Annotated in this window: 52 protein-coding genes, 1 tRNA gene and 1 pseudogene (2 of these 54 only partly in view); 23 read left to right on the forward strand and 31 right to left on the reverse strand. The window is 60.0% G+C overall.

What is annotated here, in order from left to right; translation table 11 throughout:
* The 3 genes in view from DCS96_RS03295 to DCS96_RS03305 are tightly spaced (at most 8 nt apart) and all read right to left on the reverse strand, a layout consistent with a single transcriptional unit that may run on beyond the window.
* A protein-coding gene (locus DCS96_RS03295; RefSeq protein WP_116472921.1) for an efflux RND transporter permease subunit crosses the window boundary here: on the reverse strand, nt 1–985 show its 5' end (the start). Its footprint begins 2,117 nt before the window's first position; the window shows 985 of its 3,102 coding nt (coding positions 1–985); its start codon is at nt 983–985; the stop codon falls past the left edge of the window.
* An 8-nt stretch (nt 986–993) separates the two neighbouring features.
* Nucleotides 994–2,109 (reverse strand): efflux RND transporter periplasmic adaptor subunit, encoded by a 1,116-nt coding sequence (locus tag DCS96_RS03300; protein ID WP_116472922.1) that lies wholly within the window; start codon nt 2,107–2,109, stop codon nt 994–996.
* Between the two features lie 7 nt (nt 2,110–2,116).
* Entirely contained in the window at nt 2,117–2,665 is a 549-nt protein-coding gene (locus DCS96_RS03305; RefSeq protein WP_157953566.1) for a LamG domain-containing protein, read from the reverse strand.
* A 226-nt stretch (nt 2,666–2,891) separates the two neighbouring features.
* On the opposite strand from DCS96_RS03305, the gene DCS96_RS03310 reads away from it, so the two are divergent.
* Nucleotides 2,892–3,302 carry an RAD23 family protein gene (locus DCS96_RS03310; protein WP_116474510.1) on the forward strand — a complete coding sequence of 137 codons (411 nt, stop codon included), beginning with the start codon at nt 2,892–2,894 and terminating at the stop codon, nt 3,300–3,302.
* 48 nt (nt 3,303–3,350) lie between these two features.
* Here DCS96_RS03310 and DCS96_RS03315 read toward each other — a convergent pair whose 3' ends face one another.
* The gene (locus tag DCS96_RS03315; RefSeq protein WP_116472924.1) at nt 3,351–4,034 is read right to left on the reverse strand and encodes a heavy metal response regulator transcription factor; all 684 of its coding nucleotides are present in this window, start codon (nt 4,032–4,034) and stop codon (nt 3,351–3,353) included.
* A gap of 209 nt (nt 4,035–4,243) precedes the next feature.
* Between DCS96_RS03315 and DCS96_RS03320 the strand changes: the two genes are divergently transcribed.
* Entirely contained in the window at nt 4,244–4,729 is a 486-nt protein-coding gene (locus DCS96_RS03320) for a cupredoxin domain-containing protein (protein WP_116472925.1), read from the forward strand.
* 119 nt (nt 4,730–4,848) lie between these two features.
* On the forward strand, nt 4,849–5,193 hold the full coding sequence (locus tag DCS96_RS03325; RefSeq protein WP_232818239.1) for a c-type cytochrome: 345 nt from the start codon (nt 4,849–4,851) through the stop codon (nt 5,191–5,193).
* A 4-nt stretch (nt 5,194–5,197) separates the two neighbouring features.
* On the opposite strand, the gene DCS96_RS03330 is transcribed toward DCS96_RS03325, so the two are convergent.
* Together DCS96_RS03330 and merR are read right to left on the reverse strand one after the other, a co-directional pair.
* Nucleotides 5,198–6,634, reverse strand: a complete 1,437-nt coding sequence (locus DCS96_RS03330) for a heavy metal sensor histidine kinase (protein WP_116472927.1) — start codon at nt 6,632–6,634, stop codon at nt 5,198–5,200.
* 28 nt (nt 6,635–6,662) lie between these two features.
* A complete protein-coding gene (gene merR / locus DCS96_RS03335) occupies nt 6,663–7,079 on the reverse strand; it encodes an Hg(II)-responsive transcriptional regulator (protein ID WP_232818171.1) in 417 nt (138 codons plus the stop codon).
* 170 nt (nt 7,080–7,249) lie between these two features.
* Between merR and merF the strand changes: the two genes are divergently transcribed.
* Together merF and merA are read left to right on the forward strand one after the other, a co-directional pair.
* Nucleotides 7,250–7,492, forward strand: a complete 243-nt coding sequence (gene merF, locus DCS96_RS03340) for a mercury resistance system transport protein MerF (protein ID WP_116472929.1) — start codon at nt 7,250–7,252, stop codon at nt 7,490–7,492.
* Entirely contained in the window at nt 7,492–8,898 is a 1,407-nt protein-coding gene (merA, locus tag DCS96_RS03345) for a mercury(II) reductase (RefSeq protein WP_116472930.1), read from the forward strand. Before merF ends, merA begins: the two co-directional genes overlap by 1 nt.
* A gap of 440 nt (nt 8,899–9,338) precedes the next feature.
* Here merA and sodB read toward each other — a convergent pair whose 3' ends face one another.
* A complete protein-coding gene (gene sodB / locus DCS96_RS03350) occupies nt 9,339–9,920 on the reverse strand; it encodes a superoxide dismutase [Fe] (protein WP_116472931.1) in 582 nt (193 codons plus the stop codon).
* Between the two features lie 290 nt (nt 9,921–10,210).
* Between sodB and DCS96_RS03355 the strand changes: the two genes are divergently transcribed.
* Complete coding sequence (locus DCS96_RS03355) at nt 10,211–10,549, forward strand: Grx4 family monothiol glutaredoxin (RefSeq protein ID WP_116472932.1); 339 nt, start codon at nt 10,211–10,213, stop codon at nt 10,547–10,549.
* A 227-nt stretch (nt 10,550–10,776) separates the two neighbouring features.
* Complete coding sequence (solA, locus tag DCS96_RS03360) at nt 10,777–11,916, forward strand: N-methyl-L-tryptophan oxidase (protein WP_116472933.1); 1,140 nt, start codon at nt 10,777–10,779, stop codon at nt 11,914–11,916.
* Nucleotides 11,917–11,982: 66 nt separating this feature from the next.
* Here the strand turns inward: solA and aguA are convergent, their stop codons facing one another.
* Nucleotides 11,983–13,074 carry an agmatine deiminase gene (gene aguA, locus DCS96_RS03365; protein WP_116472934.1) on the reverse strand — a complete coding sequence of 364 codons (1,092 nt, stop codon included), beginning with the start codon at nt 13,072–13,074 and terminating at the stop codon, nt 11,983–11,985.
* Complete coding sequence (aguB, locus tag DCS96_RS03370; protein WP_116472935.1) at nt 13,074–13,964, reverse strand: N-carbamoylputrescine amidase; 891 nt, start codon at nt 13,962–13,964, stop codon at nt 13,074–13,076. The genes aguA and aguB overlap by 1 nt, the downstream gene beginning before the upstream one ends.
* A 113-nt stretch (nt 13,965–14,077) precedes the next feature.
* On the opposite strand from aguB, the gene DCS96_RS03375 reads away from it, so the two are divergent.
* A complete protein-coding gene (locus DCS96_RS03375; protein WP_116472936.1) occupies nt 14,078–14,980 on the forward strand; it encodes a LysR family transcriptional regulator in 903 nt (300 codons plus the stop codon).
* A 275-nt stretch (nt 14,981–15,255) separates the two neighbouring features.
* Here DCS96_RS03375 and DCS96_RS03380 read toward each other — a convergent pair whose 3' ends face one another.
* On the reverse strand, nt 15,256–16,578 hold the full coding sequence (locus tag DCS96_RS03380; RefSeq protein ID WP_116472937.1) for a Na+/H+ antiporter family protein: 1,323 nt from the start codon (nt 16,576–16,578) through the stop codon (nt 15,256–15,258).
* A 232-nt stretch (nt 16,579–16,810) separates the two neighbouring features.
* Between DCS96_RS03380 and DCS96_RS03390 the strand changes: the two genes are divergently transcribed.
* On the forward strand, nt 16,811–17,416 hold the full coding sequence (locus tag DCS96_RS03390; RefSeq protein ID WP_116472939.1) for a peroxiredoxin C: 606 nt from the start codon (nt 16,811–16,813) through the stop codon (nt 17,414–17,416).
* A 63-nt stretch (nt 17,417–17,479) separates the two neighbouring features.
* On the opposite strand, the gene DCS96_RS03395 is transcribed toward DCS96_RS03390, so the two are convergent.
* Nucleotides 17,480–17,725, reverse strand: a complete 246-nt coding sequence (locus tag DCS96_RS03395; RefSeq protein ID WP_116472940.1) for a TIGR02647 family protein — start codon at nt 17,723–17,725, stop codon at nt 17,480–17,482.
* 177 nt (nt 17,726–17,902) lie between these two features.
* Here DCS96_RS03395 and modF point away from each other — a divergent pair, with 177 nt between their 5' ends.
* Nucleotides 17,903–19,378, forward strand: a complete 1,476-nt coding sequence (gene modF, locus DCS96_RS03400; protein ID WP_116472941.1) for a molybdate ABC transporter ATP-binding protein ModF — start codon at nt 17,903–17,905, stop codon at nt 19,376–19,378.
* 57 nt (nt 19,379–19,435) lie between these two features.
* Nucleotides 19,436–20,122 (forward strand): cupin domain-containing protein, encoded by a 687-nt coding sequence (locus tag DCS96_RS03405; protein ID WP_116472942.1) that lies wholly within the window; start codon nt 19,436–19,438, stop codon nt 20,120–20,122.
* Nucleotides 20,123–20,174: 52 nt separating this feature from the next.
* Here the strand turns inward: DCS96_RS03405 and rnt are convergent, their stop codons facing one another.
* Nucleotides 20,175–20,834, reverse strand: coding sequence for a ribonuclease T (gene rnt, locus DCS96_RS03410; RefSeq protein ID WP_116472943.1), 660 nt, complete (start codon nt 20,832–20,834; stop codon nt 20,175–20,177).
* Nucleotides 20,835–21,360: 526 nt separating this feature from the next.
* On the opposite strand from rnt, the gene DCS96_RS03415 reads away from it, so the two are divergent.
* The 5 genes from DCS96_RS03415 (at nt 21,361) to DCS96_RS03435 (ending at nt 29,614) form a co-directional block, all read left to right on the forward strand.
* A tRNA-Ser gene (locus DCS96_RS03415) sits at nt 21,361–21,448 on the forward strand.
* A 329-nt stretch (nt 21,449–21,777) separates the two neighbouring features.
* Nucleotides 21,778–26,253: a PAS domain-containing hybrid sensor histidine kinase/response regulator gene (locus DCS96_RS03420; protein WP_116472944.1), complete on the forward strand. Its 4,476-nt coding sequence runs from the start codon at nt 21,778–21,780 to the stop codon at nt 26,251–26,253.
* On the forward strand, nt 26,250–27,194 hold the full coding sequence (locus DCS96_RS03425) for a diguanylate cyclase domain-containing protein (protein WP_116472945.1): 945 nt from the start codon (nt 26,250–26,252) through the stop codon (nt 27,192–27,194). Before DCS96_RS03420 ends, DCS96_RS03425 begins: the two co-directional genes overlap by 4 nt.
* Before the next feature lie 140 nt (nt 27,195–27,334).
* On the forward strand, nt 27,335–27,805 hold the full coding sequence (locus DCS96_RS03430; protein ID WP_116472946.1) for an aminoacyl-tRNA deacylase: 471 nt from the start codon (nt 27,335–27,337) through the stop codon (nt 27,803–27,805).
* 138 nt (nt 27,806–27,943) lie between these two features.
* Nucleotides 27,944–29,614 carry an AMP-binding protein gene (locus DCS96_RS03435; protein ID WP_408645997.1) on the forward strand — a complete coding sequence of 557 codons (1,671 nt, stop codon included), beginning with the start codon at nt 27,944–27,946 and terminating at the stop codon, nt 29,612–29,614.
* A gap of 204 nt (nt 29,615–29,818) precedes the next feature.
* Here DCS96_RS03435 and DCS96_RS03440 read toward each other — a convergent pair whose 3' ends face one another.
* Entirely contained in the window at nt 29,819–30,727 is a 909-nt protein-coding gene (locus tag DCS96_RS03440) for a LysR family transcriptional regulator (protein WP_116472947.1), read from the reverse strand.
* Nucleotides 30,728–30,794: 67 nt separating this feature from the next.
* Nucleotides 30,795–31,481 carry a DUF2982 domain-containing protein gene (locus DCS96_RS03445; protein WP_332870192.1) on the reverse strand — a complete coding sequence of 229 codons (687 nt, stop codon included), beginning with the start codon at nt 31,479–31,481 and terminating at the stop codon, nt 30,795–30,797.
* A 71-nt stretch (nt 31,482–31,552) separates the two neighbouring features.
* Here DCS96_RS03445 and nfsA point away from each other — a divergent pair, with 71 nt between their 5' ends.
* On the forward strand, nt 31,553–32,278 hold the full coding sequence (nfsA, locus tag DCS96_RS03450; protein WP_116472949.1) for an oxygen-insensitive NADPH nitroreductase: 726 nt from the start codon (nt 31,553–31,555) through the stop codon (nt 32,276–32,278).
* Between the two features lie 41 nt (nt 32,279–32,319).
* On the opposite strand, the gene DCS96_RS03455 is transcribed toward nfsA, so the two are convergent.
* Together DCS96_RS03455 and DCS96_RS03460 are read right to left on the reverse strand one after the other, a co-directional pair.
* Nucleotides 32,320–32,745 (reverse strand): universal stress protein, encoded by a 426-nt coding sequence (locus tag DCS96_RS03455; protein WP_116472950.1) that lies wholly within the window; start codon nt 32,743–32,745, stop codon nt 32,320–32,322.
* Nucleotides 32,746–32,882: 137 nt separating this feature from the next.
* On the reverse strand, nt 32,883–33,872 hold the full coding sequence (locus DCS96_RS03460) for a YeiH family protein (RefSeq protein ID WP_116472951.1): 990 nt from the start codon (nt 33,870–33,872) through the stop codon (nt 32,883–32,885).
* A gap of 440 nt (nt 33,873–34,312) precedes the next feature.
* Between DCS96_RS03460 and DCS96_RS18765 the strand changes: the two are divergent.
* Nucleotides 34,313–34,689, forward strand: a pseudogene (locus DCS96_RS18765) (MFS transporter); the annotation flags it as partial.
* Nucleotides 34,690–34,787: 98 nt separating this feature from the next.
* Here DCS96_RS18765 and DCS96_RS03470 read toward each other — a convergent pair.
* Nucleotides 34,788–35,348 carry a VOC family protein gene (locus DCS96_RS03470; protein ID WP_232818173.1) on the reverse strand — a complete coding sequence of 187 codons (561 nt, stop codon included), beginning with the start codon at nt 35,346–35,348 and terminating at the stop codon, nt 34,788–34,790.
* A gap of 234 nt (nt 35,349–35,582) precedes the next feature.
* On the opposite strand from DCS96_RS03470, the gene cysB reads away from it, so the two are divergent.
* On the forward strand, nt 35,583–36,557 hold the full coding sequence (gene cysB / locus DCS96_RS03475) for an HTH-type transcriptional regulator CysB (RefSeq protein WP_116472952.1): 975 nt from the start codon (nt 35,583–35,585) through the stop codon (nt 36,555–36,557).
* Nucleotides 36,558–36,801: 244 nt separating this feature from the next.
* Here the strand turns inward: cysB and gloA are convergent, their stop codons facing one another.
* The 12 genes from gloA to DCS96_RS03535 all read right to left on the reverse strand — a co-directional run bounded on the left by gloA (nt 36,802) and on the right by DCS96_RS03535 (nt 47,842).
* Nucleotides 36,802–37,209: a lactoylglutathione lyase gene (gloA, locus tag DCS96_RS03480; RefSeq protein ID WP_116472953.1), complete on the reverse strand. Its 408-nt coding sequence runs from the start codon at nt 37,207–37,209 to the stop codon at nt 36,802–36,804.
* 83 nt (nt 37,210–37,292) lie between these two features.
* Complete coding sequence (nth, locus tag DCS96_RS03485) at nt 37,293–37,934, reverse strand: endonuclease III (protein ID WP_116472954.1); 642 nt, start codon at nt 37,932–37,934, stop codon at nt 37,293–37,295.
* Nucleotides 37,935–37,956: 22 nt separating this feature from the next.
* On the reverse strand, nt 37,957–38,652 hold the full coding sequence (locus DCS96_RS03490; RefSeq protein WP_116472955.1) for an electron transport complex subunit E: 696 nt from the start codon (nt 38,650–38,652) through the stop codon (nt 37,957–37,959).
* The gene (gene rsxG, locus DCS96_RS03495; RefSeq protein ID WP_116472956.1) at nt 38,649–39,281 is read right to left on the reverse strand and encodes an electron transport complex subunit RsxG; all 633 of its coding nucleotides are present in this window, start codon (nt 39,279–39,281) and stop codon (nt 38,649–38,651) included. The genes DCS96_RS03490 and rsxG overlap by 4 nt, the downstream gene beginning before the upstream one ends.
* 76 nt (nt 39,282–39,357) lie before the next feature.
* Entirely contained in the window at nt 39,358–40,407 is a 1,050-nt protein-coding gene (gene rsxD, locus DCS96_RS03500) for an electron transport complex subunit RsxD (RefSeq protein ID WP_116472957.1), read from the reverse strand.
* Nucleotides 40,407–42,956: an electron transport complex subunit RsxC gene (gene rsxC / locus DCS96_RS03505; RefSeq protein ID WP_116472958.1), complete on the reverse strand. Its 2,550-nt coding sequence runs from the start codon at nt 42,954–42,956 to the stop codon at nt 40,407–40,409. The genes rsxD and rsxC overlap by 1 nt, the downstream gene beginning before the upstream one ends.
* 1 nt (nt 42,957) lies before the next feature.
* Nucleotides 42,958–43,515, reverse strand: coding sequence for an electron transport complex subunit RsxB (gene rsxB / locus DCS96_RS03510; RefSeq protein WP_116472959.1), 558 nt, complete (start codon nt 43,513–43,515; stop codon nt 42,958–42,960).
* 1 nt (nt 43,516) lies between these two features.
* Nucleotides 43,517–44,098 carry an electron transport complex subunit RsxA gene (gene rsxA / locus DCS96_RS03515; protein WP_116472960.1) on the reverse strand — a complete coding sequence of 194 codons (582 nt, stop codon included), beginning with the start codon at nt 44,096–44,098 and terminating at the stop codon, nt 43,517–43,519.
* 171 nt (nt 44,099–44,269) lie between these two features.
* Complete coding sequence (locus DCS96_RS03520; RefSeq protein WP_116472961.1) at nt 44,270–44,986, reverse strand: sulfite exporter TauE/SafE family protein; 717 nt, start codon at nt 44,984–44,986, stop codon at nt 44,270–44,272.
* A 262-nt stretch (nt 44,987–45,248) separates the two neighbouring features.
* Nucleotides 45,249–46,211, reverse strand: coding sequence for a 6-phosphofructokinase (gene pfkA, locus DCS96_RS03525; RefSeq protein ID WP_116474513.1), 963 nt, complete (start codon nt 46,209–46,211; stop codon nt 45,249–45,251).
* Between the two features lie 112 nt (nt 46,212–46,323).
* Nucleotides 46,324–47,076, reverse strand: coding sequence for a triose-phosphate isomerase (tpiA, locus tag DCS96_RS03530; RefSeq protein ID WP_116472962.1), 753 nt, complete (start codon nt 47,074–47,076; stop codon nt 46,324–46,326).
* A 124-nt stretch (nt 47,077–47,200) separates the two neighbouring features.
* Nucleotides 47,201–47,842 carry an ElyC/SanA/YdcF family protein gene (locus DCS96_RS03535; protein WP_232818174.1) on the reverse strand — a complete coding sequence of 214 codons (642 nt, stop codon included), beginning with the start codon at nt 47,840–47,842 and terminating at the stop codon, nt 47,201–47,203.
* 200 nt (nt 47,843–48,042) lie between these two features.
* Between DCS96_RS03535 and DCS96_RS03540 the strand changes: the two genes are divergently transcribed.
* The 4 genes from DCS96_RS03540 to mukB all read left to right on the forward strand — a co-directional run bounded on the left by DCS96_RS03540 (nt 48,043) and on the right by mukB (nt 55,590).
* A complete protein-coding gene (locus DCS96_RS03540; protein ID WP_116472964.1) occupies nt 48,043–48,834 on the forward strand; it encodes a methyltransferase domain-containing protein in 792 nt (263 codons plus the stop codon).
* 342 nt (nt 48,835–49,176) lie between these two features.
* Nucleotides 49,177–50,502: a chromosome partition protein MukF gene (gene mukF, locus DCS96_RS03545; protein ID WP_116472965.1), complete on the forward strand. Its 1,326-nt coding sequence runs from the start codon at nt 49,177–49,179 to the stop codon at nt 50,500–50,502.
* The gene (gene mukE, locus DCS96_RS03550; protein ID WP_116472966.1) at nt 50,483–51,154 is read left to right on the forward strand and encodes a chromosome partition protein MukE; all 672 of its coding nucleotides are present in this window, start codon (nt 50,483–50,485) and stop codon (nt 51,152–51,154) included. Before mukF ends, mukE begins: the two co-directional genes overlap by 20 nt.
* Entirely contained in the window at nt 51,151–55,590 is a 4,440-nt protein-coding gene (gene mukB, locus DCS96_RS03555; protein WP_232818175.1) for a chromosome partition protein MukB, read from the forward strand. The genes mukE and mukB overlap by 4 nt, the downstream gene beginning before the upstream one ends.
* A gap of 294 nt (nt 55,591–55,884) precedes the next feature.
* Here the strand turns inward: mukB and DCS96_RS03560 are convergent, their stop codons facing one another.
* The gene (locus DCS96_RS03560) at nt 55,885–56,736 is read right to left on the reverse strand and encodes a universal stress protein (protein WP_116472967.1); all 852 of its coding nucleotides are present in this window, start codon (nt 56,734–56,736) and stop codon (nt 55,885–55,887) included.
* Between the two features lie 190 nt (nt 56,737–56,926).
* Nucleotides 56,927–57,182, reverse strand: the final stretch of a protein-coding gene (locus tag DCS96_RS03565) for a universal stress protein (protein ID WP_116472968.1). Its footprint extends 599 nt past the window's final position; 256 of the gene's 855 nt are visible here — the last part of the coding sequence; the start codon falls outside the window, past its right edge; it ends in the stop codon at nt 56,927–56,929.

Genomic DNA, 57,182 nt, shown 5'->3' on the forward strand with positions numbered 1-57,182 from the left:
AGTCAGCCTGTCTGAACGATATCTGCGGCGGCGTCATGCCCGGGGGCAGGGAATGACGCAGTTCCGCCAGGGCCAGCTCAATGTCGTCGGTGAGCCTGACCGTATCGGCGTTGGGTTGTTTCTGCACACTGACAATCACCGCCGGGTGACCGTTAAAACCGGCGTCACCCCGCTTGGTGGCGGCGGCGAACTTGACCTCGGCAATCTGTTTGAGCTGGATGGGGTTGTCGTTGTGCACCGCCACCGCAATATTCTTGAGATCTTCCAGTCGGGTGGTGCGCCCCAGGTGACGGATCAGATATTCACGGGCGTTTTTTTCCAGAAAGCCCCCGCTGGTATTGCTGGAAAATGCCGCTAGCGCCTGCTCCAGTTGCGAGAAGCTGATGTCCAGCTGATTCATCAGGGCGGTATTGGGCTCCACCCGGAATTGCCGGACCTCGCCACCGATGGGGATCACCTGGGCAATTCCCGGGATCGAGAGCAAGCGGGGGCGCAGGATAAAATCCACATACTCGCGTACCTGCATCGGACTTGCCCCGTCGCCATCGGCGGGAAAGGCGATCAGCATGATCTCGCCCATTACGGATGAAATCGGGCCCATGGTGGGGCTTACCCCGGCGGGTAGCTGCTCCCGTATTTCATTGAGGCGCTCGGACACCAGTTGCCGGTTGCGGTAGATATCCGATCCCCAGTCAAACTCGGCATACACAATGGACAGGCCCACACCGGACACGGAGCGAACCCGGGTAACACCAGGCATGCCGTTAAGTCGGGTTTCTAACGGAAACGACACCAGCTGCTCGACTTCTTCCGGTGCCATCCCACCGGCCTCGGTCATGATGGTGACGGTCGGCTTGTTCAGATCCGGAAACACATCCACCGGCATCTGCCAGGAGGTAACCCCGCCGTATATCATCATTATCAGGGCCGTAACCAGCACCATCAGGCGGTTGCGTAAACTGGTGTTGACTATCCAACTAAACATATCTTCCCTCAACGAATCTGGTTAAGCAGGGTGGCGCCTTGTACTACCACGCGCTGCTGTTCCCGCAGGCCGGTCACGACTACCTGCTCACCATCCAGGGGCTGGACCTGGACTGGTTCGGCCACAAAATATTCGGGGTCAACATGCAGCCAGACTACCGATTCATTGGCCGCATTCTTGACGATGGCGGAAGCCGGGAGTGGCATGCCGCGCAGGGTCTGATCGGTCTGGGCGACGATGGTAAGCAACTGCCCGAGCACCAGATCTTGTGCATCTTGCGCTCGGAAAAGCAGGGGAAGCGCACCTTCACGCAGGGCTTTGCCACTGCCGATATAGGTCAGTGGTGTGGTGTCGTTGGGGATACTGGCTGAAACAATCCGGTTGGCGACCTTGGGGTCGTAGACCTGAGCTTCGATCAGCAACCGGGCCGGGTCGACGACTTCAAATACGATTTCCTTACTTTCCACCACCTGTCCGTTCACCACCGAGCTGGAGGCAATCACCCCATCGATGGGCGACAACAGCAATTCGGGTTTGATCACCCCTTGCTTCAATGCCTTTATCTGGGCGGTAAGTCCGGCCAGCTCGGCTTCGGCGGCATCTATTTCCTTACGGGGCACCACGGTCGATAGGTTGCGCAAGCGCCCCAGTTCTTTTTCGGCCAGCTGGCGGCGTACTTCCCAGTCTGCAATCTGGGCGGCCTGGGTCGCCAGATCGAAGGTCGAGACCGCAGGCATGACCTGGGCCAGTATCTCTCCCTTGGCGACTTTCTGGCCCAGCAGTGGTAGCCCGGAAGGGCCGGCCATCAACCTTCCCGCCTGTAGCGGCTGTACCCGGCCACTGGCATTGGGATCCATCACCACATGTCCGTTAAGCATCACGGTTCGCGCTACCTGCTGCTCCTCCGGTACCAGGGTCCGCAACGCCAACCGGCGCTGGGTTTCCTTGGGCAGGAATACACGACCATCGGGCAGACGCCGGGGCTTGTCGCTGGTGAGCAGGGTGCTGTTGCTGCCGGCAGGCTCGGCATGACTTACATCACCGTGATCTTCGTCGCCGTGGGCCTGTACCAGCAGGGGTGACAACAGCAACGCTAAACTGAACATCGGGATCAGTATCTTCATGGTGTGATTATTTCCGGGCAGATGGGTACAAGCGACGTAACAGTAGGTACAGCAACAGTAGAATGATGACAGTGCCGGCGACCATCAGGGCAAGCATCGGCATCGGGTGTTCAGGTACCGTGGTGGCAGGTGGCGCGCTGATGTCCAGCGTGGTGGCCAGCAGATCAAGATCGTCCTGGGTACTGATGGTAAACATCAGTTCATACTGACCGGGGGAGGTGACAAAGGGGGCTTCGACCCTGTAGGTGCCTGCACTCAACTCGGTGGCCTCGACCTGCCAATTCCCGCTTTCCAGCTCAAGGGTTGCGCCGGTGACCGGTGCATTATCCTGCCACCGATCCAGATAAATAATGAGGTGTGTCTCGTCCGGTATGGCCACCAGTTCAAACAGCTCACTGTGGGCGGACGCCCGGGGTGAGGTGATGGCGGCTGCGGTCCGCTCCGGAGCAGCATGATCATGTCCTTCATGGGCATGCAGGGGAGCGGCTACGGATATCAGGGCGCAGAGATACAAGGCACGTCCTGCGAGGCGTTTTAAACGAATGGCGGATAACACTCAAATAACTCCCTTGGTTCATGCGGTCATGACGGATTCTGAGTACCGCGATTGTTTCCGGATGCGGTGGCCATGGTGGGCGAGGGGAGCATACCCGAGGGCGAGGCAACATAAAAATGACAAATCTGTAATGAAGCGTTGTCGCTGTTCTGGCCAACTAGACTGAACATTGCAGCTACCGGAGATAGCTTCGGGTTCTATCCGGATGGTATATAGGGAAAATATCATGAAAAAATTGGTCAGGATGTTGATGGTCACCGCTGTCATGGCAGGTCCAGTGCTTGCCGACAGTCATCAGTCGCAGACAGGGTCACACCGACACGGCGCTATGATGGGCATGATGAACCAGGAACAGATGCAGACCATGCATCAGCATATGGAAGAAATGCAGGCTTTAATGGCAGAAATAAATCAGGAAAGCGATCCCGAAAAGCGCAGGACATTGATGCAGACCCATAGGCAGAGCATGCGGGAAGGAATGCAGATGATGAAAGGTCAGGGAGGTATGGTGCCGGGTCGCAAAGGGATGTCACCCATGGACATGGAAGAGCGTATGGGCATGATGGAGCAGCGTATGAACATGATGCACATGATGATGGAGCAGATGATGGATCATGATGTGGCGGAGGAAAGGTAAGCACGGTTTCCTCCGACAGAACAGTAAGGTGTTGCTGATACGCAGCGGCTAGCCGTGATTCGGCAGGTCCAGGGTATATCCCATGCCGCGCACGGTTTGGATCAACTTTGGCTCAAAATCGTCATCAATTTTAGCCCGTAAACGGCGGATGGCCACATCGATGACATTGGTATCACTGTCGAAGTTCATGTCCCACACCAGGGATGCGATCAGGGAGCGGGGCAGCACTTCTCCCTGCCTGCGCACCATCAGCTCAAGCAGGGCGAATTCTTTATTGGTCAGGGTGATGCGTTTACCCGCCCGGATTGCCCGGCGCTTGGTCAACTCCAGAGTCAGGTCGGCAACATGTAGACAGTCTTTCAAGGTCGATGCAGCTCCCCTGCGCAGCAGGCTGCGTACCCGGGCCAGTAATTCCGAAAAGGCGAACGGCTTGACCAGATAGTCATCCGCGCCCAGTTCCAGGCCTTTGACCCTGTCTTCGACGCTGTCGCGAGCGGTTAAAAACAGCACGGGCATCTGCTTATCTTCGTTCCTCAATGACTGAAGGAGTTGCCAGCCATCCATGTCCGGCAGCATCACATCCAGAATGATGAGATCGTAGGGCTCGTTCATTGCCTGATACCGACCATCCGTTCCATTGCGTGCCAGGTCAACCACAAAACCGGCTTCGTTCAGGCCACGTTGCAGGTAATCGCCGGTCTTGATTTCATCTTCGATAATCAGAAGTTTCATGTGAGTTCGTGTTGTGCTTGCTCGGATAGCTGACAGCCTATCAGAAAAAATAGGGGAGACCAGCAGCAGCCACGGAACCCAGGCTGCCACACCCTACATGACAAATTTGTAATGGATGAGTCATCTACGAGACAGCGGCTAACCGGTATGCTGTCTGTTTCTGGTACTAATCCGTTATTGCAAAGGCAAATTCATACCAAGGTAAAAACATGAAAAAGACATTATCGGTTTTAATGCTGTCTTTGTTACCCGGCCTGGCGATGGCTGCGGGTGAACACGGTGGCCACCAAGGCCATGATATGGCAGCCATGCAGCAGGATATGCACGGCATAGGTCGGCCCGGCAGTTCTGCCGAGGTCAGCCGCACCATCGAAGTGGTGATGAGCGATGATATGCGTTTTTCACCTGAACAAATCGAGGTGAAAGCGGGTGAAACCGTGCGACTGTTCATCAAAAACCCGGGCAAGCTGTCCCATGAGCTGGTGATTGGCAACCTTTCATCGTTGCAGGAACACGCCGAGATGATGCGCCAGATGCCGGATATGCAGCACGCCGAGCCCAATATGATCAGCCTGCAACCGGGCCAGAAAGGCGGCCTGGTCTGGCAGTTTGATCAGGCCGGCACCATCGACTTTGCCTGCCTGATCCCCGGCCATATGGAGGCGGGCATGCAGGGCCGGATACAGGTGATGTAAAGGATGATGGCATGGGTAGGCTCCCATGCCACTTTTTTAGTCAGCCGAGCAAGAAGGTAAGTAACGCCGTGCACAAAACATCAAAGGCTCACCGCTGGTGGTTATGGGGTACAGGAATTGTGATATTGGCCGCGATCGCCATGGTGGGCAGCCATTTTCTGCCGGGTGACTTGTCCGCCGGAACCGAGCAAATACAGCAGGGCAAGCTGGCTTATAAGGATAACTGCGCCAGCTGTCATGGTGCAGACTTAAAAGGCACTCGCCAGGGACCACCGTTTATTCACAAGGTGTATGAGCCATCCCATCATGGCGATGAAGCCTTTTACCGGGCAGCCGCCAACGGGGTACGCGCCCATCATTGGCGCTTTGGGGACATGCCACCGGTACCCGGCGTCACCCGCGAAGAAGTCGGCGACATCATTGCCTACATCCGTGAACAGCAGCGGCAACACGGCATCGAGTAAGCCGCTATTCGATAGTAGTTAACGGGCCTGTGCGGGCAAAATGGGCCGTAAAACAGGTTTCCTGTTTATTGGAGTGCACCGACAGGCTACCGTCGTGGGCATCGATAATCGCCTTGGCGATAGCCAGGCCAAGCCCGGTGCCCTCGGTGACCGACTGACGGGCACTGTCTGCTCGGTAAAAACGATCGAACAGCCGAGGCCACTGTTCGGGTGGAATGGCCGGGCCTGGATTGGCGACCTTAACGGTGGTGCCCTTGCTGTCACTACAGACAGAAATGTGCACTTCGCCTTGCGTCGGTGTATAGCGAATGGCATTGGTCAGCAGGTTGCTGAATGCCCTTTGCAGCATGGATCTGTCACCCAGCAGGTTGGCGCTGCCTTGCCGTTGTAACCGTACCTGCTTTTCACTGGCGAGCGGCTCGAAAAACTCAAGCAATTCGTCCAGTTCATCGGCCAGTTCAAGTGGCTCACGCTGCATGGCCAGCTGGCCCTGCTCCGATTTGGCCAGAAACAGCATTTCACCAATCATTCTCGCCAGTCGCTCGGCTGTTTCCAGATTGGCATAAAGCACTTCCTTATAGTCCTCGGCATCTCGTGGCTGTGCCAGCGCCACCTGAGTTTGCATCATCAGGCTGTTCACCGGTGTACGCAGCTCGTGGGCAATATCGGAAGAGAACTCTGACAGCCGCTGAAATGACGCCTCCAGGCGGTCAAGCATGGTATTGAATGCCTTGATTGGGGCGTAGAGCTCGGAGGGAGCATGATCCAGTGACAAGCGCTGGTTGAGTTGACTGGCGGTTACGTTTTTGGAGACCGATGTCAATTCACGCAGCGGCTTCAATCCTATCCGGGAGGCAATCCACCCGAGAAAGAGTGAAATTAAGCCGATACCCAGGGTAAACCAATACAGCCCATTTTTTATTTCATTGATAAAATGCTGGTGATAGCTGGTATCTATGGTGGCACGCACAAGAAAATACGGGGGGAGGTCGGCCTGCTTCCCGGTACCTTCCGGCACCCACTGCTCCGTTATACTGCGAAAAACGGTGCCCCTTTCACTCCAGTTTTCAATGCTTCCCGGAGCTAGCCCCCATCCGCCATTCCCCGATGCCATGCCGGGTTGTGCCGAACCAGGCGGGTGAATATCGGCCAACACCTGGCTTTGTGGATCCAGGATAAGAATATAGAGGCTGTGGTGCCCCAGAAGGGCATCATTAAGCTGATGATTCAGGGATGACCAGTCCTGTGCTCCGGACTCGATATGTGCCGACAGGAAGTTTGTGGCCAGTTGCAGCTTGCCGGTGATCTCCGTGTCGTCCTGCTTATCGAAATGGTGACCCAGGGCATGTAACAGCAGTACGCTGACCAGTATCCAGATGCCGAGCATGGTGAGCCCAAACACAATGCTTAAGCGGGCGGTCAGGGATAGTAAACCTTTCACTCTGGGGAGCGCTCCTGAGCTGATAGTGTCATCTTGCATTGCCATCCGGTTGTGTCCCAAGTCCATCATATATAGAAAAGATCAGCGGACAACTGACGTCTCCCTCCTGGATACAACATTCCTTAACCAGCTCACCCAGTACCTTCTCAATCTGTTGAAGGCTCTGGATTTTGGCGCGCACTTTGGCCAACTGCCGTTCGCCCAGTTTCCTGGCGTCATCACAATGAGTGCCATCCTCCAGTTTTAACAGGCCAGCAATTTCATCGAGACTGAAACCCAGCCACTGAGCCGTGCGGATAAACCGAAGACGCGTCAGAACAGTCGTTTCATAGCGGCGTATGCCGCCAGGAGGCTTGTCAGGTTCTGGTACCAACCCTCGCCGCTGGTAGTAGCGGATAGTCTCCACATTCATGTCCGCCGCCCTGGCCAGCTTGCCGATGGTCATTGAAGACCTTTGTGTTCCCGACATGACACTTGACTCCGTAGTTGGCTACGGAAGTAAGGTTGACATAATTAGCTGGTTAACAAAAGGAGGCTGGTGTTGATACCCCGAAGGAGAAAAGCGATTTGGGCCACGACCAACGCCGGTTATCCATCTACCCGTAAGGAGGAAACATGAGTCACCCCGGAACACTGCTCAGGATCGGGCTGATTGGCACCCTTGTTGTGGCACTGTGCTGTTTCACCCCGGTACTGGTTATTTTATTCGGTGCCCTTGGTCTGGCTTCACTCATTGGCTATCTGGACTACGTGCTGTTGCCTGCCCTGATATTTTTTATCGGGCTCACGGCCTTTGCACTATGGCGTCAGAAGAAGCAGCAGGCAAGCTGCAACCCCCCATCCGGTAAGGAATCATGATGAACCATAAGCAGTCACCCCATATTGTTGTTATTGGCAGCGGCGGTGCAGCCATGGCCGCATCCCTGAAGGCAGTGGAACGTGGTGCCAGGGTAACCATCATTGAGCGTGGTACCCTGGGTGGCACCTGCGTTAATACTGGATGCGTGCCTTCTAAAATCCTGATCCGTGCTGCTGACATTGCCCATCTACGCCGGAACAGCCCCTTCGATTGTGGAGTGAGCAAGCAATCCGTTGAAATCAATCGTGCCAGACTGGTGGAGCAGCAACAGGCGCTGGTGGAAGGGCTGCGGCATGCCAAGTACGGAAGCATTATCAGTGACAACCCGCACATCACCCTGGTTGGGGGAGAGGCACGGTTTGTCGACTCCCGAACAGTGGCTGTTCGTCAACCAGGCGGCACGGAACAGCATATTCGGTTCGACCGGGCTTTTATCTGTACCGGGGCACGTCCTGCGAGGCCAGCCATTCCCGGACTTGCGGAAACCCCTTATCTGACCTCCACTACCGCCCTGCTGTTGGATCAGGTGCCCCCACGATTGGCAGTTATCGGTGCTTCGGTAGTAGCAGTGGAGCTGGCGCAGGCCTTCGCCCGGCTTGGCAGCCAAGTCACCGTTCTGGCTCGCAGCCGTCTGCTATCCGGTGAAGACCCGGCCATCGGCGATGCCCTGGAGGCCGCCTTCTACAGAGAGGGCATGGATGTGCTCAGGCAAACCCAGGCAAGCCGGGTGGCATACTCGGGCGGTGAATTTATCTTGCAGACCCCTGCCGGAGAATGTCGTGCCGAACAGCTGCTGGTGGCCACGGGGCGAGTCCCGAATACCGAGGCGCTTGGTTTGGAAATGATTGGTGTAAGGACGAACAAAGGAGCCATTGAGGTGAGCGAGCGGATGGAAACGTCGGTGCCCGGTATCTATGCAGGGGGCGATTGTACCGATCAGCCCCGGTATGTCTATGTGGCCGCGGCGGCGGGTAGCCGAGCGGCGATCAACATGACCGGTGGCGATGTAAAACTGGATCTGAGCGCCATGCCGACAGTGGTCTTCACCGCTCCACAGGTTGCCACCGTCGGCTTGAGCGAAGCACAGGCAAAAGCGCGGGGACTGTCGGTGGATACCCGTACCCTGACACTGGATAACGTGCCACGGGCACAGGTGAACTTCGATGTTCACGGCTTCATCAAAATGGTAGCGGAGAAAGACACTGGCCGTCTGCTCGGCGTTCAGGCGGTGGCTGCCGAGGCAGGGGAGCTTATCCAGGCAGCGGTATTTGCCCTACGCAGCCGGATGACAGTGCAGCAGATCGGGGATGAGTTGTTTCCGTATCTGACCATGGTGGAGGGCCTGAAGCTCTGTGCCCAAGCCTTCACGAAGGATATCAAACAGCTGTCCTGTTGTGCTGCCTGAAAAAGCATGAGGGTGCCATCACGGGGATCATGCTGCTGTGAGTGACGGGCTCATTTGGTATGAAGCCAGAGGGGCGGCGGGTTGTTGATGTATTCGATGTCGGCCCGGCATCTGGATAGCGAGCATGTCAGATACCCGTCCTCAGCAAGTTGGCAAGCTATGTTGCAATGAAGGACCACTTGGCAAGAATTGATAAAAAACTATTTTAAATCAATAGGGTAGTCTGGCTTGGTGAGTGATTAATGATGTATTGGTCTGATCGCATTGAGCCAACCCAGGCTGACAAAACCGATGCGGGGGACAGACATACTCACGTGGCGTAACTCACTTCAAGGGGACAAATAAAAAGAGGGCGCATTCTACACCCAAACGGGTTGTACAAAAAAAAGGCATCAACAAAAACACCCCGGTGAGCCGGGGTGTTTTTAGCTAACGAGAACTTATTTGGCGAAGTTTTCTGCCACGAAGTCCCAGTTTACCAGTGCCCAGAAGGCTTTGACATAATCGGGGCGCACGTTGCGGTAGTCGATGTAGTAGGCGTGTTCCCACACATCACAGGTCAGCAGCGGAGCGGCGCCTTCGGTCAGCGGGCAGCCGGCGTTGGAGGTGTTGGCGATGGCGACGGAACCATCGGCCTTCTTCACCAGCCAGGTCCAGCCGGAACCGAAGTTGGTCACGCAGGACTTGGTGAATTCTTCTTTAAAGGCATCGAAAGAGCCGAAAGCGGCCTTGATGGCATCGGCCAGGGCACCAGTGGGCTCGCCGCCGCCGTTGGGAGACAGGCAGTTCCAGTAGAAGGTGTGGTTCCATACCTGGGCGGCGTTGTTGAAGATGCCACCGCTGGAGGTCTTGATGATGTCCTCCAGGGACTTGCCTTCGAACTCGGTGCCGGGAACCAGGTTATTCAGATTGACCACATAGGTGTTGTGGTGTTTGCCGTAGTGATATTCTAGAGTTTCCTGGGAGATATGGGGTTCCAGGGCGTTTTTCGCATAAGGCAGAGCGGGAAGTTCAAATGCCATTTTTATTTTCTCCATTTTAGTATGCCAACCGGGGTCGGCTCGAGACATTGCTGACTTTCTTTTCTTGCGGAAGGTAAAACATCCGTGCTTTCAGAATAGCGGCACATTGCTGAAAGGATTGTAACAGCTTGCCAGACGGCTAAACAACAACAGCTTTTGTAGGGAATAGCCGGGCCGCGCTGACCCGCAATTAATTGCCAAGCAGATACCAATTTATAATGACCAAGGCTTGTGACCGACCGGAGATCCAGTAGAATAGATTTTTTAACAACAAGCCGTCCGAGGTAGTCATGGACACCATTGAAAAAATCAAGACTCAGATCAGCGAAAACCCGATCCTGTTATATATGAAAGGTTCTCCCAAGTTTCCCAGCTGCGGTTTTTCCGCCCAGGCCTCCCAGGCGCTGATGAACTGCGGTGAGCCCTTTGCCTATGTAGACATCCTGCAGAACCCGGATATCCGTGCCGAGCTGCCCAAATACGCCAACTGGCCAACCTTCCCCCAACTGTGGGTTGACGGTGAGCTGATCGGTGGTTGTGACATCATCCTGGAAATGTTCCAGCAGGGTGAGCTGAAGGCCCTGATCGACGAAACGGCCGCGAAATACCCGAAAAAAGACGAAGCTTAACCGCCCGTCTCCAGATCCGGTCGGTCGACTCCCGAGTTGGCCGACCCGCGCCCGTCCTGGTGGTCTGAATCCCCGGCACTAGCTGCTGCTTTCCCGTGTCTCATCTGTTTTCCTGTGATAAGTTCGCGTCCTGCACTCAAGGTCATAGATACCATGGCTGTACGCTATGAGCCCTATGAAGCCGATACGGGCGCCGTGCTGCCCGCAGCAACACACAGGAACCAATAATGGATGCAGATGTACTGATTGTCGGCGCCGGCTCGGTCGGTATGGCCACCGGCTTCTATCTGGCCCGTAAGGGGGCTCGGGTTATCCTGCTGGATGAAGCCGAAGCGCCCCACAGCCTGGGCTCTCATCACGGCAGCACCCGGCTGATCCGCTATGCCTACGGCGAGGGAGCCGCCTATATCCCCCTGCTGCTGCGGGCCCGTGTCTTGTGGCAAGAGCTGGAACAACTCGCCGGTAAGCGGTTGTTCGAACCCTGTGGTGTGGTCAACCTGGGCACGAGCGGCAGTCCATTTCTGGCCCAGGTGGTGCGCAGCGCCTCCGAGTACCAACTGACGCTGGAGCAATTGGATGCAACACAGACCATGGCCCGCTGGCCTGCCTGGCAATTGTCCCCGGATATCCGCGGCGGTTTCGAGCCTGACGCCGGGGTACTGTACTGTGAGCGGGCCCTGTCGGCCTGGCGGCGACTGGGCCAGGCGCGGGGCGCCGTATTGCTGGGTGGACAGCAGGTCACCGAACTGAAGGCGGTCGGCGGCCAGATCACCGCCGGCACCGCATCCGGCTTGCAACTGAAGGCGACCAGAGTGCTGGTCAGTGCCGGCCACAGGGTGGCACCGCTGCTGGCCGGGCTCGGACTGCCACTGCCGTTGCAGCGGGTACGCAAAACCTTTGCCTGGTATCATGCCGATGAGTCGGTGCATGATCCGGCTGCGTTGTCCGGTTTTTCCGCCGATCTTCCCGGCGGCATCTTTTACGGTTTCCCCACCCTGGAAGGCGCAGGACTCAAGGTAGGGCGTCATGATGGTGGTCAGCCTTTGGAGCCGGAACAACCTTTGCTGCCTTTTGGCGCCTATGACGAAGACCAGGAAGAGCTCAATGGCTTTGTCCGCCGCTACCTGCCCGGGGCAGGGGAGATGATAGCGGGGAAGGCCTGTCATTATGTGCGCACACCCGACGAGCACTTTATCCTGGACCGGCACCCCGAACATCAGCAGTTGTTTATCGCCAGCGCCTGTTCCGGCCACGGTTTCAAGTTTGCCAGTGTGCTGGGGGAACTGTTTGCCAGCTGGATGCTGGACGGTGAAACGGGCTTCGATCTGTCGCCCTTCAGCCTCGACCGGTTCCGTTTTATAGGGTGATCAAAAAAGGGGCATTGCGCCCCTTGCTGTTTGATTGTATCGCTCCGAATCCCTAATCCCCAGGTATCATACCGCCGGGATCTGCTGGGTGATGCAGTGAATGTTGCCGCCGCCGAGCAGGATTTCCCGCGCCGGTACGCCGACCACATCCAGCTCGGGGAAGATGGTTTCCAGCAGCTGACGGGCCTGATCGTCTGTGCCTTCATCCAGCAGCGGGAACAGTAGCCGCCGGTTGCTGATCAGGAAGTTCACATAGGAGGCGGCCAGCCGCTCGCCGGCGACCCGTGGCACGCCGGCGCCGGCTTCCACCCCGGCGGCTTCCTGTTCGGTAATATAGAGGGGGCCGGGTTGGGGCATCTTCCATATTTTCAGCTTGCGGCCCCTGGCATCTACCGCCTGGCTGAGCACCTCAAAGGCCGCTCGGGAACGGGCATACTGGGGGTCATTCTCGTCATTGGTCCAGTGCAGTATGACCTCACCCGGTCGCGCGAAGCAGGCCATGTTGTCGATATGGCCATCGGTCTCGTCCATGTAAACGCCTTCCGGCAGCCAGATAAACTGGCTGACGCCGAGGTAGTCCCTGAGCTGTTGCTCAATCTCGGCGCGGGTGAAATCCGGGTTGCGATTGGGGTTGAGCAGGCACTCGGCGGTGGTCAGCAGGGTGCCTTCGCCATCCACATGAATGGAGCCGCCTTCCAGCACCAGGGGGGACTCGATCACCGGCAACTGCTGGTGCGCCAGCATGGCCCGGGCCATGGCCTGATCCTTGTCCCAGGGATAATAGAGACCACCCTGATGGCCGCCCCAGGCATTGAAGCGCCAGTCGATACCAGCGACCATCCCCTTGTCGTTGATGACCACGGTCGGGCCGGTATCCCGGGCCCAGGCGTCGTCGCTATTGATCTCAACCAGCTGTACCCGGGCGGGCATCACCGCCCTGGCCTTGTCCATCTCGCTGGTCGGGACCGCCATGTAGACCGGGGTGGCGGCGGAGATGGCCTCGGCCAGGCGGGCAAAGGTGGCCTGGGCCGGCCGGCCCTGTTCCCGCCAGTTGTCCGGGCGGTGGGGCCAGATCATCCATACTGCCTGTTGTGGCGCCCATTCGGCGGGCATGTAAAAACCGACCTGTGCCGGCAACCCCTGAAACTGTGCAGCCATTAGCGGGCCCCCGGGTTTTTGCCGTCGGAGGTGAGCAGGGTGTGATACATGGCCGGCCGGCGATCCCGGAACAAGCCCCAGCTGATACGGGTCTTGGCGATCTCTTCCAGATCGAAGCTGTGTACCAGAACGCCCTCGGAGTGCTTGTCGGCCTGGGCGACCAGTTCGCCGAACTGATCGGCGATAAAGGAAGAGCCGTAGAAGGTCATCTCCAGGTCGTCGAGATATTTGCTGCGTTCGGTGCCGATGCGGTTGGAGGCGATCACCGGTACCAGGTTGGCGGCGGCGTGGCCTTGCTGGGTGCGGGTCCAGTGCGGTTGGCTGTCGATCTCGGGGTAGGCCGGCTCCGAGCCGATAGCGGTGGGGAAGAAGATCAGTTCGGCACCCATCAGTGCCAGGCTGCGGGCGGTTTCCGGGAACCACTGATCCCAGCAGATGGCCACGCCAATCTTGGCATAGCGGGTCTGCCACACCTTGAAGCCGGTGTCGCCCGGGGTGAAGAACTGCTTTTCCTGATAGGCGGGGCCGTTGGGGATATGGGTCTTGCGATAGACATCCAGCAGAGAGCCGTCGGCGTCGATCACCACCAGGGAGTTGTAGTAAGCATTGCCGGCCTTTTCGAAGAAGCTGAGCGGCAACACCACCGCCAGCTCCTTGGCCAGGGCCTGAAAATGGCGGATCAGCGGGCTGTTGTCGAGCTCATGGGCCAGGGCGAAGTGCTCCGGGCTCTGATCGATGCAGAAATAGGGAGTCTCAAACAACTCCTGGATCAGCACTATCTGGGCACCCTGGGCTGCGGCCTGGCGCACCAGCTTGTCGGCGCGCAGTACATTGCCTTCCTTGTCCCAGCTGCAGGCCATCTGGGTAGCGGCGACGGTTACCTTGCTCATGTCAATACTCCTCAACAAACGGGTTGATATACAGGTTAGACTCAGTCTGGACGCTGGTAATTCATTCAGCAAATGAATAGTATTAATTTAATTATTCATATGGTGAATAATCAATGAAGCTGCACCAACTCGATCTGAATCTGTTACTGGCCTTTGACGCGCTGATGAAACAGCGTAATGTTACCCGCGCGGCTGAGCAGCTGTTTATTAGCCAGCCGGCCATGAGTCATGCCCTGAATCGGTTACGCCAATTTTTTGCCGATCCCCTGCTGGTACGCAGCCAGGCTGGCATGGTGCCAACGGCTCGGGCCCTGGAGCTGCATCTGGCGGTGCACCAGGCCCTGGCGCTGCTGGAGCAGCAACTGAGCCGGCCGGCGCAGTTCGATCCCGCCACTTCCCGCCGGCGGTTTGTGTTGAGCACTACCGACTATGTGGAATGCGTGCTGATCCCGCCCCTTATCCGCCGTTTGAAGCAGATCGCGCCCCTGGTGGGCATAGAGATCCATATACTGCGCGACAAATTGCCGGAAGAAGGGCTGGCCAACGGCGAGGTGGATCTGGTGCTGGGCTTCGATGAATATATGAAACTGCCCGGCGGATTGCAGAAAGAAACCTGGCTGACCGAGCCGCTGGCGGGCCTGGTCAGCCAGGATCATAAGGTGGTCGGCACACGCGTGTCGCTGGAGGAACTGACGACCCTGCCCCATGTATTCCACTCGCCACTGGGTACCCGGGAGTCGATCGTCGATACCTGGCTGGCGCAACTGGGACTCAGGCGAATTATTTCGGTCAACAGCCAGAGTTATATGTCGGCGGCCGCCATCGTCAGTCAGACCGACCATCTGCTGGTGCTGCCGCAAAAAGTGGCCGAACTGCTGGCCGGGGCCTGGCCCCTGAAGCGGGTGGCCCTGCCCGAAGACCTGCCCGACTATCACCTCAACTGTGTCTGGCATCCGCTCCATGATCGGCAGCCGGCGCTGCAATGGCTAAGGCAGCTGATCCGCGAGCTGATTTGAATTCCTGAAAAGGGAATCGCTGCGGGGTCGCCGCGCCTACAACAAAGCCGAAGCTCGGCAAGTACCTTTGTGGGAGGCGCGACCCTGCGGCGAGTTGGCCGTCAGGCCATCAAAATGCAGCAAACCCGAGATTCGGCAGAAGCCTTTGTGGGAGGCCTGTCCCCGGGGCGATATAGCTCAGGCAATTAACTATCCTGCGGATAGTATCGCGCCGGGGTCGACGCTCCCACAAAGGTCGACGTTCCCACAGGGGGGAGAGGACAGAGCCTCTTGAATTACAGGCTGACCGCAGCCAGCCAGCCGAAGGCGATCAGCGGCAGATTGTAGTGTACAAAGGTGGGCACCACCGAATCCCAGATATGGTCATGCTGGCCATCGGCGTTCAGGCCCGAGGTCGGGCCCAGGGTCGAGTCCGAGGCCGGCGAGCCGGCGTCACCCAGGGCACCGGCGGTGCCGATGATGGCGACCGTGGCCAGGGGGGAAAAGCCCAGCGCGATGCACAGGGGCACATAGATGGGGGCGATAATCGGAATGGTGGAAAAGGATGAGCCGATGCCCATGGTGATCAGCAATCCCACCATCAGCATCACCAATGCGGCCAGAGACTTGTTATCCCCGATCAGCGATTCTACCGCTTGCACCAGGGTACCTATGCCATCGGTGGCCTTGACCACAGCGGCGAAACCGGCGGCGGCAATCATGATAAAGCCGATCAGTGACATCATCTTCACTCCCTGGGTAAAGGCGTCCTGGCTTTCCTGATATTTAATGACTCCCCCCAGGGTAAAGATGATAAAGCCCGCCATGGCCCCCAATATAATGGAGTCGCTGTACAGCTGCAGACCCAGGGCGGTAAGGATGGCCAGCACGGCGATCATGATATGGGCATAGTTGATGGTGACGTGTTCGGGTTCGATTGCCAGTATCTTGCCTTCGTCATAGTGACGCGGCTTGCGGTAGCTGATAAACACCGCCACCAGCAACCCCAGAAACATGCCGCCGACAGGGATGGCCATGGCCATCGGCAACATGGATTTATCCGCTTGTACCCCGTTTTCCAGCAGATTGGCCAGCAGGATATTGTTGAGGAAGATGCCGCCGAAGCCCACCGGCAGCAGCATATAGGTGGCGGTCAGACCGAAGGTCAGCACGCAGGCCAGGGCCCGGCGATCCAGACGTAGTTTGGCGATCACATGTAGCAGGGGTGGGATCAGGATGGGAATAAAGGCGATATGCACCGGGATCAGGTTTTGAGAGGAGACGGCGACCAGCAGTAGGGTACTCATCAGCAGGGCCTTGATCCACAGCAGCCGGCCGGCGTCGGGGTCCTGGCCCAGTGCCTTGATCACCTTCTGGGCCAGCAGGTCCGTGATGCCCGAGCGGGCAATGGCGACTGCGAAGGCGCCGAGCATGGCATAGCTGAGGGCGATAGTGGCACCGCCACCGAGACCGCCGGCAAAGGTATTGACCGCCTCGGTCAGGGACATGCCGGATACCATGCCTCCAGCCAGGGCACTGAGAGAGAGGGCGACCACGACATTGATGCGCAGCAGGCTCAATGCCAGCATCAGGCCGACGGCGACAACGACAGGATTCATTTACTTATCCTTTTTTGATTGGCGAAAGGGGACAAGGGGCGCTAGTTTGCAAAATAATACCCGTATGTCGAGTATTATTTTTCTTATAGCAACCGACGCCTGTATGCTTCCTCGCCATTCGATGCAAAGAACCGCTTCGGCCCCCTTGGGTTTGGTGTGGGCCGCCCATATACTGTTTATGCACACCATCCGGTTTAATAAAAACCACCCATAGATAATCAAGGAGATACACATGAGCGTATTGGTAGGCCGTCAGGCTCCTGACTTTACCGCTGCCGCTGTACTGGGTAATGGCGAAATCGTTGAAAACTTCAACCTGAAAGAATTCACCAAGGGCAAAGCCGCCGTGGTGTTCTTCTATCCGCTGGATTTCACCTTTGTGTGCCCGTCTGAGCTGATCGCCTTCGATCACCGCTTTGAAGAATTCCAGAAGCGTGGCGTAGAAGTTATCGGTGTGTCTATCGACTCCCAGTTCAGCCACAACGCCTGGCGTAACACCGCCGTGGAGAACGGCGGTATCGGTCAGGTGAAATACCCGCTGGTTGCCGACGTCAAGCACGAAATCTGCCAGGCCTATGATGTTGAGCATCCGGAAGCCGGTGTCGCCTTCCGTGGTTCTTTCCTGATCGACAAGAACGGCGTGGTTCGTCACCAGGTCGTCAACGATCTGCCGCTGGGCCGCAACATCGATGAAATGCTGCGTATGGTTGATGCCCTGGAATTCCACGAGACCAACGGCGAAGTGTGCCCGGCTCAGTGGGAAAAAGGCAAGAAAGGCATGCAGGCCTCTACCGAAGGTGTGGCCAAGTACCTGTCCGAGAATGCCAGCGAGCTGTAATAGTCGCAGGTATGATTGAAAATGCCGGCGCAAGCCGGCATTTTTGTATCTGCTGAATGTGGCTCAAGCCGTAGTGGGTTCCTTCAGCAGCCTCAGCATGGTTTGCGCATGCTCGGCGGCCTCCCGTCCCAGCTCGGTCAGGTAGCCGCCATCGTGCAGAGTGATCAGCCCCTTCTGGTGCAACCGCTCGGCGGCGCCGATTTGGGCGGCGGCGGCGGTGTGGTGCACCTTGATACCCTGCTGAGTGGTATCCAGGTCAAAATGCAGTAACAGATTCAGTTCATCGAGTAACGCCTGGTTATAACCCATATGTCTTCCTTAACCCGCAGGTTCACTTAAGCCCAGCACTGACGTTAACGCCTTCTCCCGTGCGGAGCTGGGCGCTGGCTCACAATAACGGAGTTACACGGGTCGCATCTCGGCTTGCATCACCAGCCGGCTTTACCCATTATGGCGCATTTACCGCTAATACAAGGACTGCAAGCCATGGCCAGCATCAATATCCGGGACGCCCATTTCGCCATCACCGACCGACGCCGGCTGAAGATCCCCGAACTTGCCTTACTGAAGGGCCAGTGCTGGGCCTTTGTCGGCGCCAACGGCAGCGGTAAGACGGCCCTGGCCCAGGTGTTGGCGGGAGAACTGACGTGCATTACCGGTATCATGGAAAATCGCTTCCGGCGGGTGGAGTGGGTGTCGTTTGAACAGCAGCAACGACTGGCGGAGCGGGAGCGGGACGAAGATCAGAGCGATTACCTCGATTATGAGGATCAGGGCCATACCGCCCGGGATATCATGCTGGAGGGGGCCAGTAACCCCCAAGCCTTGACCGGGCTGGCCGCGGATTTCGGTTTGTCCGGCTTGCTGTCACGGGGGTTCAAATACCTGTCTACCGGCGAAACCCGCAAGGTGCTGCTGTGCCGGGCCCTGTTGCGGCAGCCGGAGCTGTTGGTGCTGGACGAGCCGTTCGATGGTCTGGATGTGGATGCCCATGCGGCCCTGAGCCGGTTGCTGGGTGAACTGGTTGCCCAGGGCCAAAGTCTGGTGCTGATCCTCAATCGTTTCGAAGAAATTCCCCCCTGCGCCGACCGGCTCGGTATTCTGGCCGATTGTGAGCTGGTGGTCAGTGGCGAGCGGACCCAGGTGGAGCAGGCTGGACTGATGGCACAGCTGATGCACCTTGAAGCCCGGGAGCAGGCGGCCCAGGCCCTGCCGGCGCCCGATCCGGACGCGCAGCGACGCCAGCTGGACGGGGTGACGCCGCGGGTTGTGATGCGCGATATCCGCATCCGCTATGGCGACAAGCTGATCCTGGATGGCCTGAACTGGCAGGTGAACCCGGGGGAGCACTGGCAGATAGTCGGCCCCAACGGCGCCGGCAAGTCGACCCTGCTCAGCCTGGTCAGCGGCGATCACCCTCAGGGATACAGTAATGACTTGACCTTATTCGGCCATCGCAGGGGCAGCGGCGAGAGCATTTGGGACATCAAGCAGCATATCGGCTATGTCAGTGCCAGTATGCAGCTGGAATACCGGGTAACCGCTACCCCCCGCTCGGTGATCCTGTCCGGTTTCTTTGACTCCGTCGGTGTCTATCAGCAGCCCGGCGATCGCCAGTTGGCCCTGGCCCGGGAGTGGCTGGCGCTGCTGGGGCTGAGTGAGCAGGCAGAGGTGCCGTTCCGCAGCCTGTCCTATGGCCAGCAGCGACTGCTGTTGATCGCCCGGGCCATGGTCAAGCACCCGCCGGTATTGATCCTGGACGAGCCACTACAGGGTCTGGATACCCTCAACAGGCACTGGGTCAAACGCTGGATAGACCTGCTGGTGGCCGAGGGACAGACCCAGTTGCTGTTTGTCTCACACCATCAGCAGGATGCCCCGGACTGCATCAGCCACCGGCTCAGCTTTGTGCCCCGGGATGACGGCTTTGTCTACCAAACAACATCGCTAAAAGGGGCTTGACCTCAATCGAGGGGAGGGGGACTATGATAGTCCCCTTGTCTGTCGGGACATTAACCGATGCTCAATATGGACTTTTCGCAGACACTGTCACTCCCCTATGATACGCAGCGCTGGCAGGCGTCTCCCGCCGCCGGCGTCTGGCGTTATCCCCTGGAACGGGAACAGGCCGAGAGCGGCCATGTAACCAGTTTGGTACGCTTTGAACCGGGGGCGCAGTTCCCTACCCATGATCATCCCCAGGGAGAAGAATTCTGGGTGCTGGAGGGGGTGTTTTCCGACGAAAACGGAAACTATCCTGCCGGCAGTTATGTGCGTCACCCACCCCTAAGCCATCACAGCGCCTTCAGTCGTGACGGCTGCCTGATCTTCGTCAAGCTCAACCAGTTTGCCGCGGACGATACCCACTCCCTGGTGACGACAGCGCCGGACGACGGTCAATGGGTTAACGGCGAGCATGGTTATTTGCGGCTGCCACTGCATCGGCATGGCGGTGAAGTCACCAGCGTGCTGAGTTTTCCGGACGGCGGCCGTTTCCCGCCCTGTTGCTATCGGCATGGATTGGAAATACTGGTACTGGGCGGTGAGTTGAGAGCGGGGCAGGACGGGTTCAACGGCCTGAGCTGGCTGCGCTTCCCGCCGGGAACTGTGCCTGAACTCGTGGCGGGGCCGGGCACCCGGCTGTGGGTCCGCACCGGGCATCTGACGGTAAGCATCGGTGGGATAGTGCGTACCAGCCGGCGGTGATGGTCGGACCCCCCAGCCACGTTAGTGCCTTGTTTAACGGGCCGGGGGGGGATTATTTGACCGGGAAATCGCCGTCGTCCGGCGGCAGGGGCCAGCCCCCCAAGGCCTTCCAGCGGTTGACGATACTACAGAACAGCTCGGCGGTTTTGCTGGTGTCATAGAGGGCGCTGTGGGCTTCCTTGTTGTCGAAGTCGAGCCCCGCCGTCTTGCAGGCCTTGGCCAGCACAGTCTGGCCCAGGGCGAGCCCGGCCAGGGTGGCGGTGTCGAAGGTGGCAAAGGGATGGAAGGGGTTACGCTTGATCTCGGCGCGCTCGGCGGCGGCCATCACAAAACCGTGATCGAAAGCGGCATTGTGGGCGACCACGATGGCCCGCTGACATCCGGCGGCCTTGAGCCCCTTGCGCACTCCCTTGAATATCTGGGTCAGTGCCTCTGCTTCGGTCACCGCACCGCGCAGGGCGCTGAACGGGTCTATGCCGGTAAAGGCGAGGGCGGCCGGCTCCAGATTGGCGCCTTCAAACGGCGAGACATGAAAGTGAAAGGTCTGATCCGGGAGCAACCAGCCTTCCTGATCCATTTTCAGGGTGACGGCGGCGATCTCCAGCAAGGCATCGGTCTGAGCGTTAAAGCCGCCGGTTTCCACATCGATCACCACGGGATAGTATCCCCGGAAGCGTTCATTAAGCCGTGTGTGTGCTGTTATCTCAGCCATAGTACCCTGATGTCTGCCTGAATCGGTCGGCTATTATGCCAGAGCTGGTGCAAAAGGTCGCCCCGCAAAGATGCCGGGCGCCGGGGCCGATGGCATGATTGGCGTATTATTGGTCAAACAGTCGTAGATCCGAAAAAAGTCGTTGCGCAGCCCCCGGGACTTTTCTACTATACGCCCCGCTCGCCGAGGACGGATACGGACCGGCAGCAAACGGTGCAGGTAACACCGTATCAAATACCAAAAAATTTGGTGAGGTGTCCGAGTGGCTGCCAAGAGGCGAAGCCGGGGTGTAAGTCACGCAGCATGCTGCGTCAGCCCGAGGACAGTAATCCAAATGTAGTAAGCGGGTGAAAGTGACACCCGTTATCAAAAAACACGGAAAATTTGGTGAGGTGTCCGAGTGGCTGCCCGAGAGGCGAAGCCGGGGTATAAGTTACGCAGCGTGCTGCGTCAGCCCGAGGACGGCAATCCAAATGCAGTAAGCGGGTGAAAGTGACACCCGTTATCAAAAAACACGGAAAAATTTGGTGAGGTGTCCGAGTGGCTGAAGGAGCACGCCTGGAAAGTGTGTATACGGCAACGTATCGAGGGTTCGAATCCCTCCTTCACCGCCAGATTTAGAAAAACCCGCTGAGCAATCGGCGGGTTTTTTCGTGTTCAGGGCTCGGGCAGCGGCATTTCGGCACTGCCCGCCGGAGCCGACTGCATCATGAGCCAAACCTGCTTAGGGGCACGCTATCGGCCCTGAGCAGGCTTCGGCGAGATATTCCCTTCCTTGCTGACCCCGGTTTTGCGTAATGACACCGCGGTGTTGGTCTTTGAGGTTTCCAAACAGGACCTGTTCGCCTACAGTTGGTATCTACACCGCATGAGGCTGTTCGCTATGAGTACCGGTCCGAGCATCGGCTGTCTCACCGGGGCTGATGGCGAAAGGAACCGATAAATGAAGCTACACCTCGGCTTTGCTTTCAAAAACCGCTGGGCGCAACTCGCCCTGATTATCGGGCTGGCTGCCAGCACCCTGCTGGCCTGGCAACTGCATAAGATCAATGAGCAGCGCGTGAACGATGCGGTTGCCAACGCCGCTGAACAGACCAACGCCGCGGTCAGGAACCGCCTCGCGCTTTATCTGTACGGCTTGCATGGCGCCCGTGGCGCGGTGTCGATTGCAGGCGAGCAGGGCATCAGCCGCGAGTTGTTCCAGCGTTACAGCCTCACCCGGGATATCGACCGGGAATTTCCCGGAGCCCATGGGTTCGGTTTTATCCGCCGCGTGCCCCAGGCCAGGGTGGCGTCCTTTGTCGAGCAGGCGCGGGCCGATGGCTGGCCCGACTTCCGGGTCAAGGTGCTGGCTCCCCATGACGGTGATTGCTATATCATCCAGTATATCGAGCCGGTCGAACGCAATGTTCAGGCGGTCGGCCTGGATATCGGCTCGGAGAAAAACCGGCGCGAAGCTGCCGATGCGGCGATGCGCACCGGAGAAGTCCGGCTGACCGGACCAATCACCCTGGCACCGGCATCCGGCAAGCCGCTGCAATCCTTCCTGATGCTGATGCCCATCTATCGTGGTGGTGTCACCCCGCCCACCGAGGCCGAGCGTGAGCAGAGTGCCTATGGCTGGAGTTATGCGCCGTTGCTGATAGAAGAGGTACTGGCCGATCTGCACCTGGATGCCGATACGGTACATCTTGAGCTGTTTGATGTGACCACGCCGGGCGAGGAGGTGATGTTCTACAGCAATGGTCACCAACAGGACCAAGCCGTCAAGCTGCACACCCAGCGTACCCGGTTCGAGGCCTACGGCCGGCGCTGGGAGTCCCGGTTCAGCGCCCGCCCGTTGTTCGTGCAACGCCTGCACCAGGGGTCGCCCCTGCAGGTTTTTTTGCTGGGCGGCCTGATCAGCCTGTTGGCGGCATCCCTGCTCGGCATCGTCAACATCAGCCGGTGGAATCGCCGGCAGGTCCTGGCCGAACAGGCGCGGCTTGCGGCCATCGTCGAGAATTCGTCCGACGGCATTGTCGGCAAGACGCTCGACGGCGTGGTCACCAGCTGGAACCGGGGCGCCGAACAGATCTTTGGTTATCCCGCCCAGGCGGCAATAGGTCGGAAATTGGCCGACTTGATCGTGCCCGACCACCTGAAGTCAGAAGAAGAAGAGATACTCGCACGTATAGGCAACGGTGAACAGATCCCCCATTTCGAGACCGTTCGCCAGCATCAAAACGGCGACAGCATCCATGTTTCCGTGACTGTCTCGCCTATCCATGACAGCAGTGGCCGGGTGATCGGGGCGTCGAAGACGGTACGCGATATATCGAGTCAGAAAGAGGCCGCCGCACGGATCCGCGAACTCAACAGCAACCTCGAAGCCCTGGTCGCCCAGCGCACCTCGGAGCTGGCGGAACTGAACATGCTGTTCCGGAATGTGTTGGATGCGGCGTCCGAGGTCTCGATCGTGGCGACCGACAGAGACGGCACCATCCGCCTGTTCAATACCGGTGCGGAACGGCTGTTGGGATACCGGGCCGATGAACTTGTCGGCAAGCGCTCTCCGGAACGTTTCCACCTGCAGCAGGAGGCGGAGTCAAGGGGGGCCGAATTGAGCCGGGAGTTCGGCCGGCCGGTGGCAGGGTTCGAGATCTTCACCCTCAAAGCGGAGCGGGACGGTGCCGAGACCCGGGAATGGAGTTTTGTCCGCAAGGACGGTTCCCTGGTGCCGGTGATGCTGGTGGTAACCGCGATGCGGGACGATAAGGGGCAGTTGAGCGGCTACCTGGAGATCGCCACCGATATCACGGCCCAGCGCCGACACAGCAGTGAACTGACGGCGGCCCGGGATCAGCTGCTGATGGCGGCGGAGGTAGCCCAGCTGGGCATCTGGAGTTGGAGCCTGGCGGATAACTCGGTGGACTGGAACGACAAGATGTTCGAGCTCTATGCGCAACCCCTTACCTTGCGTAACAATGGGCTCTGCTTCGATCACTGGCAGGAGCGGGTGCATCCCGAGGATGTCGAAGCCACCGTCTCCTGCCTGCAGGCGGCCGCGCAGGGGAAAGGGACTTTTGAGCCCGTGTTCCGCATCCTCCTGCCCGACGGCCGGATCCGTTATATCCAGGCGGGGGCTCGGTTAGAGCGGGATGAACAGGGACGGGCTATGCGGGTGACGGGCATCAACCTCGACATTACTACACAGCGTGAGCTTGAAATCCGGCTGCGCCAGGCCAAGGAGTTGGCGGATGAAGCCAGTGCGGCCAAGTCGACTTTCCTTGCCAATATGAGTCACGAGATCCGTACGCCGATGAATGCCGTGCTGGGGATGCTGCAGCTGGTGCAACAGACGGAGCTGAGCCAGCGGCAACGGGAGTACCTCGGCAAGGCGCAAACCGCTGCCCGCTCCCTGCTGGGCCTGCTCAACGATATTCTTGATTATTCCAAGATAGAGGCCGGCAAGTTGCAGTTGGAACTGCAGCCCTTCGAGCTGGAGGAGCTGATGCAGGATCTGGCGGTGGTGTTGTCCGGCAACCTGGGGGACAAACCGGTCGAGCTGATGTTCGATCTCCCCCCCTCGTTGTCGGTCAGCCTGGTCGGTGACCGCTTGCGACTGCAGCAGATCCTGATCAACCTGGCGGGCAATGCCATCAAGTTCACCGAGCGGGGGGAAGTGGTCGTCGGTATCAGTGAGCTGAGTCGTGGCCCCGCGTCAATCCGCTTGTGTGTGCAGGTCACCGATACCGGTATCGGCATTGCCGAGGACAAGCTCGAACATATACTCGAAGGCTTCAACCAGGCAGATGCCTCGATTGCCCGCCGTTTCGGCGGTACCGGCCTGGGGTTGGTGATCACCCAGCGGCTGATCGCCCTGATGGGCGGCCGGCTTCAGGTGAGCAGCCAGCCGGGGGTCGGAAGCCACTTCTGGTTCGAGCTCAATCTGGGCCTTGCCGAGACGGCCCGGCCGCCGGCGCGAGGGGAAACCAGCGAACGACCATTGCGGGTTCTGGTGGTCGATGACAACAAGGTGTCGGCAGAGATACTGGCTCGTGCCGCCGGCTCCCAGGGCTGGCAGGTGAATATCGCCAACAGCGGCCAGGCGGCCGTGACGGAAATGGCGGCCGGCACGGACTACGACCTGGTGCTGATGGACTGGGCGATGCCGGACATGAACGGCCTGGACGCCGCCACCCGGATCCGGGAGCAGGTGCAAGGAGGTCTGCCCACCATTATCATGGTCACCGCCTATGGCCGGGAGCAACTGGCGCAGGCCCAGCAGGATGCCGATCCCCCCTTTACCGATTTTCTTACCAAACCCATCACCACCCAGCAACTGGTCACCACGGTGCGGCAGGCGCTTGACGGCAGCAGGGTCGAGCCCGGGCATCGGACGGTGCCGGCCCCGTCGTTGCAAAGATTAGCGGGGCTGCGCCTGCTGGTGGTGGAAGACAATGCCCTCAACCGCCAGGTGGCGGCAGAATTGCTGGGCGGGGAAGGAGCCTGCGTCGAGCTTGCCGAAGGGGGGCTGGATGGGGTACGCAAGGTGGTCGAGGCGCCAACGGCGTTCGATATGGTGCTGATGGATATGCAGATGCCCGATATCGATGGCCTGGAAGCCACGCGACGCATCCGTGCGGATGCCGCCTGTCGTGAGCTGCCGATCCTGGCGATGACGGCGAACGTGACCGCGGCAGATCAGGAGGCCTGCCTGGCAGCGGGCATGAATGCGCATGTGGGCAAGCCCGTGGATATCGAGAATCTGATTGCCGTGTTGCTGTCGTTCCGTTCGGGCGCAGACGGCCTGGCGGTCGACCAGCCGGTTGCCGGCCCGTCGGCATCAATCGAGGACATCGATATCATTCTGCGCCGTTTTGGCGGTAATGCACGCCTGTATCGCAGGCTGCTGTCGGGGTTAGAGGAGAATGCTGCCGGCTTGTTCGGTGAGCTGGAAGTTCATATCCGCGAGCGGGATCTGACGGCGGCGGCGGCGGTGCTCCATACCTTCAAGGGGGTAGCCGGTACCATGGGGGCGGCGGGGTTTGCATCGCGGATGGCCGAGCTTGAGCAGCAGCTCAAGACGGCGGATACGGACAGTGCCCTTAACCTGTTGAATGCAGCCAGCCTGGCAGAGCTGAAAGTGTGGCTGGCGCAGGAGCGGGCAACGTTGCTTGAGGCTGTTACCGTGCCGGAAACCGAAGGGGAGCCCGCGACGGACGAAACGGCGGATGGCGATAGCCGGCGGCGCTTCGAACAACTGCTGGTCCTGCTGGAAGCGGGAAACCTCGACGCCATCGATCTCGTTGAAGAGATGACTGCAGGGGCTTGCGATCGGTTGCACGCACGCCGGGAAGAGTTGGCCACCGAGGTCCAGAATCTTAATTTTGCCGCCGCGAGCAGGATAGTTCGAGAATTACTGGAGAAGACATGAACCTTGAGCAGCTGCTGGCTTCATTTCCACACCCGGTGGGCCCGTTACGCATCCTGATAGTGGACGATCAAGCGGTGAACATCCGGGCTCTTCACGAGGTGTTTCGGGGCCGCTTTGAAGTACTGATGGCCACGAATGGCGAGCAGGCAATTGCCCTTTGTCGGGAGCAGCGCCCGGACATCATCCTGCTGGATGTGGTCATGCCGGGTATCAGTGGCCATGAAGTATGCCGTCGACTGAAAGCGGATCCGGAAACCCGGAATATTCCCGTTATTTTCGTGACATCCCAGAGTCAGGAAGGTGACGAAGCCCTGGGCTTAGAAATCGGTGCGGTGGACTTTATCAGCAAGCCGATCAATCCGGTTATCGTATCGGCACGGGTGCGTACCCATCTGGCGTTGAAGTTGCAGAGTGACCTGTTGCGCTCCATTGCGATGATAGACGGCCTGACCAAGGTAGCCAACCGACGCAAATTTGATGAAGAGCTTGATCTCAACTGGCGTTATTGCCTGCGCGAACGACGCCCGCTGTCGCTGGTACTGCTTGATCTGGACTATTTCAAGCAGTTTAATGACAGATACGGGCACCAGGAGGGGGATCATTGCCTGATCTCGGTGGCCGAAGTATTGAGCGACTCGGTGAGGCGGCCCCGTGATCTGGTTGCTCGTTATGGCGGAGAGGAATTTGTCGGTATTCTCCCCGATACCGATTGCCGGGGGGCTACCAGTCGAGCGGAGGTAATACGTGCTGCCGTCAAGGCGCTCAAGATAGAGCACCTGGGCTCGGCCGTCGGTAAGGTCGTGACCATCAGCGCAGGGGTGGCAACACAGATACCCGACTTTGGCTCGACCCACCAGGCCTTGCTGGCCGCCGTCGATCAACAACTGTATCGGGCCAAACACGATGGTCGTGACCGGGTCTGCGCTACTGAAATAACATAGCCGAGCGGGGGACCCGGAGACAGTCCCTCGGGGCAGAGCGAGGAGCCCGTGCTGCCATGGGCGGGCGTTTTCGGCGCTGCCGGTTACACTCAAGACAGGTATCTGTCGTCCCGGTCGGGACCCATAGCTGGGAGAGGGTCATGCCAATAGCAAAAACGGTTAAGGAATACCTGGCTTCCCGTGGCGTGTCTTACCGGCTGTTGCGCCATGGCCCCAGCGAAACCAGCCGGGAGACAGCCGAGGCTGCTTTGATACCGGATGATCACCTGGTCAAGGCGGTACTGCTTAAGGATGGTGTCGGCTTTCTGATGGCCGTGATACCGGGCAATCACTGGGTAAGGGTAAACCGTATCCGGGAAGATCTGAACCGGCATCTGGAACTGGCGTCCGAAGTGGATACTGAGCGGCTGTTTGCGGACTGTCGTCCCGGCGCCATCCCTCCGTTGGGTCCGGCCTACGGTATCGAGACGATTCTGGATGACGCCCTGGTGCCCCTGGCCCGGGTTTATCTCGAGGCCGGTGATCATCGGCACCTGCTGCAGCTAGAGGGGGACGCCTTCCGTACGCTGTTGGCCGGTTGTCGCCAGGGGTATTGGAGCCATCCCGGTTAATCGCCGGCCTACCGCTTTCCGGGCACCCCCTCTTATCCCATGCCATCTTAACTTTGTGATATACATCAGCAAGATGGCAGCGGCAGGGTGGATTCTTTCGGCTATGCTTCTAGATATCCCGCTTGCCGATGACAGAGGATGTCCATGACTCAGGCCCCCGCCCAACTGCCGCTGGAAATGCTCTACCACTGGGCCGACGCCCAGGCCGATGCCGTCTACCTGCGCCAGCCGAAGGAAGGGCGCTGGCATACCTACAGCTGGCGCCAGGTGCTGGAACAGGCGGCCCGGCTGGTAAGCGGTCTGCATGCCCTGGGCCTGGCGCCGGGCGACAGGGTGGGACTCTTGTCAAAAAACTGTGCCGAATGGTTTATCTGTGACTTTGCCCTACAGATGGGCGGCTATGTTAGCGTGCCCATCTATCCGACGGCCGGTGAAGACACGGTGCGCTATGTGCTGGAGCACAGTGAGTGCCGGGCACTGTTTATCGGCAAGCTGGACGACCCGCAGCAGCAGGCCGGAGGTATCCCAGAGGGGCTCGTCCGCATCGCCATGCCCTACAAGTCGGGCATCCCGGTGGAACACCACTGGGATGAACTGCTGGCCGGGCACGAACCCTGGGGAGAGCGGCCGGTACCGGATGCGGATGGCTTGATGAGCCTGGTCTATACCTCGGGCAGCACGGGTCAACCCAAGGGGGTGATGATCAGCTTCGGCGCCTATGGGGCCGCCTGCCGGGGCATAGTTCAAACCGCAAGCCTGACCGGCGAGGACAGGGCCTTTTCGTATCTGCCCCTGGCCCACATTACCGAGCGGGTCTATATACTGGGCGCCAGCTTGTATGGCGGCTTGCCGGTGGCTTTCGCCCAGAGTCTGGATACCTTTATCGATGATGTGAAAACTATTTCGCCGACCCTGTTTATTTCCGTGCCCCGGTTGTGGGCCAACTTCCGCAGCCGGATCCTGGAGAAGTTGCCCCAGGGCAAGCTGGACATACTGCTCAGGATCCCTCTGCTCTCGGGCCTGGTTAAAAAGAAGGTGCGTGCCGGACTGGGCTTGTCCCAGGCGCGGATACTGGGTTGTGGCTCGGCACCGGTTGCCCCTTCCTTGCTGCGCTGGTACGAACAGCTGGGGATGCCCATTACCGAAGCCTGGGGCATGACCGAAAACCTGGCCTATTCCACCCTCAATTATCCGTTCCGCAGCGACAAGGTCGGCACGGTCGGCAAGCCCGGTGTCGGGGTTGAAATCCGTGTTGCCGAAGACGGCGAAGTATTGTGTCGCTGTGCCGGCCTGATGAGTGGCTATTACAAGGATGAAGAGGCCACCGCCAACACCCTGCGTAACGGCTGGCTGCATACGGGCGATCAGGGCAAACTCGACGATGATGGTTACCTGACCATTACCGGCCGGGTGAAGGATGCCTTCAAAACCGCCAAGGGGAAATATGTGTTACCGGTGCCGATAGAAGCCATGCTGGTTGAAAATGCGCTGATCGAGCAGGTCTGTGTGATCGGGAGTGGCCTGGCCCAGCCGGTAGCCCTGGTGCAGCTGGGAGAGGGCACGGATATCAGGCACAAGGGAGCCCTGGCCGAGCGGCTTGCAAACACATTGACAAAGATCAACGACCAGCTGGAGAAGCACCAGCGCCTGGCCGGCATCCTGGTGATGAAGGAGCCCTGGACAATCGAGAACAACATCATGACCCCCACCCTGAAAATAAAACGGCACCTGCTGGAGCAGCGATATGCCGAGATAGAACAGCGCTGGATACCGGGACAGCATATTTTATGGGAACAGGATTTGCACTGATCCGGCGGAGCAGCAGGGTCTGGGAGCCGTCACCAAAGCTCATTATTCCAAAAATGGAATAATGAGCGGTTTCATTTTACAAATTCGTAACTAATTAACCGGTACGGCTTGTGTTACTTTGTCTGCATAGTTAAACAACGTTTATCTTGTTATTAGTGGAGTCGGGCAGCAGGATGCTGCCCATTTTTTTATTCATCTTTCCCCCTATGTCGTCTTTATCCAGGTGGACACCAGTCGTTCACGCATATGCCTGTCTATAAATTCAATAAAGGTATTCAGCCTGACCGGGGCCAGTTCCCGATTATGGAAAACCATGTGGAAGGGCCGTTGGCCGCCTCGCCAGCCGGCCAATACGGGTCTTAGCTGGCCGTTTTCCCGATGATGGGCAACATAGTGTTCGGGAACATTGACAATACCCAGTCCCTGAATGGCCGCCTTGACCGCCGAATGTACCTGGTTTACCGACAGACGTGGTACCGGCTTGAGATGAAAGCGGCGGCCGTCCTGATGGGTCAGCTGCCAGTTTCTATGGGGCCAGCACTGGATGATGTGATGCTGATCCAGCTCTTCCGGCAGGGTCGGCGTACCATGCTGTTCAATATAGCGGGGTGAGGCAAACAAACCGTATTGCACCTCACCCAGGCGGCGAGCCCTCAGGCTGGAATCAGGCAGTTCCCCACTGAAAAACACCACATCCAGATCCGTATCCAGCAGGCTGGTATAGTCATTACTTTGCAGCAGATCGATGCGAATTTGCGGGTATTGCAGGCAAAACTCGGTAATGCCATCGATCAGGAAGGTGTTGGAGATGGCGATGGGGGCGGCTATTTTGATCAGCCCGCTGATGGACTGGCTTTGTCCCTGAATATCCCCGGTCACCTGTTCTATTTCATTCAGCAGGGGGTTGAGACGTTCAAAATAGCGCCGGCCCTCTTCGGTCAATTGCAGTTTGCGGGTGGTGCGGCTGAGCAGCTTGCAGCCCAGGGACTGTTCCAACCCCGAAACACGGCGGCTCAGGGTGGCGGTGGGCAGGCCCAGCTCGGCCGCCGCATGGGAAAAGCCGCCATGTTGTACCACTTTGACGAATAAATAGAAGTCATCCAGATGTTTCATCGGTATCGGCCCGGCGAGGAGAGTGTAGCTATTGTGCCGTCGTTTTCCCCGGCTGAAAACAGTGGTGTCAGTGTTGTTCCGGCGGGAGGGAGTTTGCACTCTGGTAGCGGCGCAGCAGGGCGACGAAATCGGGAGTGTCTCTATCCAGGTTGGACTCGTGTACCAAGAGATCGTAGCCATACAGCTGTCTCAGGTGGCTCATGCGGTTGGCGAGCATGGCCAATATCCCCTCGTAGCGCCGGCCCGAGGCCGAGCGATAGTGGCTGTCTTCGATAAGCCAGTCCTGCAGCTGGCTGCGGGTGACCACCTGATAGCGCAAGGCCATAGCCAGCAGCGGACGCTGTTCGGTCAGCAGGTGTACCGCCAGCCGGGGCGTTATCAACGGCAGCAGCTCGTCATAATCACGGATTTTAAGGCCGATATAAGGGAGCTCGGTCAGCTCCAGACCCACACTGAACCTGGGCTGATCGATACGGACGACATTGGACCAGTGCAGGCTCCAGCCGCCGATTTTATGATGAAAGTGCAGGCTGTCCCGGCTCAGGGAAAAGCTGTACACCGGCTCCCGTAGCTTGAGTATGCCGAGCAGGGTTGTTACCAGGCTGGCGAGAAACAGGAAGTAGACCACCAGGTGGCCGCGGCCGCCGAGCCAGTAGAGCACGCCGAGCAGGATCAGCATAAACGTAGCGCCCATCACCGTCAGGCTGAGACCATGACGCCGGGACATGGGCTCTATATGTTGGGTTTCAAGCACCGGCAGGCTCCCATTTTTGCTACTTATCCGATAAGGTGATGATACACAGATAATGATTAAAAGAGGTAATAATGACACCCACCCTCGATGTGCTCCGCGGCCACCGTTCTATCCGCAAGTTTACCGAGCAGCCGATCCTGCCGGAGCAGCTCGATGCCATCATGGCGGCAGCCCAGGCGGCTCCCAGCTCCAGTTTCCTGCAGGCTTCGGCTGTTATTCGCGTCACCGACCCGGTGCTGCGCCAACAGGTGATGATGCTCTGTGGAGAGCAGGCCTATGTGGGGGCCGCCGCCGAATTCTGGGTGTTTTGTGCCGATTTTCATCGCCACCTGCAATGGGTGCCCGAGGCCCGGACCGGCTTTGCGGAGCAGCTGTTGATTGGCGCCATCGACACCGCCCTGATGGGACAGAACAGCCTGATTGCCGCCGAGTCGTTGGAGCTGGGAGGGGTATTTATCGGCGCCGTGCGCAATCATCCGGCCGAGCTGGTTGAATTGCTGGCGTTGCCCAAGGGCGTGGTGCCCCTGTTTGGCCTCTGTATCGGCCACCCGGATCAGGATCCGGAATCCAAGCCCCGACTGCCCCGGGAGCTGATGTTTTTCGAAAACCACTATCAGTCAGTGCAGGATCCGTCTTTGATGGCGGACTATGACAGTGCCGTGGAGCATTATTATCAGACCCGTACCGGCGGCAATAAATCCATGACCTGGACCGGGCAGATAGGCGCGACGCTGGCCAAGGAGGCTCGGCCCTATATGCTGGCGTTTCTGCACAGCCAGGGGTTTTGCCTGAAATAGCCGGGTACGGTACCGGTGGTGTAGTGGTGGTTTGGTGCCTTTTACAGCTTGACCACCAGCACATCACAGCCGCCGATGTCGATAAAACGCGCGGCATTGGAAAATAAATGACCCAGGAAGCTGTGGCCGGCATGGTGACCACAGATCAGCAGATCGGCATCCTTTTCCCTGGCGGCCAGGCGGATGGCTCTCTGGATATCGCCGGTCGGCAAGGAGATGCTCTCTACCCGGCGTTGCTCTACCCGAAGCATGTTCATGATCTCCCGGCCACTTTCCAGTTTGAGTTTCATCTTTAGCTGGCGCAGATCCATGTTCAGGCTGCCGACAAAGATACCGCTCATTTCAGGGTCGACGTGAACCAGGTGCAGGCGAGCCTGGCAATGTTCGGCCAGTTCCACCGCCCGTTTTAACAAGGGCTTCTCCCGCTCGCTTAATTCCAGTGCCAGTAATATGTTGCGATAAGGCATAGGGGACTCCTCGAGGACCTGATCAATCGCACGATCCTTCACTATATAGTGAAAAACAGCCGCAGACTGGGAGGTGACGTGCAAAGCCCGCTCCTTTGGCTGTTCTTGGCTCCCGGGTATCGTGACTAGCCCTTGGTTTACGATAGCCAGGCGGTGGCGAGATGGGTCACCACCAGGCCGGTGACCGTTAAATGTACAAACAGGCAGGCGGCCAATATCAGGGGTTTCCAGCCCACACTCTTGACGCCGGCCAGTTGGGTACCCAGTCCCAGTGCGGCCATCGCCATGGTCAGCGCCCAGCTATCCAGCACCTTGATGTTGTCTACCAGCACCGACGGCAGGCTCAATACCGAGTTTAGGATCACTATCGCAATAAAGCCGAAAGCAAACCAGGGCAGGGGGGCGCGTATGGCGCTGCTGCCCTGGGTGCGGCTTAGCCAGGCACCCAGCAGCAGTAGGAAGGGAGCCAGCATCATTACCCGGGTCAGCTTGGCGATGACCGATACCTGGGCGATGTCTGCGCCCATGGCGCTGCCGGCGGCGACGACCTGGGCAACCTCATGAATGGTAGCGCCGGTATAGATGCCCATCGCCTGAGGACTCAGACCCAACAGGGGATAAAGTAACGGATAGAGGAACATGGCCAGGGTGCCAAACAGCACTACAGTTCCGACCGCAACCGTGGTTTGCTGCGGTCTGGCTCGTACCACCGGCTCGGTGGCCATAATAGCGGCGGCGCCGCAGATGGCCGAGCCCGAGCCTACCAGCAGGCTGGTGGGCACATCCAGGCCTAACCAGCGGCGGCCCAGCAGGTAGGCGATGACCAGGGTGGAGGCGAGCATGATAAAATCCACCAGCAGGGCGGCCTGACCCACATCGGCAATCTGCTGCAGGGTGATGTTGATGCCGTAGAAGGCCACGCCGATGCGCAGCAATCGTTTCTTACAGAATTCCAGGCCCGATTGACGATCCCCTTGTGCCAGCATGGGCAGCAGGTTGCCCAGCAACAGGCCCAGTACTATGGCGAAGATCAACGGGCTAACTCCCAGCGCAAGCCGGCTGGACAAAAACAGACTGATGGCGGACAGCAAGCCGGCCAGGGCAATACCGGGAACAAGCGCAAACATGACTATCTCCTTATCACTGGGGTCATAGGCATGCTATGCGCTTGTCGATGGTAATGAAAATTGAAGTTTTTTAGTTCTTTTATAAATTTAATTGATATGTTGGGCTCTGGCCCCGCTGGTACTCCCGGATAAAGTCGATAAACGCCTGCTCGGCCCCGGACAGCCGGCGCTCGCCGGGCCAGGCCAGACACAGTCCAGGAAGTAGGGGTCGGCAGAGGGGACGGCATACAGATCCGGGTCGTCCTCGATCGCCATACACAGAAAACTGGTGATGGCAAAGCCCTGACTACCACCGCCTTCAACAAGGAAATAAGGTTGCTTTCAAAGCCGATATGGGGGCAGAGATCGGCCTGCCGTGCCTCCCGCACGATATACTCCCGATGAAAAAACCGTGGCGAAACACCGCCAGCTCCTGTTGCAGAAATTCATGCAGATGAATATGGGGCCGGTGCCGGACCCTGCTGGGCGCCTTCGGCCTGCTGGCGGTGGGCAACCTGGGCCTGTTGAGCGGCAGTCTGCCGCTGATCCTGCTGGCATTGCTGACCGACAGTTTTGCCTTCTTCCTGGCCATGCCTGTGCCAGCAGCTGGGTGGGCCGCAGCGTGCAGCATCACAGGGTGCTGGCCTCGTCCCTGTATCTGGTGTTTTACTATCTGGGAGCCAGCCTGGGCGGCTTGTACCTCTATCCCTTCTGGAACAGAGGCGGGCTGGCCGGCGTGGCTTGGGGCACGATGGGGGGGCTGATGGTGACCGCGGGCTTGCGCCTGCTGAGGCAGGAACAGACAACAACGTTAACAGCGATAAGCCATAAGCTATAAGCGAAACAGCACCGTCTGTGGGGACCAATTTATTCGGGGAATCTTGCTATCGATTGCGGGCTCCCGTTGAAGTGAGGTCTTCAAACGATTTTGGTCCGTTACCGCTGCTTGTCTGCTAACCAGTAATCCTCGGGCACCGGCACTACCAGCCCCCGGTCCTTTTCCTCGGCGATGATCTCGGCCAGGCTACGCTGATGAAACTTGACCTGATAGGGGGGCAGGGCCAGGCTCAGCTCGGCGGGGGACTGGGCCAATCCCTTGGTGTTGAAGGGCACGTGGGGGTTGGCAGCCAGCAACCGATGCAGGTCTTCAACCACCAGTTCACCGTGCTCCAGGCCAGTGAGGTGCTGCTTGCCCGGTTTGGGCGCCGCCAATTCCAGGCAGGGGATGGGGCCGAATTGGCTGGCGATGGGGCTGTGCAAGGCATAGGTGATGATGGGGCGACCTCCTATCATGCCCTCGACCAGGTTTTCCCCATAAGCCAGCAGGGCCGCACGCAACCTCAGGTATTGGCGGTTGCTGTCGGCCCGGTAGCAGATATGGTCCATTTGGCCGAGCCCGGGCTGGAGTCGGTGCCGGGCCAGTCCCTCCTCAAGGGCCAGGAGAAAGTTGTCGATATCGCCTAACAGGGCGGATAAGGCGGGGGTTTCGGTGCTCACTGTGCCGTTTCCTCTTCGGGTGCTGTCGGGTTGCGGGGTTCGGGCGGCGGGCCGCCTGTTGCAGGCCCTGTCGAAGCCCGCCCGTCCGGGACGGATGTTAACCCAGAGCGAGGTGCCTTGGCGACCGAGGTTGTCTGTTAGGCAGCGCAATCTTCGGTCTCACACGGAGATCGGCAGAGGATATTTTCTCAGGGTCTGATAGTATTAACTCAATTCCCCTAATCAGTCGAAACCATGAAACTGCAACAGCTGCGCTATATCGTCGAAGTCGCCAATCACAGCCTCAATGTGTCTGCCACGGCGGAAAGCCTGTTTACTTCCCAGCCCGGGATCAGCAAGCAGGTACGGATGCTGGAAGATGAGTTGGGGATCCAGGTTTTCGAGCGCAGCGGCAAGCACCTGACCCAGATCACCCCCGCCGGGCAGGATATTATCCGTATCGCCAGCGAGATCCTGGGTAAGGTCGAGAGTATCAAGGCGGTGGCCAGCCAGCATACCCACCCGGATCAGGGTACTCTCAACATCTCCACCACCCATACCCAGGCCCGGTATGCCCTGCCGGATGTGATCAAAGGGTTTATCGCCCGTTACCCCAAGGTCTCCCTGCATATGCACCAGGGTACGCCGGTGCAGATCAGCGAATCCGTTGCCAAGGGGACCTCCGACTTTGCCATTGCCACCGAAGCCCTGCATCTGTATCAAGACTTGATCATGTTGCCTTGTTATCACTGGAACCGTTGCATACTGGTGCCGAAGGGCCATCCCCTGGCCGCCATCGGCCAGCCAACCATTGCGGATATCGCCAAGTATCCGCTGGTGACCTATGTGTTCGGTTTTACCGGTCGCTCCGAGCTGGATACTGCTTTTTCCCGGGCCGGCTACGAGCCCAAGGTGGTGTTTACCGCCACCGACGCCGACGTGATTAAAACTTATGTGCGGCTGGGAGTCGGTATCGGTGTGCTGGCCAGCATGGCGGTCGACCCCGTGCAGGACAGCGATCTGGTGGCCCTGGACGCCAGCCATCTGTTTGCCTCCAGTACCACCAAGATAGGCTTTCGGAAGGGGACCTTCCTGCGTAGCTACATGTATGACTTTATGGAGCGCTTTGCCCCCCACCTGACCCGGGAGCGGGTTGACAGGGCCATTTCACTGAAGGCACCGGACGAGATTGACAGGCTGTTCGAAGGCATAGAACTGCCTTATCGGTAATGGGAGAAGAGCTTCCAGCAGGGATAGTAGGAGGCGCGACCCCGCGGTGAGTTGGCAGCAATGCCATCAAGATGTAGGGACAGGAAGCTTGTCCCCGGACTCACTGGCTCATGCCATTTAATATCCTGCGGATATTATCGCGGCGGGGTCGACGCTCCCACAGCAAGCTCAAAAACCGGCAGATGACCCTGTGGGAGGCGCGACCTCGCGGCGAGTTGGCAGCAATGCCATCCCGGCTTCCGGCTTATTTACCCAGACCCTTGCCCGCGTCTTTCCTGGCGATCAGCTCAATCTTGTAACCGTCCGGATCTTCCACAAAGGCGATCACAGTAGTGCCGCCCTTGACCGGGCCCGGCTCGCGGGTCACCTTGCCGCCGGCGGCGCGGATGGCCTCGCAGGTGCCATGGATATCGTCCGCCTCGATGGCGATATGGCCATAGGCGGTACCCAGTTCGTAGGCGGTGGTGCCCCAGTTGTAGGTCAGCTCCAGCACGGCCTCGTCTTTTTCATCCCCATAACCGACAAAGGCCAGGGTATATTTATATTCTTCGTTTTCGCTGGTTCTGAGCAATTTCATACCCATCACCTTGGTATAGAACTCGACCGACGTTTGCAGGTTACCGACCCGCAGCATGGTGTGCAGAATACGCATGTGTATTACTCCCAATGTATAAAAATCAGTCCGCGATGCTTGTTTCACCCGTTTTAGTATGGTGTCTGTGATATTCGGCCCGGTTAACTATCCGGATATACCTTGTCCTTGAACTCGCATAAATCCTCGATCACGCAGGATCCGCAGCGGGGCTTGCGCGCCACGCAGGTATAGCGCCCATGGAGGATAAACCAGTGGTGCACGTCCTGCTTGAATTCCGCCGGTACCCACTTGAGCAGCTGGCGTTCTACCTCATCGACATTCTTGCCGGGCGCAAAGCGGGTTCGGTTGGCTACCCGGAAGATATGGGTGTCGACGGCGATGGTCGGCCAGCCGAAGGCGGTGTTGAGCACCACATTGGCGGTCTTGCGTCCGACCCCGGGCAGGGCCTCGAGTGCCTCGCGATTCTCCGGCACCTCGCCCTGGTGCCGCTCAAGCAGGATGGCGCAGGTCTTGATGATATTTTCCGCCTTGGAATTAAACAGCCCGATGGTCTTGATATAGTGCTTTAGCCCGTCCACGCCCAGGGCCAGGATGGCCGCCGGGGTATTGGCCACCGGATACAGCCTGGCGGTGGCCTTGTTAACCCCGACGTCGGTCGCCTGGGCCGACAGGATCACAGCGATCAGCAGCTCGAACGGGTTGCTGTAGTCCAGCTCGGTGGTGGGGTGGGGGTTTTCGGCCCGCAGTCGTTCCAGTATTTGTCTGCGTTTGTCTTTATTCACAATAAACTGCTCTTGGTCATCTTCACAATGAGGTGATCCGCGCCCGGGTTACTTCCGCCTTGGGGGCCGGAGCCCGCCGAGCCGCCAACCGGGCATCCAGCCAGTTCTTGGCGGCAATCAGCAATCCCAGGCCGATAAAGGCGCCGGGCGGCAGAATCGCCAGCAGGAAGCCGTTGTCCAGGTGCAGCACATCGATCCTCAGGCCCCGGGCCCAGTCACCCAGCAGTAGCTCGGCGCCGTCAAACAGGGTGCCCTGGCCGAGCAGCTCACGCAGTCCGCCCAGCACCAACAGGACGGCGGTAAAGCCCAGACCCATCATCAGGCCGTCGAGGGCAGCCAGGGCCGGGGTGGTCTTGGAGGCAAAGGCTTCTGCCCGGCCGATGATCACGCAGTTGGTGACGATCAGCGGGATAAAGATGCCCAATGACTGATACAGGCCGTAGGTATAGGCGTTCATCAGCAGCTGCACACTGGTCACCAGGCTGGCGATGATCATCACATAGATGGGAATGCGCACTTCGTTGGGGACCCAGCGGCGCACCAGGGACACGGTCAGGTTGGAACCGATCAACACCAACAGGGTGGCGATGCCCAGCCCCATGGCGTTGGTCAGGGTACTGGTCACCGCCAGTACTGGACACAGCCCCAGGATCTGCACCAGCGCCGGGTTATTGCCCCACAGCCCCTGGCGAATAATCTCGCGATGCTGTTCTGTCATAGCGATGCTCCGCAGCGGGGGGCCTGGGCCAGCAGCGCCGGCTGCTGGTCGACCATCAACAAGACATTGCGTACCGCCTTGACGACGGCGCGCGGGGTAATGGTGGCGCCGGTAAAGGCGTCGAACTGGCCGCCGTCGTTGCGCACCGCCCAGCGGGCATCGTCTTCGCCCTGCAGAGCCATGCCGTCGAACGACAGCAACCAGGAGGATTTTTTCAGCTCGATCTTGTCACCCAGTCCGGGTGTTTCGTTATGGTTGAGCACCCGCACCCCGGACAGCCGGCCGTCGGCCTGAACACCCACCACCAGCTTGATGGCGCCGCTGTACCCATCGGGCGCTATGGTCTCGATGGCGTATCCCTGATGTGCACCGCCCTTGACCGCTTTGAAGACGGGCAGGGCCTCGCCGGTGCCCAGATACTCTTCATTGGCAACCAGTACACAGTGGTCAAACAGGGATTCATCATGGCTGTCTTCGGGCAACAGCTCATTGAGCACCAACAACAGCTGGGCCTGCTCCTGCTCTACTATGGTATCCCGTGTCAGGCTGTGGGTCACCGCCACAAAGGCGGTACAGGCCAGGGCAAAGGCAGCCAGTACCAGACCATTTCTTCTCATCATGGCAAGCATTAGCAAGATCCTCCGAGATACCATGGTGGCAGGGTTCGGGCCAGGACAACATCATCTCGTCTCATCGTGGCGAACATCAGCGCGACTCTCCGTAGGTTCTGGGCTTGGTCAGGGCGTCGATCATGGGCACCGTCATGTTGGCCAGCAGCACCGCAAAGGCAATGGCATCCGGGTAGCCGCCGAAGGTACGGATCAGGTAGACAAGCAAACCGATCAGCACCCCGTAGATCAGTCGGCCTTTAAAGGTGGTTGAGGCCGATACCGGATCAGTGGCGATAAAGAAGGCACCGATCATGGTCGCGCCGGATAACAGATGCATCAAGGGGGAAGCCGCCCCATCGGGAGATGCCAGGAAGCCAATCAGGCTGAATACCAGCAGGCTGGCGAGGATGGCCAGCGGAATCGGCCAGCTGATCAACCGCAGCCGCAGCAGTGCCAGTCCCCCCGCCAGGTAGGCCAGGTTGACCCATTGCCAGCCAACGCCGGCCAGCGCCCCGAAAATCGGGTTGGTGAGAATTTCGGCGCTGGTGTGGCCCTGGGTCAGCCCTGTTTTCAGGGTATCCAGCGGGGTGGCCATGGTGGTGCCGTCGGCCAGCTCACGCAGCTGGTGGGGACTGAAGCCATCCAGGGTAAAGCCGGTAAAGATGGCGGACAGGGTATCCATCAGGGTAAGGGAATGACTCAGCAGCCCGGTCGGGGGCAGCCAGCCGGTCATCGGCAGGGGAAAGGACACCAGCAACAGCACATAGGCGACCATGGCGGGATTAAACAGGTTCTGACCCAGACCGCCATAGAGTTGCTTGGCGACGATAATGGCGAAGGCAGTGCCGATCACCACCAGCCACCAGGGTGCCAGGGGAGGCAGGGCTATGCCGATCAGCAAAGCGGTCAGCAGGGCTGAATTATCCTTGATGGCAGCCATGGAGCGGCCCCTGAGCCTGAGCACCAGGGCCTCGGCGCCATAGGCGGTGAGCACGGCCATTCCTATCTGGATCAGGGTGCCCCAGCCAAAAAACCACCATTGGGCCAGTATCCCGGGGATCAGGCAGTAACCGACCCGCAGCATCAGGGTGCTGGTTGCCAGGCGGGTATGGTCGTGGGGAGAGCTTGTAACATTAAACGCCATTATTGCTCTTCTTTATGGTCTTGGGTGGATGAATCGGCCGCCAGGGCGGCTTTTTTGGCCTTGGCCCGGGCGACGGCCGCGCGAATGGCGGCCTTCTTTGCTGCGTCCGCCTTGCTGTCGTCGGTTTCGCCGGGCGCGGGACTCCTGTCGGCGGGCGGCTCGGTCGCTTCGGTCTGCGCTGCCTTGCGGGCCTTGGCACGGGCGACGGCGGCGGCTACCGCGGCCTTCTTGGGGTCGGTTTCCCCGGCATCGGCGACCGTTTCGCGGCCGGCGGACGGTTCGGTCGCTTCGGGCTGTGCTGCCTGGGCGGTCTTGCGAGCCTTGGCGCGGGCGATGGCGGCGGCCACCGCGGCCTTCTTGGGGTCGGTTTCCCCGGCATCGGCGACCGTTTCGCGGCCGGCGGAAGGTTCGGTCGCTTCGGGCTGTGCTGCCTGGGCGGCCTTGCGGGCCTTGGCGCGGGCGATGGCGGCGGCCACCGCGGCCTTCTTGGGATCGGTGTCTCCGGCCTCGGCGACCGTTTCGCGGCCGTCGGGCGGCTCGGTCGCTTCGGTCTGTGCTGCCTGGGCGGCCTTGCGGGCCTTGGCGCGGGCGATGGCGGCGGCCACCGCGGCCTTCTTGGGATCGGTGTCCCCGGCCTCGGCGGCGGGCTCGCCACTTGCCGCCTCGCTTGATGCAGGCGGTTCCGCCTGGGCGGCTTTGCGGGCCTTGGCGCGGGCGATGGCGGCAGCCACCGCGGCCTTCTTGGGATCGGTGTCCCCGGCCTCGGCGGCGGGCTTGTTGCTTGTTGCCTCGCTTGGTGCGGACGGTTCCGCCTGGGCGGCCTTGCGAGCCTTGGCGCGGGCGATGGCGGCGGCCACCGCATCTTTCTTGGGATCGGCGGTGTCGCCCTGGGGCTCTGCATCCATCCGGACATCGGCTTGTCCGGCGGCGGCCTGCTTCTGTTCTCGCTTGCGACGGGCCTCTTCCTTGCGGGCGGCGCGGGCGGCAGCCATATCCTGCGGTTGCTCGGGGGCGGCCTGCTTGGCCTTGACCCGCGCCAGGGCCTGAGCCACCGGATCCTCTCCGCCGGCGGCCACCTGTTCGGCCATGCGCGCCTTGCGCTCGGCAGCGGCCTTTTCCTGGCGTGCCTGGCGCTCGGCTTTTTCCCGGGCCAGCCGGGCCTGCCGGGCCTCGAAGCGGTGCTTGGCCCGTTCTGCCAGTTCCGCATCCCGTTCGGCCTGGCGGATGTCGGCCTTGGCGACCCGGTAATACTGTACCAGGGGGATCTGGCTGGGGCAGACATAGGCACAGGCGCCGCATTCGATACAGTCGAACAGGTTGTGGTCGTTGAGCTTGTCGTGCTCCTTGGCCCTGGCATACCAATACAGTTGCTGGGGCAACAGGTTGGCGGGGCAGGCATCGGCGCACTGGCTGCAGCGGATGCAGGCCAGTTCGGCCTCCGGCTCCGGCAGTTCCCGCAGGCTTGGCGCCAGCAGGCAGTTGCTGCCTTTGATGATGGGGGACTGGGCGGTGTGCAGGGTAAAGCCCATCATGGGTCCGCCCATGATGATGCGTTGCCGGGGCTCGGGCTCGAGCCGGAACTTGTCCAGCAGGTAGCGCACCGGGGTACCGATACGCACCCAGGCATTGCCCTGCTCGCCAAAGCAGTCGCCGGCCAGGGTTACCACCCGCTGGATAAGCGGCTCATCATCTATGATGGCGCGCTTGACCGCGAAGGCGGTACCGACATTTTGCACGACAATACCGATATCCGCGGGCAGGCCGTTGTGGGGGACCTGTCGGCCGGTGATCACCTCGATCAGCTGTTTTTCACCGCCGGAAGGATATTTGGTGGGCACGGACACCACCAGCACCTCCTGGTTACCGTTGGCAGCCTTCAGGGCGGCGATGGCCTCGGGTTTGTTGTCCTCGATGGCAATTACCGTCAAGGCCGGCCGCACTATATGGCGCAGGATCTCGATACCCTGCAGGATTTCCTGGGCGTGTTCACGCATCAGGCGATCATCGGCGCTGATATAGGGCTCGCATTCCACCCCATTGATGATCAGGGTCTCGATGGCCTTCTTGCGTGGCCGGAGTTTGACATGGGTCGGAAAGCCGGCACCGCCCAGGCCGGTGATGCCGGCCTCATGGATGCGCTCGAGCAGCACGTCAGCCTCCAGCACCCGGTAGTCAGCCACCGGAAAGCGGGGCCGCCACTGGTCTTGGCCGTCGGGTTGCAAAATAATGCAGGGGCCGTCGAGCCCGGAGGGATGGGACAGGGGCCTGGCCTCGATGGCGGTGATGATCCCGGAAGTGGGGGCATGCACCGGTATCATCATGGGATTTAGTGGCTCGGTCAGCGGCTCTCCCTTCAGTACCTTGTCGCCGACGGCCACCCGGATCTGGGCCGGCTGGCCGATATGCTGGCGTACCGGCAAGACCAGCTCGGGCGGCAGTCCGGCGTCGACAATCGGGGTTTGATTGGCGGCGGTTTTTCGTTCGGGCGGATGTATCCCCCCATGGAAGCGATGCAGTTTACCTTGGGTCAAATCGTGCAACAGGGACATCTTACTCTACCTGTTTGATGGCGATGGGTTGCAGTTGCCATTTCCAGTTATCGGGGGTGACGGGCACGGGGATCATTTCGATACAGTCGGTGGGGCAGGGATCCACACAGAGGTCGCAACCGGTGCATTCATCCTTGAGCACCGTATGCATGGCCTTGGTGGCGCCGACGATGGCGTCGACCGGGCAGGCCTGGATGCACTTGGTGCAACCGATGCACATGTCTTCATGGATAAAGGCGACTTTTTTCTCGGGTGAGGCGGCTTCCGCCTCGCCCATCGGCTGGGGCTCGACCCCCATCAGATCGGCAATCTTGCGCATGGTGGCGTCGCCGCCGGGCACGCACTTGTTGATATTGTCGCCCTCGGCCACCGCTTCGGCATAGGGCCGGCAGCCGGGATAGCCGCACTGGCCGCACTGGGTCTGGGGCAGCAGCTCATCCAGTTGTTCGACGATCGGGTCGGCCTCAACCTTGAACTTGACGGCGGCAAATCCCAGGATCACGCCGAAGATCAGGGCCAGCAGGGCCAGTACCAGGATAGCGATTAGAAGGTGACTCATACTACAATTTTACCAGTCCGGTGAATCCCATAAAGGCCAGGGACATCAGGCCTGCGGTGATCATGGCCAGTGCCGCGCCCCTGAAGGGAGCCGGTACATCGGCACCCGCCAGCCGCTCGCGCATGGCGGCAAACAGCACCAGCACCAGCGAAAATCCCAGCGCCGCGCCAAAGCCGTACACCAGGCTTTGCATGAAATTATGACGTTCGTTGATATTGAGCAGGGCCACGCCTAATACCGCACAGTTGGTGGTGATCAGCGGCAGGAAGATCCCCAGCAGGCGGTAAAGGGTCGGGCTGGTCTTGTGCACCACCATCTCGGTGAACTGCACCACCACGGCGATCACCAGAATAAAGGACAGGGTGCGCAGATAGAGCAGGTCCAGCGGCAGCAATATATACTGGTTGACCAGGTAGGAGCAGGCGGCCGCCAGGGTCAGCACGAAGGTGGTGGCCATGCCCATGCCGATGGCGGTCTCCAGCTTGCCGGAGACCCCCATAAACGGACAAAGCCCGAGGAATTTAACCAATACAAAGTTGTTGACCAGCACGGTGCCGACAAACAACAACAGATATTCAGACATGTTCACTCAGCAAGATTGAATCGCTGGCCCATTATCGGACTTTATGGCGCGTTTAACAATGCCGACCGCGGCCGGCAACGGGGGTGATAAGGCCTTGTTGTTCATTAATTATGCCGGCGCCTTGCCGCTCGGCCGGGGGGACCAAGGTCGTGCACAGCGGCATTGGCTTCGTTATGAGAAGGTATTGATCAACATACCGATCACCGCCACGGTACAGAGCAGCAAGGAGCCGTAGTGCATCACCGGTCTGGATACCAGGTGCAGGGTGCGGGCCGCCAGCCAGTTACCGATAATGGCGGCGGGCACCAGCGGCAGGGAAAGCTGCAGGTGGTACAGGGTAAAGTAACCGCCCAGGACCAGGGCCGCGACCGACATCAGGGTGGACACCACGAAGAAGCCGGCCAGGTTGGCGCGGATGCGGTGCATATCGGCACCGTGCATCACCAGTACCATGGGCGGGCCACCGATGGTGGTGCTGGTGCCCATGACCCCCGACAGAAAGCCAGCGATGGCCAGGTTGGTGCGGGTCATGGGCAGGGCGATATCCTTGAGCCGTACCAGAATACCGAGCATGATCACCAGGGCGATCAGTATCGCCAGTATCTGCTGAGAGACCATCGCCAACAGCAAGACCCCGAGGGCACTGCCAGGCACCCGGGCTACCAGGGCCGGCACCAGTAGATTGAGTTCCAGCCCCTTGCGAAAGCGCCAGCCGTTGACAAGGCACATCACCAGCAGCACAAATGACAGGGGGCCTGGCACCAGGTCGGGATCCAGGTAAAACAGGATGGGGGCGGCGATGATCGCCATGCCAAAGCCGATGGCGGTCTGCACATAGGCACCGGTAAGGCAGGCCAGGCCGGCCAGGGCTAAAGTCGTATAGTCCAAGTTCGGGCTCTTCTTGGTTGCATGATTGGCGGATAGGGACCGGCTCGAAACCGGTTAGGAAGATGATAGCAGCAGGCCTGTCGCTAATACCAGCCAACCTGGCGTCTGGCGTCAGCGATTGGTGGCGTTTGGCTTAATCCTGCAGTCGGTATCGGGAAAGAAGGGGTTCGTTCATTAGCTTCGTGGGAGCGTATAGCGGGTTGTGACCGGGATGAGTGTCGGCATTCCCGTGCGGTGCACGGGGATGCCGTGAAGCAGTCACTCAGAACAGGGTATTGGACAGCTGGTACATTTCTTCGTTGAAGGGGCGTTTCAGGTGCTTGATGCAGTCAATGATATCGTGATGCACGATATGATTGTTCTGCAGGCCGACACAGCGGCCACCGTAGCCTTCGAGCAGCAGCTCTACCGCCCTGGCGCCCATGCGACTGGCCATTATCCTGTCCTGGGCGGTGGGGGTGCCGCCGCGCTGGATATGGCCGAGGATGGTCGCCCGGGTATCCCGGCCGGTGGCGGCCTGAATTTGCCGGGCCAGTTCGTTCACATCGCACACGTTCTCGCAGATGGCGACAATGGCGTGTTTCTTGCCTTTGATCACCCCTTCATGGATTTGCTGAAGCAGCTGCTCCTGATCGAAGGCGATTTCCGGCACGATAACGTACTCCGCGCCCCCGGCCACGGCGGCGGAGGAAGTGAGGTCGCCACAGTGGCGGCCCATGATCTCCACCACCGAAATACGGTTATGGGAGCTGCAGGTATCCCGCAACCGGTCGATGGCTTCGACCGCCACATTGAGCGCGGTATCGAAACCGATGGTGTAGTCGGTGCCGGCAATGTCGTTGTCGATGGTGCCTGGGATACCGATGCAGGGAAAGCCCATCTCGGTCAGCCGCATGGCGCCCATATAGGAGCCATCACCGCCGACCACCACCAGGGCGTCGATGCCGTGCTTCTTCAGGTTTTCGACCGCTTCCACGCGGACCTTTTCTTCCTTGAACTCGGGGAAGCGGGCCGAGCCCAGGAAGGTGCCGCCGCGGGTGATCACATCGGAGACGCTGTGCCGGTCAAGCGGTTGGATCTCGTCCCGATGCAGACCCAGGTAGCCGCTGTGAATGCCGAATACTTCCAGGCCGTGATGCAGGCCGGTACGGACCACGGCCCGGATGGCCGCGTTCATGCCCGGGGCATCACCGCCACTGGTCAGTACACCGATTCGTTTAATCATAATAGCCTCGGTATTGCAGGTATCTAGCTTCCGGCACGCCATGACGGCGCACCGGTCAGATCAAGGGAATGTCGGTTTGTGTAGTAAAATTACCAAAAAAACCGACAAAAACTCAAGCCGCTGCGCTAATAATGGCAGCAAATTCGTCTGCCTGCAGGGCGGCGCCGCCGACCAGGGCGCCGTCGATATCCGGCATGGCGAACAGGCCGGCGGCGCTGGCGCCCTTCACCGAGCCGCCGTAGAGGATCTGCACGGCGGTTGCAACATTGTCGTCCTGGCGGGCCAGAAAGGCGCGGATGGCGGCGTGTACGCTCTGGGCAATCTCGGGGGTAGCGGTCTTGCCGGTACCGATGGCCCAGACCGGTTCGTAGGCGATGACCGCACTGGCCAGGGCCTGGATGCCGCTGTGGGCGATCACCGCCTGCAGCTGACGCTCGACCACCTCTTGGGTCTGCCCTGCCTCGAACTGCTCCAGGGTTTCACCTATGCACAATACCGGCACCAGGCCCGCGTCCTGGACAGCGGCGAACTTGGCCGCCACCTGGGCGTCGCTCTCGCCGTGCAGGGTGCGGCGCTCGCTGTGGCCGACCAGCACATATTCGACCCCGAACTCCTGGTACATTGCCGGCGAGTTTTCACCGGTAAAGGCGCCCTGGGTGTGGATATCGGCGTCCTGGGCACCCAGTTGAATGTTACTGTCGGCCAGCTCCTGCTGGGCCTGCCCCAAGAACAGCACGGGAGGACAGACGGCCACCGCCACCTGGCTGGCCGCTTCGGCGGGCCCCTTGAGGGCGGTAAGCAGTTCCTGTACCAGGGTCTTGCTGCCGTTCAGCTTCCAGTTACCCATTACCAGTGTTTGTCTCATGAGTTGTTTCCTTTTGGTTAAATGTCGCCATTATATGGTGTGAATCCGGGGGCGGCCAGCCGGTACGCCCAAAATGATGTAATTTTTCTTCTTTTGTCGGTTTCAAGTCAAGTCGGGGCTTCCCTTAAAAGTAATGCTGCAGCCGCAGCCAGGCGCTGCCCAGGTATTCGTGCCAGGCAGTTTCGCTGCGCCACAGGTAGCGGGCCCGGGGCAGATAGCTGTAGGAGGGCAGCCCGGCCCGGCTTTCCTTGGCCAGGTGGCCGACCGGGGCGGCATGGGGCCGGCTGCCCGCTGCGGCGAACAGGGCCATGGCCCTCGGCATATGGCTGGCGGAGGTCACCAGCAGTGCCTGCCTTTGGTCGATCAGGGGGCTGACCAGGCTGGCCTCTTCCGCCGTGTCCTTCGGTTGCGGCAGCTGCAGCAGGCGTTCGGGCGCCACGCCCAGGGCCTGGGCCACCTCCCCGTAGAGCTCGGCACTGGACATGGCCTCGCCCCCGCTGTAGCCGGTGAGGATCAGCCGGGCCTCCGGATACAGATGCGCCAGCCGGACGCCTTCGGTAATCCGTGCCAGCCCCGCCTGGCTCAGCCGGCTCAACAGCGGCAGGCCGGGATCGGCGACCACCGCCGCGCCCAGCACGATAATATCATCCGGGACCGGAGCGGAGGCCTGCTGATGGGGGGGATAGCGGGATTCCAGGGGGCGGAGCAGGGCATTGGCCACCGGCCGGGTAGCAAGCAGCAGCAAGGCTGTCAGCGACAGCAGCATCAAGGCGCTTCCACTGCGCTTGTGCCTATTTAATAGCATTATCAACCCTAAAAAGCCCAGGACAAGCAGCAGAGGTAGCGGTAATAACAGGCTACCCAGCCATTTTTTCGCCAAAAACATCGTCTCCATGCACGCACACATTTGTTAACCGTATAGGTTGTGCCAGAATAGCCTCCCCGGACTCAGCAAGAAACACCAAGGTGAGAAGAAAAACCAAGGTTAAAAGCAATACCAGCTTTGATGGCAAGAGCCATACCTTTGCGCGCAATATCTACGGTACCACCAAGGGCCGCATTCGGTTGGCGGTGTTGAGCCGGGATATTGACGAACTGCTGACCGGCTTGCCGGATCGGCCGCTGCGCATTCTGGATGCGGGCGGCGGCTTTGGCCCCCTGTCGCAACCGCTGGCGGCGCGCGGGCACAAGGTGGTGTTGTGCGACTTGTCCGGCGAAATGCTGGCGCTGGCCCGAGAGCAGGTCGAGGAAAAGGGACTGCTTGGGCAATTTGAGTTTATTCAGGCGCCGATTCAGTCGTTGAGTGTTGAAGACCTGGGCCAATTCGACCTGATCCTGTGCCATGCGGTGCTGGAATGGGTGGAACAGCAGGCCCGCTTGCTGGCCTGTCTGCAGGCGCTGCTGGCGGACGGCGGTCATCTGTCACTGATGTTCTACAATCGCAACGGCCTCTTGTATCACAGCCTGGTGATGGGCCACTTTGATTACGTACACGCCGATCTGGTCAAGAAACGACGCCAGAAGCTGACACCGGGCTGGCCCTGCAAACCCGATGAGGTTTACCGGTGGCTGGGCGAGCTGGGCTTTGTTATAACCGGACGCAGCGGGGTGCGGGTGATCCACGACTACATGGTGGAGAAGCATATCCGGGTGGAACAGGCGGACGAGGTGATTGCCATGGAGCTGGCGCACGCCCGCCAGGAGCCCTTCCTGCACCTGGGGCGCTATATTCACGTGCTGGCGAAGAAAGGCGACTGAGCATCCTGGAACAAGCAAGCGACGGAGTAAGAGACAGCGCAATCGACACGGCCTATAAGATGACACTCGCTGTTTCGAAAAACAGTTGCCGTTTCTCGATCCCGCGCGCTGCATGGGAAGGCAACTGTCAGGCAATGCCAAGGTGTGCCTGGAGGGGACCGGGTTCGGCTCCGCCAGCCAGCCCATGCGAGGGTCGAAAAACGCGCCTGCTGGTTCGGCATTCCCGTCATCTGGCGGTCAGATGGCATGAACATGCAAACAGGGATTAACGGTGAGTCGGCGGAGTAACGCCTGCACCCTCTGTCCATCGTTATCAAAACAAGAACCGAAGAGAGCTGCGAGATGACGGAAATGTCCCGTACCCTGCCGGACTGGATTGGCTGGGTCAGAGAGGAAAACCTGGGGCTTAACCTGCCCCCGGAACGGCTGGCCTTCCTGCTGGCGATTCAGGTATTCGGCCGCGGCGGAGAGCAGCCACAGCTGAGCGAGGCCGAGCTGCACCATGCTTTCGGCTATGTCAGCAAGGGCTTCGAGCAGGCCGATGACACTCTGGCCAGCCGGGCCAACAACGCCATCAACGATCTGGTGCGCCAACGGCTGCTTAGCCGTTTTCAGGGAGAGCCGGGGGAGGGCGACAGCCGGTACCGGCTGACGCGTCTGGGCGTGGCCATCGTCGAGTTTTTTGCCGCCCAGCGTGAGCTGAGCCAAATCAGGCTTTCTCTGCAGCTGGAGCAGATTGCCCGGGATCTGGACAAGGTGGCCGCGGCCATTGCCACCGATCCGGACCCGCAGGTGTGGGCCCAGGAGGTAGAGGGCCGTCTCAAGTATTCGGTGGCCGAGCAGCTGGCACGTATCGACGACACCCAGCGCGCCATGGACGAACAGCAGAATGCGGTCAAGGCCAACATTGCTGCCCTGCTCAACAAGAACTGGCACGAGGCCATCAGCGCCTGTGAACAGCTGTTGCGCGAAACCGGCCTGACCCTGCGCGAACTGCAGGATACCCTGGACAAGGCCGGCCACGGCCTGCAGCAGAGCCTGCTCAATATCGAGGAGCTGCTGCAGCAGGGCGAACGCGACGAGCCGCTGGCGACCCTGTGCCAGCAGCTGCAGGCCAGACTGGACGCCATCATCCAGTGGGGCAGCCAGTGCATCGAGTTGTGGGCCCGCTATGACCGTCATGTGCACCGTTTTATCCGCACCGCCATCGACATGGACAAGAACCGCGCCTTCAGCCAGCGGCTGCGGGAGTCCATCCGTCAGTTTGAACAGCACAACTGGCGGCTGTGCATCGCCCAGGCTCAGCCGCTGCTGGAACTGCGCGACGAAACCATGGCCGCCTATGCCGAAGAGGTGACCGGCGAGCTGCCGGTCGAACTGGAGTATCAGGACATGGTGGATGTGGCCGCCGAGCTGTCGGGGCGCATCCGCGACCATCTGCAGCCGTTTTCGGTTGCCGGCCGGCCGCTGGATCTGGCCGCCGTGCTCAAGGACTATCTGCACGATTACCCCCATCATCAACATTTCGATATTGCCCGCCTGCTGATCGACGAAGCGGTCAAGCTGGGCCATGCCAACGCCGAATGCCTGGGCGCCGCCCAGCCGGACTGGCAGCGCATCAATGCCCACGGGGCCAAGGTACAAGCACATGTTATCGACCAATACTGAACAAGCCCTGGATCCCAGACTGGCCCAGGCGATTGCCAACCCGCTGTTTCCGGCGCTGGACAACCAGCTGCGTGCGGGACGCCACATCAGTGCCGACGAGCTGGAACAGCATTCGCTGCTGCAGGAGTATTACCCGGAACTGGAAGCCTTCTATCAGCGCTATCATGTCGAACTGGTACGCGCCCCCGAGGGCTTTTACTACCTGCGCCCGCGCTCGACCAGCGAGCTCGGCACCGCCATCCTCTCGGAGCTGGAAATGCTGGTGGGCAAGGTGCTGTGCTACTTGTATCTGAGCCCTGACCGGCTGAGCAACGAGGGAGTGTTTTCCCTGCTCGACCTGCAGGAGGAAGTGTTGACCCTGGCCAACGAAGCGGCGCTACTGCGCATGGTCAACCAGCGTGCCGGCGGCAGTGATCTGGACAGGCGCAAGCTCGCCGACAAGTTGAAGAGCGCCATCCGCCGCCTCAAGCGCCTGGGCATGGTCAGTGCCGTGGGCAGCCAGGACAGGTTTCGCATTAGCGAGGCGGTGTTCCGCTTCGCCGCCGATGTGCGTAGCGACGAAGACCCGCGTGCGCTGCAGTTGCGCATGATTAAGGAAGGCGAGGCGGTAGCCGGCCACGACCAGGAAGAAGAGCAGGAGAACGAGCAGTGAGCACGCCAGAAACGCTTAGCACCTTCAGCAGAGGCAAGTTTCATTCCCTGACCATGGTCAACTGGAACGGTTTTTTTGCCCGTACTTTCGAGCTGGACGCCCTGGTGACCACCCTGTCCGGCGGCAATGGTGCCGGCAAGTCCACCACCATGGCGGCCTTTATCGCGGCGCTTATTCCCGATCTCAGCCTGCTGCACTTTCGCAACACCACTGAGGCGGGCAGCCAGTCCGGCAGCCGCGACAAGGGCCTGTACGGCAAATTGCAGCGCGGCCACTGCTATTCGCTGATCGAGGTGGATACCTCCCAGGGCGAGCGGGTCTGGTTTGGCGTGCATCTGGAGCAGGTGGCAAACCGGGACAACAAAGTCAACCTGACCCCCTTCAGCGTGCAGGGCATCAGGGCGGGCGATACCCCTACCGACCTGTTGTTGCACCGCCTGGACGACGGTCGCGGTCAGGTGCGCTCGCTGGGCGAGCTGAAGGCGGTAGCCCAGCAGGACGGGTTGCGCTTTGATCGCTTCGGTACTGTGTCCGACTATCACAACTTCCTGTTCGACACCGGCGTGACCCCGCGCAAACTCAAGGATCAGCGTGATCGGATCAAATTCTACCGGCTGATCGAGGCCTCCTTGTACGGCGGCATTTCCAGTACCATCAGCCGCAGCCTGAAAGACTACCTGCTGCCGGAAAACGCCGGCATCCGCAAGGCCTTCAGCGACATGGAGGCGGCTATCTTCGAGAACCGCCGTACCCTGGAGGCCATTCGCGAAACCCAGCGCCAGCGGGATCTGTTCCGCCAGTTGATCACCGAAACCACCCATTATGTGGCCGCCGACTATGTGCGCAACAGCGCCGAGAAGAAGCGGTTGTCGGAGCAGGCGCTGACGGCGCGCAAGGCCCTTGCCGAGGAACGTCGTATCCTGGCGGAAGAGCGGGAGCGGCTTGTCTACCTGGCCGACGAGCTTGAGCGGCTGGCCGCCCGGGAGCGTATGCTGACCGAAGAGCTGGACATCGCCTCCGAGCATCTGGCCCGGGTGCTGAGCGGGGTCAAGCTCAGCGAGAAAATCGCCGGCTACCAGCAGGAGCTGGACGAGCTCGAAGAAAAGCTGGCCATTCAGGAAGAAACCCTGGCAGAACTGCAGGATGAACACGATGAGGCGGCAGCCGGCAAGCTGGCGGCCGAAGAAGAGGTGGACAGTCTCAAGAGCCAGCTGGCCGACTACCAGCAGGCCTTGGATACTCAGCAGACCCGCGCCATCCAGTATCGCCAGGCCCGCCAGGCGCTGGGCGAAGCCAAGGTGCGTTGCGGCCTGCCGGAGCTGACTCCCGAGCAGGCGAAAGCCCAGGAGCTGGCCCACCAGCAGCGTGAGCAGGCGCTGACCGCCGTGGTGCTGGAACAACGCCAGCAGCTTTCCCTGGCCGAGGCGGCCCGCGCCCAATATGATCAGGCACTGGCATTGCTGCAGGCCATCGACGGTGAGGCTACCCGGACGTCGGCCTATGCCCGCGCCGGCCAGTTACTGGAGCAGGGGCGGGAATACCAGTCCCTGCTGGCACGGGACGGCGCCATTCGCCGCCAGTTGCAGGACGCCGAACAGGCCGCCGAAAAGCGTGACAAGGCCCGAGCCCTGCAGGACGAGCTGGCCCGCCAGGGCCGGCCGGTGCAGGATAACGCCGAGCTGGAGCTGCAGCTGGCGGAGCTGGACGAACAGAAGAGCGAGCTGGAAGAACAGCTGGCCGACTGCGCCGAAGACAGACGCCAGCTTCAGTCTCGCCTGGGACAGATTGCCCCCCGGGTGAGTGAACTGCGTGCAGCGGCGCCGGCCTGGCACAAGGCCCAGCAGCAATTGGAACGATTGCGTGAGCTATCAAAGCTGCCGCTGACCGACAGTAATGAGGTGACCGCCGCCATGCAGCAGGCGCTGCGCGATGAGCATCAGGCAGAACAAAGCAAGCAACAGGCACTGGCCGCCAAGCAGCGCCTGGAGCAGCAGATCCGCAGCCTGAGCAGTGGCTCGGATGCCGATCCGCGGCTGATTTCTCTGTGCGAGCAGCTGGGCGGCACCCTGCTGGCGGATGTGTACGACGACATCAATGTGGATGATGCCCCCTATTACGAGGCTCTGTATGGTCCGGCCCGCAATGGCATAGTGGTGGCCGACCCCCAGGCGGCGCTGGATCAGCTGCAGGCCCTGGAGTCCTGCCCGGCGGATGTGTATCTGATCCAGGGCAACCCAGACGCCTTCGACGAAGACCTGTTGCACGCCACCGAGCTGGAAGGCGCCATCTGGGTGAAAAATGGTGAACGCCAGCTGCGTTATTCCCGTTTTCCTGCCGAGCCCATGTTCGGCCGCGCCGCTCGCGAGGCGAAAATCGCGCAGTTGAGCACCGAGCTGGAAGCCGTCAGCGCCCGGTACGCCGAGGCCGCCTTTGCCCAGCAGAAGCACAGTCGTCTGTATCACCAGCTGAGCGACTTTGTTGGCCAGGGCATGCAACAGGCCTTTGCGCCCAGCCCCGACGAGGCGCTGGCGGAGCTGGCCGCCCAGCAGGATCAGCTGGAAGAAGAACTGGCCGCCATCGCCGGCCGGCTGGAGCAGTGGCAGGCCCGGCGCCACCAGCTGCGTGAGCAACAGGCGTTGCTGCACAAATTACTGCCGCTGGCGGATTTGTTGACCGATGATGGTCAGCAGCAGCGCCTGGACAGCGCCCGCGAAGAAATGACCCAGCTGGAAATCGCCCGCGACTTTATGGCCGCCCACGGCCAGCGGCTGGGCCGGCTGGCCGAGCAGGTGCAGGTGCTGCGTCAGGATCCCGCCGGTTTCGAGGCCCTGCAGCAGCAGGTGAGCGAAGTGGAAGCCGAGCTGAGTGATGCCCGTGATCGTACCTATGCCCTGACCCAGCTGGTGGCCCGGCTGCCACACCTGGCCTATGCGGATGCCGAACAGCTGCTGGATCAGAGCTCGGCGATGAATGACAGTCTCAAGGCGAAGCTGGTGCAGGCCATCGATGCCCGCCGCAAGGCCGACCTGCGCGCCGAGCAATTGTCCGGCCGGCTGACCGATGCGCTGCAGGCGCGTACCGCGCTGGTAACCGGCCGTGATGCCAGAAACAGCACCCTGAACGAATTCCGCGAAGAGTTGAGCGCCCTCGGCATTACCCTGTCTGCCGATATGGAAGACAAGGCCCGGGAGGCCAAACGGTCACTGGAAAGCGAACTGGTGCATACCCGTGGCAAGCGCAGCCAGACCGAGGCCCAGCGCCAGGTAAGCAAGCGCGAGATAGAATCCCTGAGCCAGCGGCTTGGCAAGGACGGCCAGGGCTATTTTGCTGCCCGCAGGGCACTGGTGGCCCACAAGGCCAGTTGGGCCAGGGTGGCACGGCTGGCGCGGGAACACGATGTGGAGCGGCGCCTGGCCCGGCCGGAACTGGCCTACCTTGATGCGGACGAGTTGCGCTCCATTTCCGACAAGGCGCTCGGCGCCCTGCGCATGGCGGTGGCCAACGATGAAGAGCTGCGCGATGCGCTGCGCCTCTCCGAAGGCAACCGTAGCACCCTGCAGAAGGTGCAGTTCTACATACTGGTGTTCCGTCACCTGAAGGCGCGCATTCGCCACGACATTATCCGGGCCGACGATCCGGTGGAGGCGCTGGAAGAGATGGAAGTGGAGCTGGGGCGGCTGGCGGACGAGCTGCAGTTGCGCGAAGGCCAGTTGTCGTTGTCGTCCGTTGAGGTGGCGGCCAAGATCAACACCATCATTCGCCGAGAGCAGAACCGTATTCGTCAGCTTAACCAGGGACTGCAGAATATCAGCTTCGGCCTGGTGGCAGGGGTGCGGCTGAACGTGAATATCCGCGACACCTACGGCCGTTTGCTTGAAGCGCTGAGCGACCCGGAGGGCCGTCATCAGGACCTGTTCAGCAGCAAGGAACTGAGCTTCTCCGAGGCAATGGGCAAGCTGTTCCAGCGGCTGAATCCGCAATTGGAGCAGAATGATCGTAGCCCGCAGGTGCTGGGCCAGGCATTGCTGGATTACCGCAACTACCTGGATCTGGACATAGAGGTACAGCGCGGCGCCGACGGCTGGCTGCGTGCCGAGAGCGGGGCCTTGTCGACTGGCGAGGCTATCGGTACCGGCCAGGCCATCCTGCTGATGGTGCTACAGAGCTGGGAGGAAGAATCCCGTCACCTGCGTTCGCGGGAGGTGCAACCCTGCCGGCTGTTGTTCCTGGACGAAGCGGCACGACTCGATGCCCGCTCCATCGCCACCCTGTTTGAGTTGTGCGAACGCCAGGACATGCAGCTGCTGATTGCCGCCCCCGAGAACATCAGCCCGGAAAAAGGCACCACCTACAAGCTGATCCGCAAGGTGCACGGCAAGCAGGAGCATGTGCATGTGGTGGGCCTGCGCGGCTTTGCCGGCGAGCCGGTGGCGTAACCGCCGCGACCGCTGGCGGAACCGGCCTCGCGATAATTAACCCAGCCCCGCGGTCGATAGGCCGCGGGGCTTTTTCACAGTGTCACCCTGTCGGTGTCAAGGTATTTGGCACAATGGGGGGGCCCAGCAGACAGGCGAACAATTACAGGCGCCCCGGTGTCGCCTGTCACGCTAACGTGTTCTTATTCCGGCATCATGGCTGCAAAGCGCAGGGAAGGTGCGGCCAGTACACCCGCAAGAACCTGTTGTTAGCGCGGGCTGCCGGCATGAACATGGACCGTTCGGGGCCGGTGGTCACCGCAATATCAATAAAGGTACGGCGGCGCCCGCTATCATGGCGGTGGTGGTGCTGCCCACCAGCCACTGGCGGATGCGGGAATGGCCGTAGGCGCCCATTACGATCAGCTCAATGCCATGTTCTCGTTGGTATTGCCGGAGGTTGTATTCCACGTCGCCTTCCAGCCGAGTCGCGGTGACGTCCAGGCCGGCGTTGCGAAGTGTCTGCTCGGCCCATTCCAGCTGGCCTTGATGCTGATAATCCTCGTTCACGATCACCAGGTGGCAATGCAGGCCTTGGAGCAGGGTAGAGGTCGCCAGCATCTCGACACCCTTGCGGGTGGTGGTGCTGCCATCGAAGGCCAGCATTAACTTGCCGGGTGGCTGAAATATCGGGGGAACCAGCAATACCGGTTTGTCGGTGGTGCGAAGCAGCTGCTCCACATGGCTGCCCATGCGTTTGCGATCTACCTTCTGATTGGTGCCCTGGCGGCCCAGCACCAGCAGCTGGCAAAAATCATCATATTGCTCCAACGTTTCCACCAGGCGACCCTGGTGTTGCAGGATACGCGGTGCCGGATAACCGGATTCGACCAGTCGGTCTCGGGCCTGCTCCAGTATGAGTTTGGCTTGTTGCTCGGCCAGACCGATGCGTTTTTTGTCGAGTTCGGTCAGTTCGGCCAGCAGTTTTTCCTGGGCATCAAGGCTGGTGGAGGTGCTCAGATCGACCAGCTGGGAGCGTTCCGGGCTGTTCAGCACATGCAACAATACCAGCGGGGCGGACAGTTGCTGGCTGGCCCATCCCGCATAGTCACAGACACTGGCACTGTAGTCGGAGCCGTCGATACAGGCTAAAACATGGGTACTCATCGCTGCCTTCCTTGTTAACCATCTGATGGTTAACCTTAGCGCAATTGACGAGAACGGCAATTGACCTGTATCAAGGTGTGGGATTGCGCAAGGGTGGGAGCGGCGACCCTGTGGGAGGGGCGCTCTCGCCGCGATGAGATGGGGCACCGCTCATCTCATCGGCCGGGGGCTCCCCACAAAACAGGTGAGATCAGCGCAATACCAGCAAGGGCGCCCTGGCGGCGGCAATCATGGCGGTGGTGGTACTGCCCACCAGCCACTGGCGAATGCGGGAGTGGCCATAGGCGCCCATCACCATCAGATCGATATCATGATCCTGCTGATACTGGCTGAGCACCTTGTCCACATCACCGGCGATAATGCTGGCCGGGGCGGTGATGGCGGCGGATTCCAGGGTGGTTTTGGCCCAGTTCAGTTGCTCCCGGTTATCGTCGGTGTCGGCGCCC

The sequence above is a fragment of the Zobellella maritima genome, from assembly GCF_003075035.1.
Classification (GTDB): Bacteria; Pseudomonadota; Gammaproteobacteria; order Enterobacterales; family Aeromonadaceae; genus Oceanimonas; species Oceanimonas maritima.

What these genes read in the sequence shown, in the direction of transcription:
- mukE (WP_116472966.1), top strand. Translation starts at nt 50,483, where the DNA reads ATGTTATCGACCAATACTGAACAAGCCCTGGATCCCAGACTGGCCCAG.
- aguA (WP_116472934.1), bottom strand. Translation starts at nt 13,074, where the DNA reads ATGGCTGCACAGTTTCAGGGGTTGCCGGCACAGGTCGGTTTTTACATG.
- rsxB (WP_116472959.1), bottom strand. Translation starts at nt 43,515, where the DNA reads ATGAGTCACCTTCTAATCGCTATCCTGGTACTGGCCCTGCTGGCCCTG.
- DCS96_RS03425 (WP_116472945.1), top strand. Translation starts at nt 26,250, where the DNA reads ATGAACCTTGAGCAGCTGCTGGCTTCATTTCCACACCCGGTGGGCCCG.
- sodB (WP_116472931.1), bottom strand. Translation starts at nt 9,920, where the DNA reads ATGGCATTTGAACTTCCCGCTCTGCCTTATGCGAAAAACGCCCTGGAA.
- rsxG (WP_116472956.1), bottom strand. Translation starts at nt 39,281, where the DNA reads ATGCTTGCCATGATGAGAAGAAATGGTCTGGTACTGGCTGCCTTTGCC.
- mukF (WP_116472965.1), top strand. Translation starts at nt 49,177, where the DNA reads ATGACGGAAATGTCCCGTACCCTGCCGGACTGGATTGGCTGGGTCAGA.
- DCS96_RS03320 (WP_116472925.1), top strand. Translation starts at nt 4,244, where the DNA reads ATGAAAAAGACATTATCGGTTTTAATGCTGTCTTTGTTACCCGGCCTG.
- solA (WP_116472933.1), top strand. Translation starts at nt 10,777, where the DNA reads ATGGATGCAGATGTACTGATTGTCGGCGCCGGCTCGGTCGGTATGGCC.
- DCS96_RS03455 (WP_116472950.1), bottom strand. Translation starts at nt 32,745, where the DNA reads ATGCCTTATCGCAACATATTACTGGCACTGGAATTAAGCGAGCGGGAG.
- merA (WP_116472930.1), top strand. Translation starts at nt 7,492, where the DNA reads ATGAACCATAAGCAGTCACCCCATATTGTTGTTATTGGCAGCGGCGGT.
- modF (WP_116472941.1), top strand. Translation starts at nt 17,903, where the DNA reads ATGGCCAGCATCAATATCCGGGACGCCCATTTCGCCATCACCGACCGA.
- merF (WP_116472929.1), top strand. Translation starts at nt 7,250, where the DNA reads ATGAGTCACCCCGGAACACTGCTCAGGATCGGGCTGATTGGCACCCTT.
- aguB (WP_116472935.1), bottom strand. Translation starts at nt 13,964, where the DNA reads ATGAGCAAGGTAACCGTCGCCGCTACCCAGATGGCCTGCAGCTGGGAC.
- rsxC (WP_116472958.1), bottom strand. Translation starts at nt 42,956, where the DNA reads ATGTCCCTGTTGCACGATTTGACCCAAGGTAAACTGCATCGCTTCCAT.
- DCS96_RS03435 (WP_408645997.1), top strand. Translation starts at nt 27,944, where the DNA reads ATGTCCATGACTCAGGCCCCCGCCCAACTGCCGCTGGAAATGCTCTAC.
- gloA (WP_116472953.1), bottom strand. Translation starts at nt 37,209, where the DNA reads ATGCGTATTCTGCACACCATGCTGCGGGTCGGTAACCTGCAAACGTCG.
- DCS96_RS03405 (WP_116472942.1), top strand. Translation starts at nt 19,436, where the DNA reads ATGCTCAATATGGACTTTTCGCAGACACTGTCACTCCCCTATGATACG.
- DCS96_RS03300 (WP_116472922.1), bottom strand. Translation starts at nt 2,109, where the DNA reads ATGAAGATACTGATCCCGATGTTCAGTTTAGCGTTGCTGTTGTCACCC.
- tpiA (WP_116472962.1), bottom strand. Translation starts at nt 47,076, where the DNA reads ATGAGACAAACACTGGTAATGGGTAACTGGAAGCTGAACGGCAGCAAG.
- DCS96_RS03560 (WP_116472967.1), bottom strand. Translation starts at nt 56,736, where the DNA reads ATGAGTACCCATGTTTTAGCCTGTATCGACGGCTCCGACTACAGTGCC.
- DCS96_RS03440 (WP_116472947.1), bottom strand. Translation starts at nt 30,727, where the DNA reads ATGAAACATCTGGATGACTTCTATTTATTCGTCAAAGTGGTACAACAT.
- DCS96_RS03430 (WP_116472946.1), top strand. Translation starts at nt 27,335, where the DNA reads ATGCCAATAGCAAAAACGGTTAAGGAATACCTGGCTTCCCGTGGCGTG.
- DCS96_RS03355 (WP_116472932.1), top strand. Translation starts at nt 10,211, where the DNA reads ATGGACACCATTGAAAAAATCAAGACTCAGATCAGCGAAAACCCGATC.
- rsxA (WP_116472960.1), bottom strand. Translation starts at nt 44,098, where the DNA reads ATGTCTGAATATCTGTTGTTGTTTGTCGGCACCGTGCTGGTCAACAAC.
- DCS96_RS03380 (WP_116472937.1), bottom strand. Translation starts at nt 16,578, where the DNA reads ATGAATCCTGTCGTTGTCGCCGTCGGCCTGATGCTGGCATTGAGCCTG.
- DCS96_RS03310 (WP_116474510.1), top strand. Translation starts at nt 2,892, where the DNA reads ATGAAAAAATTGGTCAGGATGTTGATGGTCACCGCTGTCATGGCAGGT.
- DCS96_RS03460 (WP_116472951.1), bottom strand. Translation starts at nt 33,872, where the DNA reads ATGTTTGCGCTTGTTCCCGGTATTGCCCTGGCCGGCTTGCTGTCCGCC.
- DCS96_RS03390 (WP_116472939.1), top strand. Translation starts at nt 16,811, where the DNA reads ATGAGCGTATTGGTAGGCCGTCAGGCTCCTGACTTTACCGCTGCCGCT.
- rsxD (WP_116472957.1), bottom strand. Translation starts at nt 40,407, where the DNA reads ATGGCGTTTAATGTTACAAGCTCTCCCCACGACCATACCCGCCTGGCA.
- DCS96_RS03420 (WP_116472944.1), top strand. Translation starts at nt 21,778, where the DNA reads ATGAAGCTACACCTCGGCTTTGCTTTCAAAAACCGCTGGGCGCAACTC.
- DCS96_RS03375 (WP_116472936.1), top strand. Translation starts at nt 14,078, where the DNA reads ATGAAGCTGCACCAACTCGATCTGAATCTGTTACTGGCCTTTGACGCG.
- merR (WP_232818171.1), bottom strand. Translation starts at nt 7,079, where the DNA reads ATGACCATCGGCAAGCTGGCCAGGGCGGCGGACATGAATGTGGAGACT.
- cysB (WP_116472952.1), top strand. Translation starts at nt 35,583, where the DNA reads ATGAAACTGCAACAGCTGCGCTATATCGTCGAAGTCGCCAATCACAGC.
- nfsA (WP_116472949.1), top strand. Translation starts at nt 31,553, where the DNA reads ATGACACCCACCCTCGATGTGCTCCGCGGCCACCGTTCTATCCGCAAG.
- rnt (WP_116472943.1), bottom strand. Translation starts at nt 20,834, where the DNA reads ATGGCTGAGATAACAGCACACACACGGCTTAATGAACGCTTCCGGGGA.
- DCS96_RS03395 (WP_116472940.1), bottom strand. Translation starts at nt 17,725, where the DNA reads ATGGGTTATAACCAGGCGTTACTCGATGAACTGAATCTGTTACTGCAT.
- pfkA (WP_116474513.1), bottom strand. Translation starts at nt 46,211, where the DNA reads ATGATTAAACGAATCGGTGTACTGACCAGTGGCGGTGATGCCCCGGGC.
- DCS96_RS03315 (WP_116472924.1), bottom strand. Translation starts at nt 4,034, where the DNA reads ATGAAACTTCTGATTATCGAAGATGAAATCAAGACCGGCGATTACCTG.
- DCS96_RS03535 (WP_232818174.1), bottom strand. Translation starts at nt 47,842, where the DNA reads ATGCTGCTGTCGCTGACAGCCTTGCTGCTGCTTGCTACCCGGCCGGTG.
- DCS96_RS03490 (WP_116472955.1), bottom strand. Translation starts at nt 38,652, where the DNA reads ATGACAGAACAGCATCGCGAGATTATTCGCCAGGGGCTGTGGGGCAAT.